The following is a 57,671-nucleotide window of genomic DNA, read 5'->3' on the forward strand; positions in this document are numbered from 1 at the left end:
CAGGCGCTCGTAACGCTCGTCCAAATCCCAAAAGCCTGGCTGCCCACGCATCATCCGTTCCCGCAAATCACACAGCCAGGATTGAATCACGAAAACCGGCTGAAGGGGAGGTTTTTAGAGGCGTCCAATCGTCGGTACCGCGATTTGGAGTGAGGAATTCTACCCTATAGCCCTCTCGAGACGCGTACTGCGTCGTGAAGCGACCGTCAGCTTGATGCGGGATCTCCCTGAATGTTGGATCGACCGTCTTCAGCGTTTCGAGCATGGGCGGCGCTTGATCCTCAACCGCCACCGAAATCGAATGGAACTGAGCGAAATCCGCATCGGCCGTAATCATGGCCATCCCCGGCAGACGAATGCCGAGTATCGCTGGATAGCACTGGTAGGCTACGGTACCGACCAGGACACCACGCAAACGGAAGAAACCGGCTTCAGCCAGCGCCTGCACAATTTCACCTGTTTGTCGTTCCGGACGGGGCAGATACGCTTCGCGCACGAGGGTCGATACCAGCTTGCGTCGTTCACGGACGTCTGCCTTCAGATCTTTGAAGTTCTCTACCCGTCTTGTGATCTCGGTGTCTTCGACAGGGCCGACATAGGTCCGCTTCTTCCCACCCTTTCCGTCTGGAAGATCGAAATACCAGTATCTACGCCCCTTCACCTCGGCAGAGATAAAGCGGCCTTCCACGTTGAACTCGCTTGCAAACGAACTATCAAGTGCTCGCTGAGAGAGCTCGCTGTAAAGTGTCTGGTAGGTGTGCGTGAGTTTCAATAGGTTGTTACCATGTTCGCGTCAATGGTAATAACGCTAATTCGCAAAAAAGTCTACCGCCTGTTATTACCATACCTGCGGATATGGTAATAACAGGCGAGATTTCGCGCCTCGGATCTAATGATCGCCCATTTCCATCGGATCTAGAGCGACGCCGACTTCTCCATTGGCACCAGCGCAGACCCAAGGGATGCACTTTCGCGGCAAAGGGCGAGCGCCGCTGCGGGTATGCTTAATCAACATACGGACAAGGTCGGCGTCACGTGGCAACCTCGTGCTGGTGCCCAAGTGTCCGCTCCAGGTGTGATCGTCCCGTTCGTCGTGTCCTGCCGAGGTGCAATGGGCTAACTGTGCCATTCACCGCGCCTGAAGCGGACGACGGCAACGGGTCGAAGGAGACCGCTCTTCTCAAGCCATGACACAGCTTGTTGTGAGGACGGTCACGTTCTCGGCCGGGCCAACTTGCGCCGTCATTTCCGTGTAGGCGCGGTGGGCGAACACCTCGGTACGCGTCGGCCACTTGCTTCCCTACGAATCCCCAGTCTCGAATTGCTTCAAGCAGCGGCGCTTCCCCCGTTGTTCCGCTCGCCGCGAAACCAATTGCGCGGCGACCAATCCAAGCACCACGGTGCCGAGGATGATCGTCGAGATCGCATTGATCTCCGGTGTCACCCCGAACTTGATCTGGGAATAGATCTTCATCGGCAGGGTCGAGGCGCCCGGCCCCGTCGTGAAGCTCGAGATAACCAGATCGTCGAGCGACAGGGTGAAGGACAAGAGCCAGGCGGAAACGAGGGCCGGGACCATGTTCGGTAAGGCAACGCTGACGAAAGCCTTGGCCGGCGGGCAGCCCAGATCGCGCGCCGCCTCTTCCAGCGACGGGTCGAGTTCGACCAGCCGTGATTGCAGCACGACGGTGGCAAAGCAGAGCGTGAAGGTAGTGTGTGCCAGCGTGATGGTCAGCGGCCCGCGATCGATCCCGAGCGTCACGAACATCAAGAGCATCGAGACGGCCATCACCACTTCCGGCATGACCATGGGCGCGAGCAGCATGCCGTTCAACAGCGCCCGGCCACGGAAGCGGCGCAGCCGCACCATGACAACGGCTGCGAGCGTTCCGAGAATGGTCGCTGCCGTCGCCGACACCGCGGCCACCAGGAAGCTGACCTTCGCGCCCTCGATGATCGAGGGATTGGCGAGAACCGTCGCATACCACTGGGTCGAGAAGCCGCCCCAGACGGTCACGAGCTTCGAGCCGTTGAAGCTGTAGATGACGAGAACGACGATTGGCAGATAGAGGAAGGCAAGGCCGAACAGGATCGACAGCCGATTGAACCAGCTTGGTTTCGTCATGGCCATCTCCCTTAAGTCCGCGTGTGCGCCTGGCGCGACTGGAAGTAGACGATCGGAACCACCAACAGGGCGAGCAGTACAATCGTCACGGCGGCGGCCATCGGCCAGTCACGGTTGTTGAAGAATTCGAGCCAGATGGCGCGGCCGATCATCTGCGTATCGGCACCGCCGAGCAGATCCGGGATGACGAATTCGCCGACGACCGGGATAAAGACGAGGGCGCAGCCGGCCAAGACACCGGGAAGGCTCAAGGGGAAGGTGACCCTCCAGAAGGCGGAGATGCGGGCGCAGCCGAGATCGCGCGCCGCTTCGATCAATGTTCGATCGGCGCTGCTGAGGTTGGAATAGATCGGCAGCACCATGAAGGGCAGGTAGGTGTAGACGATGCCGATATAAATCGCCGTTTCGGTGTTGAGGATGCGCAGCGGTTCGCCGATCAGGCCGATCTTCAAGAGGAGCGCGTTCAGAAGACCGTCGTTCCTGAGGATACTCATCCAGGAATAGACCCGGATCAGCATCGAGCTCCAGAAGGGCACGATCACCAGGAAGACCAGGAGAGAGCGTGAGGACGGCGAGCAGGACGCAATGCCATAGGCGAGCGGATAGGCGATGAAAAGCATGGCCGCGGTCGATATCGCCGCGATCTTGAGGCTGGTCAGATAAGCGAGCAGATAGGTGTCGTCTGTGAGAACGTAGAGGAAGTTCTCGAAGTTGAGCCTGAGGTTCAGGATCGATCCGTCCCAGGCCGTAAGCGGTTCGAAAGGTGGCATGCCGAGCCGCACGGTCGAGAGGCTGATGCCCGCAACCAGTGCAAAGGGTGCCAGGAACAGGACCAGAAGCCAGGCATAGGGAATGGCGATCAGAATACGCCTGCCCCAGCTCGTCTTAGAGGACGGTGTCGCTGCCGTGCGCATGGAGACCTCCTATTCGGCCAAGAGGCGGCTTGCCTGCGGTGACCAGCTCGCAAACACCCGATCACCGACCGCGAGATCGCTTTCGGCGCCGAGATTGACCCGACGCGCGTCGAGCGTCGCCCCCGATTTCAGCCGCACCCGGTAGTGCCGCTCGACGCCGGTATAGCTGAGCTGCTCCACGGTCCCTTCGAGGCCACCGCCCGAAGTCGCAAGTTCCACCCGCTCAGGGCGAACCGAGACCCAGAATGGCCGATCGAGCGGCACCCTTTCGGTGAAGGCGGCGCGGACGGGTCCGCCGGCTTCGTCGCTTTCGATCTGCAGTTCGCCGCCGCTGCGATCGGCGCGACCACCGGCAAACACGTTCGTTTCGCCGAGGAACTTGGCGACATAGCGCGACTGCGGCGTTTCGTAGACTTCCGAGGGTGTGCCCACCTGCAGCACCTGCCCCTGCTTCATGATGGCGATGCGGGTTGAAACCGTCATCGCCTCATGCTGGTCATGGGTGACGATGATGAAGGTGAGGCCGAGTTCCCGCTGCAGGCGGACGAGTTCGAGCTGCGTTTCCGTCCGCAGGTTCTTGTCGAGCGCGCCGAGCGGTTCGTCGAGCAGCAGCACCTTCGGCCGTTTGACCAGTGCACGGGCGAGCGCCACGCGCTGGCGCTGGCCGCCGGAAAGCTGCGCCGGCTTGCGATCAAGCAGTGCGGTCAGCTGCAGCTTTTCCGCGACTTCGCCGATGCGCTTCTTGATCTCGCCCTTGTCGAGGCCGTCCTGCTGCAATCCGAACGCGATGTTCCTGCCCACCGTCAGATGCGGAAACAGCGCATAGGACTGGAACATCATGTTGGTCGGACGCTTATGCGCAGGAACGTCGGTGACATCCGCCCCTTCCAGCTTGATAGCGCCGGTTGTCGGTGTCTCGAAGCCGGCGATCATCCGGAGCAGCGTCGATTTTCCGCAGCCCGAGGGGCCGAGAAGCGAGAAGAACTCGCCCTTCTCGATGCCGAGATTGATATTGTTGACGGCGGTGACGACGCCATAGGACTTCGCTAGGTTCTCGATCGAAATATAGGATTGCACGGGGTCTGGTCCTGCTGTTGACGGTTCGCGCTATTGGCCGGCCCTGAAGGCCGACCAGACGCGGGTGCGCTCGCGCGTCTGGCGCGGCGGCAGCGACTTGTCGACGAAGAGCTTGGAACGGACGTCGGCAGGAGGATAGATGTTCGGGTTGTCGCGGATCGCGGCATCGACTTCCGGTGTCGCCGCGGCATTGGCATTGGCGTAGAAAACGTGGTTGCTGATCGCGGCGACCGTTTTCGGCTCGAGGATATAGTCGATGAAGGCCAGCGCTTGTTCCGGATCCGGCGCGTCGGCCGGGATCGCCATCGTGTCGAAGGAGATGATCGTCCCCTCTTTCGGTATCGAATAGTCGACCTCGACGCCGGTCTCCGCTTCCTCGGCGCGTGCCGCCGCAATGCCGACATCGCCGCTCCACATCAGCGCCAGGCAGAGCTGGCCCGAGGCCATGTCGGCGACGAGCTGTCCGCTCTGCATGTGGCGGATATAGGGGCGGAGCTTGAGCAGGAGCTCTTTCGCCTTGTCGAGATCATCAGGTTTGGCGGAATAGGGATCGAGGCCGAGGTAGTTGAGCGCGATCGGGATCACCTCGTTCGGTGCGTCGACGATGCCGATGCCGCAATCCTGGAATTTCTCGGCGACCTCGGGCTTGAAGAACATGTCGAGGCTGTTGACGGGGGCATCCGGCAGCCGCTCGGCGACGAGCTTGGCGTTGTAGGCGACGCCCGTCGTCAGCCACATATAGGGAACGAGATATTGGTTTTCCGGATCGTACTCGGCGACGAGCTTCAAGAGGTCCTTGTCGAGATTGCCGTAGTTCTTGAGAGCCGTGACATCGATTGGCTTCAGCGCGCCTGACTGGATCAGCCGCTCTCCGACCGTGGCGCTCGGGAAGGCGACGTCGAAGCCGCTGCCGCCGGCGAGCAGCCGCGTTTCGAGCACTTCGAGCGAATCGTAGAAATCGACCTGCGTTTCGACGCCGGTGCGCGTCTGGAAGTCCGAAACCGTATCTTCGGCGAAATAGTCCGAGAAATTGTAGATGAACAGCTTGTCCTGTGCCTGGGCGGTCGTTGAGAGCGCAAGGGCGGCAAGCGACGCGGCGAACATGGAGCGCAACGTGGTGCGACGTAAGTTTTGCATGGTTCCTCCCAAGAACGGCGTATTTTTGTTTTCGCCAAAGTGATTGGCAGGCCCAAAGACGGCAACACTCCCTTTGGCTAGGTGCGGGAGGCGGAGCAGCATCGTAAAACGCAATCGACGCCTGCCTTGGCTGCATCGAGCGAAGTTTGTTTGGCCCGCATCGAAGTAACATTCGATCAATGGGTATTTCTCGGCTTTCAGTGCCTGCTAGGGTTCGGCGACATCAAAGGGAGAGCTTTCCATGGAGCAGAAATTCAATCAGCCACTCGGCGGCAACGACATGCCCCGCTTCGGTGGTCCGGGCACGATGATGCGCCTTCCCGCTGCGACATCGGCTGAAGGCCTCGATGCTTGCTTCGTCGGCATCCCTATGGATATCGGCGCGTCCAACCGCTCCGGAACGCGATACGGACCGCGCCAGATCCGCGCCGAGTCGGTGATGATCCGCCCCTACAACATGGCGACGGGCGCAGCACCCTTCGAAAGCCTGCAGGTGGCCGATATCGGCGACATCGCCATCAACACCTTCAACCTGCCGGCCAATATGGAAATCATTACCCGCGGTATCGGCGAGATCCTCAAGCACGATTGCATCCCGCTGACGCTCGGCGGCGATCACACGATCAGCTATCCGATCCTGAAGGCGATCGCAGAAAAGCACGGGCCGGTTGCCCTCATCCATGTCGATGCCCACGCCGATATCAACGATACGATGTTCGGCGAGAAGATTGCGCACGGCACGCCGTTCCGCCGCGCCTATGAGGACGGCTGCCTCAATCCCAACCTCGTGTTCCAGATTGGCCTGCGCGGTACCGGCTATGCGTCCGACGATTTCGACTGGTCGCGCGACAAGGGCTTCACCGTCGTCCCGGCGGAAGAGTGCTGGCACAAGTCGATGGTGCCGCTGATCGAAGGCATCCGCGCCAGGATCGGCAACCACAAGACCTACCTGACCTTTGATATCGACAGCCTCGACCCGGCCTATGCTCCGGGCACCGGCACGCCGGAAATCGGCGGACTGACTGTCATCCAGGCGATCGAAATCATTCGCGGCTGCCGCGGCCTTAATCTCGTTGGTGCCGATCTCGTCGAGGTGAGCCCGCCTTTCGACACCACAGGCACGACGGCGATTACGGCGGCAAACCTTCTCTACGAGATGCTCTGTGTCCTGCCGGGCGTGAAGTACAAGCGGTAGGCCGCCGGGGAGATCGGAAACGAAGTCCCAGGAGGCGCCGGGAGCGGTCTCCTGGTCGAACGCGCTTGCGAGCGGCTCTAGCTCCTCGCCGGCCGCAGACGACTCCAGAGTGGCGCGACCACATTGCCCATGACGATGATGGTTGCGGCGCCGACGGCGATGGCGAGCAGGGCCTGGAGCGCCGAGGTCGTGAGCCAGCCGACGACCGCCGGGGCGAAGGCCAGCGTGTGGACGACTCCCTCGGAGACATCGTGAATGAAGTGTTCCGGACCGGCCTGTCCCAGTTGCGCCATGCCATGCACGAGGATGCTGCCGCCGACCCAGAGCATGGCGGCGGTGCCGATCGCGGCCAGAACTTTCAGGAATGCGGGCATGCCGAGAACGAGGCCGCGACCGAACAGGCTCAAGGTCGACAGCGGGTTCTTCGCGAGCGCGACGCCCGCATCATCAGCTTTGACGATGAGCGCCACGACGCCATAGACGGCAAGCGTGATCAGGATGCCGACCCCGGCGAGCACCATGCCCTGCGTGTAGATGCCGGCATCGGTGACCGTCGACAGCGTCAGCGCCATGATCTCGGCAGAGAGGATGAAGTCGGTGCGGATGGCTCCGGAGACCTTCTCGTTTTCCAGCGCCACCGGATCGCTCATCTCGCCGAGCACCGCTTTCTCATGCGCGTGGGCCGCATGCGGAAAGACTGCACCGTAAAGCTTCTCGGCGCCCTCGTAGCAGAGATAGATGCCGCCGAGCATCAGGAGCGGCGTAATTGCCCAGGGTGCGAAATAGCTGAGCACCAGTGCGCCGGGCAGCAGGAAAAGCAGCTTGTTCTTCAACGAGCCTAGGGCAATCCGCGCAATGATCGGCAGTTCCCGCTCAGGCGTCAGCCCGACCACATAGCGCGGGGTCACCGCAGCGTCGTCGATCACGACGCCGGCCGCCTTGGCGCTGGCCTTCGCGGTCTGGGCCGCCACGTCGTCCAGCGAAGCGGCCGTCATCTTGGCGATGGCCGCGATGTCGTCGAGGAGGGCGATGAGACCTGTGGCCATAAGTTGCTAACCCCTTGAGAAGAATCCGAGAAACGAGGCTCCAGTAGCGCTGGTAACCACCATGGCGTGTCGAGTCAACGTCCGCCGGATGCCGTTCGCGGGCTGTCGGCCGCGCGCGGCAAGAGCAGTCTTGGTTATCAAATCGTGATCGTGTGGACGGATTCTATCGTTGACGAGTGTCTCATTTCGATTTACGACTGACGAAATACAAAATTCGTCAGTCGTAAATCGAAAGGCAGGCAATGCCGGTGAGCAATGATACGGTCGTGGACCAGGCGCGCCAGGACAACATCACGCGGATCCTCGATGCCGCGGAGCGGCTGTTCCGGCATTTCGGCTACAGCAAGACCAATGTTGCCGACATCGCCAAGGAACTCGGCATGTCGCCGGCAAACATCTACCGGTTCTTTGCCTCCAAGACGGAGATCCACCAGGCGCTTTGCGGCCGGATGCTCGCGGCGAGTTATCAGATGGCACAGGAGATCTGCTCCTTGCCATTGAGCGCGACGGAGCGTCTGCGCCGTTACGTCCACGCGCAGCATCAGATGACCGTCGAGCTCATGCTCGACGACACGAAAGTGCATGAGATGGTGGTCGTTGCCATCGAACGCGAGTGGCATGTCATCGACAAGCATATCGATAGGATCGATGCGCTTCTCGCCGACGTCATCCGCGAAGGCATCGCCGCCGGTGAGTTCCCGGAACAGGACGCCGATGCGGCGTCGCGCTGTTTCGGTGCGGCGACGGTCACACTCTGTCACCCGCAAATGGTTGCCCAATGTCTCAGCAAGACAAACCGCGCCGCGCCGGAAGAACTGGTCGAATTCGCGATCAAGGGATTGAAGGTCTAGCCGAACTGTTTCCGGCGCAGCCAGTGGCGGCGTCGGCCTATTTTCAGGAGTGCGACTATGTTTATGCCTATTGAATTTCGCCGCCGTATTTCATTCGTTGCCACTATTGCGCTGATTTCCACCCTCTCGACGGCGCTCGCCGGCTGCTCGGAAGAAAAATCCGAAACTGCCGACGTCGTGCGCCCGGTCAAGGTCGTCGAGATCGCCCAGGCCGACGCTGCACGCCAGCTCAGCTATTCCGGTGCGGTTCGCGCGCGAACCGAGATGAACCTCGGCTTCCGTGTCAGCGGCAAGATCGTCGAGCGGATCGTCAATGTCGGCGATCGCGTCAAGGTCGGCGATCGCCTCGCCCGCATCGACGCGACCGACTACGAGCTCGCGGTGCGCAGCGCCACCGCCAATCTGGAGGCGGCCGAGCGCCAGGTCGAGACGGTCGAGTTGGTGCGCGATCGCGCCAAGCAGCTGCTCGCCAGGAAATTCGCCTCGCAGGCTCAATTCGACCAGGCGGTGCTGAGTTACAACCAGGCCGTCGCCACGCGCGATGCCGCGAAGTCGGCGCTATCCCAGGCGAAGAACCAGGTGGTCTATACGAGCCTCGTCGCCGACCGGCCGGGTATCGTTACCGCGATCAACGCCGATGTCGGCCAGGTCGTCGGCTCTGGCACGCCTGTTGCCACGGTTGCCGTTGAAGGCGAAAAGGAAGTCCAGGTCGCGGTACCCGAGACCGAAATCGGCAACTTCAAGGCCGGTTTGCCGGTCAAGGTCGGGATCTGGTCCGATGCGGGCCTGTCGCTCGACGGCACGGTGCGCGAGGTCGCCGGCAGCGCCGACCAGCAATCGCGGACCTTCTCGGTGCGCGTCAGCCTGCCGAATGACCCGCGGGTCCTGCTCGGCATGACCGCGACCGTCGAGGCTTCCGCTGGCAGCGGCACTCCTTTCGTCTCCGTCCCCTTGAGCGCGTTGGCTGAGAAGGACGGCTATCCGATCGTATGGGTCGTCGATCGCGGTACGGAAACGGTCCGCAGCCGGCCGGTCACGCTTGCGGACTTCACCACCGATGGCGTGCGGGTCACCGAGGGCCTCAATGTCGGCGACCTCGTCGTTGCTGCGGGAACGCAGTTCATGACCGACGATCTCAAGGTGACCATCTCCAACGATACGATGCGCCAAGCTGCTGCGGCAGCCGAAACCAGCCTCGTGCGCTGACGTTACCAGGATAGCGGAACCGAGCCGATGACGACCTCCTCTTCCGAAGAAAAGCGGCCCTTCAATCTTTCGCGCTGGGCGATCGCGCATCCGAGCATGGCGCGTTTCCTGTTCGGTCTCATCATTCTCGCCGGCGTCTTCGGCCTGATGCGCATGGGGCAGAAGGAGGACCCGGACTTCACCTTCCGCGTCATGGTCGTGCAGGCCTTCTGGCCAGGCGCCTCGATCGAGGAAATGCAGGACCAGGTCGTCAACAAGATCGAGCGCAAGCTGCAGGAAACGCCGCATCTCGATTTCGTCCGCTCCTATACGCGCGCTGGCAGTGCGATCATCACGCTGCAGGTCGAAGGCGATACCAACGCCGAGCAGGTGGCTGACGCCTTCTACCAGGTCCGCAAGAAGGTAGGCGACATCTCCAGCGAGCTGCCAGAAGGCTTGCTCGGGCCCTATTTCAACGACGAGTTCGGTGACACCTTCATCACTCTGCATTCGCTGAGCGGCGAGGGATACAGCTATCCGGAACTGAAGAAGTTCGCGATCCAGGCGCGCGACATGCTCCTGACGACGCCGGGCGTCGAGAAGGCCGTCATCATCGGCGACCAGCCGCAGAAGATCTTCATCGACGTGTCTTCCAAGGTGCTGGCCGAGCGCGGCCTGACGCTGAACGATTTGCGCAGCACCATTGCCGGCCAGAACAATATCGACCCGGCGGGTTCCGTCGATACCGGCTCGCGCTCGGTGCGCATCTCCGTCGAGGGCGGCCTGGACAAGGTCGAGGACCTGAAGAACCTCAGGCTTCGCGCTGGTGGCCAGATTACCCGGCTCGGCGACATCGCGACGGTAAGCTCTGGGCTCGAGGATCCCTTCTCGCGCAAGTTCCGCTTCAATGGCCAGGATAGCGTTCAGATCGGCGTGGTCATGGCCAAGGGCTTCAAGGTGACGGATGTTGGCAAAGCGGTGGAAGCGACCTATGAGCGCTTCGAGGCGTCGCTGCCCTATGGCGTCCAGGTCGACCAGGTCTCCAATCAGCCGGAGGTCGTCAAGGAGGCGGTCGGCGAGTTCATGAAGGCGCTCGGCGAAGCCCTCGCGATCGTTCTCGTCGTCTCGTTCCTGTCGATCGGCTGGCGCTCGGGCCTGGTGATCGCGATAACCATCCCGCTGGTGCTGGCTGCGACATTCGCCATCATGTATGAGCTCGGCATCGATCTGCAGCGCATCTCGCTCGGCGCACTGATCATCGCACTTGGCCTGCTGGTCGACGACGCCATGATCGTGGTGGAGTTGATGGAGCGGAAGCTGGAGGAGGGGCTCGTCAAGGTCGAGGCCGCGAGCTTCGCCTATACCTCCACCGCCTTCCCGATGCTGACGGGCACGCTGATCACCACCGCCGGCTTCATTCCGGTCGGCTTCGCCGCCTCGACGGCTGGCGAATATGTGCGTTCGCTGTTCTACGTGGTCGGCATCGCGCTCGTCGTCTCCTGGTTCGTCGCCGTTTATTTTACACCCTGGCTCGGCAATATGCTGCTCAAACAGCGCAGCCATGCCGGCAACCATCACGATGTCTTCGACACGCGCTTCTATCGGCATCTGCGTTCGACCGTCGCCTGGGCCGTGCGCCATCGCATCATCGTGCTCTCGACGACGCTCGTCATCTTCTTGGTCAGCCTCTGGGCCTTCCAGTTCATTCCGAAGAACTTCTTCCCGCAGTCGTCGCGACCAGAAATTCTCGTCGACCTGTGGCTGCCCGAGGGCACCAGCATCAAGGAAGTGGAGAAGCAGGCGAAGGCGCTCGAAGCCCGCATGATGGACGACGAGGACAAGCGCTTCATCGCCACCTATATCGGCGAGGGCGCACCGCGCTTCTTCCTGCCGCTCGATCAGCAGTTGCGCAATCCGAACTTTGTCCAGCTTCTGGTCATGGCCAAGGACGAGCTGGCGCGCGAGCGGTTGATTGCCAAGATGCGTGCGATCCTCGCCGCCGACTTCCCGTCGATCCGGGCCAAGGTCGACCGGCTGTTCCTCGGTCCGCCGACCGGCTGGCCCGTCCAGATGCGCGTCATGGGACCGGACCGCGAGGAGGTCAGGCGCATCGCCGACCGGGTGAAGGCGAAGTTCCACGAGAACCCGCTCTTGGGTGCCGTTCACGACGACTGGCTGGAGCCGGTGCCGGGCATGAAGCTGGTGATCGACCAGGATCGCGCCCGCGCGCTCGGCGTGACCTCGCAGCGCATCCGCCAGATGCTGCAGGCGAGCGTCACCGGTGCGCCGCTCGACAATTTCCGCGATGGCGAGGAAACGGTGGCGATCGTCGCGCGTGAGCCGGCGGAGAGCCGCAAGTTCTTGAGCTCGGTCGACTCCATCTACATCCCGACCGACTTCGGTGGCTTCGTTCCGCTCTCGCAGGTGGCCAAGGTTGTGCCCGTGCTCGAACAGGGCATCGAATGGCGCCGCGACCGCCTGCCGACGATCACCGTGCGCGGCACCCTGCCGGATGGCGTGCAGCCGAATGACGTGGCGATGAAGATGTTCGGCGACATGCAGTCGCTGCGCGACAGCCTGCCCGCCGGCTACAGCATCAGCATTCAGGGCGGCGCCGAGGATTCAGCGGAGAGCCAGGCCTCGATCGCCGCCAAGGCGCCGATCATGCTCGGTGTCATCGTCGTCCTGCTGATGATACAACTCCAGCATTTCGGCAAGGCGATGCTGGTGCTCGCCACCGGGCCGCTCGGCATCATCGGTGCCGCGGCCGCACTGCTGATCAGCGGGGCGCCCTTCGGTTTCGTCGCAATCCTCGGCGTGATCGCGCTGCTCGGCATCATCATGCGCAACTCGATCATTCTCGTCGATCAGATCGACCAGGACATCGCCGCCGGCATGGACCGGGCCGAGGCGATCGTCGGCTCTGCCGTGCGACGCTTCCGCCCGATCACGCTGACGGCGCTGACGGCGGTGCTGGCGCTGATCCCGATCTCCCGTGGTGTCTTCTGGGGACCGCTCGCCTACGCCATGATGGGCGGCATCCTGGTCGCGACGGTATTAACCATTCTGGTGTTGCCCGCCGGCTACGCCTTGTTCTTCGGGCGCGAGCCCAAGAAGGAGCGTGCGGATCCGGAGAAGGCGGAAGAGGTCAATCCGAATGCCGGGCGCGACGAGCCGCATGCTTATCCTCCGGCCGTGGCGGCGGAATAGCGCCACGGCGCCTTGGGGAAATTCCGAGAAAGTGAGAAACGGTTTTTCCGTCCAGAATTGCGTCATTCAAACAGCCAGATCCTTTCACTGTTCCAATGAAAGGATCTGGAGTTGAAGAAGGGGCGGCTTTCAGCCGCCTCAGCTCACGCCATGATATACAGAGCGTGGCCGTGCCATAGATACTTGAACAGGCAGTAGTTCATCCAGATATAGTCGCGAATTCCGCTCCACCCGCAGACCGGAGAGCGAATAATGCAGGGCTCCGATCAGCGAACTACAACGTTTCATGACTATCTTCTCCGCACCGGAAATCTCTTCGTCGCGCCGCATCGCAGCCGCTCTGCTCTCGCCACACACGTTCATCGTTTCCGCGCCATGGCGCATCGGAATATCGTGACGAGTGTCGTCGCCTGATCTTCGGTGGCGGCCTATGTCGTTCGCTCACCGCTCGATAAGGAGACATCTCTCCGTGATCAGTTCTGCCGCTTGAGAACAGCCAGAAGATCAGTTCTAACCGTAACGATGTGAGCTTCCAACAATTTCGCCGCCATCTCGAAGTCGCCGGCTCGGCTCAGGCGAATAAGTTCGGCATGTTCATCCATGGCGCGGTTCATCGCATCGATGCTCGACAGCTGGACGCGGGTGTAGCGATCGCTGGTCTGGAGGAGCGACGCGACGATCTGCTGTGTACGTGGCATGTTGGCGCGCTGATAAAGTGCGACGTGCAACTGGGCGTTCAGCTGGCCATACCGATTGATTTCTCCGCCTTTGATGGCGCGGACGTAGCTTGCCTGAATTTGCTCCAACTGATCGAAATCGGCTTTCGACAAGAGGGGGGCGGAGCGACGGTAGAGACGTGGCTCCAGAAGTGCGCGCAGCTCGAACACGTCATCGATCTCCGCCTGCGACAGCTCTGAGACAATCGCTCCCTTCTGGGGCACGATCCGCACCAGCCCCTCCGCCTCAAGCTGGAACAGTGCCTCGCGGATTGGGATACGGCTGACGCCATAGGTTTCGGCAAGCGCATCCTGTCGCAACTGACTGCCTGCGGGATAACGGCCGGAGAGGATGGCCTGCCGAATTTCCTCGAGCAGGGCGCCGGAGAGCGTGCGGTGTTTCAAAGTCGAAGCCATGGCGTATCCGCTACATGAAAAAGGAAAAAAAGCCAGTTGACTCGTAAAATGTATAAAATTTACATTATACGAAAATTGGGGGAACGTCATGACCAATCAACCCGCCACGGGCGGAAAATTCGCGCCCGCGGCGCGTCTTATCGTACGCCTGTCGGAGGGGATCCTTGCTGTCGAGAAGATTGCCGTCGGCGGCTTCATGTGCGTACTCGTAAGCCTGATCCTGCTGAATGTCGTAACCCGCTACACCGGCATGCCGCTCTACTGGGTCGATGAAGCGGCGGTATACGCCATGGTCTGGCTCACATTCATCGGTGGCTCTGCGCTCACGCGGTTGCGACTGGACTTTTCCATGACATTGCTGACGGAAAGGCTCTCGCCCTCGGCCGCGCGCGTCATGCAGATCCTGGCAACATCGCTGCTGATTGCGTTTGCGATCGCGCTCGCGGCCATGTGCTACGTCTGGCTTGATCCCATTGGAATCGCCAGCGCAGGCTTCGATGCCAAGGCTTACGCCGCTGGGAGCTTCAACTTCCTCTACACCGAGCGCACCCAGACGCTGAACTGGCCGACCTGGGCGGTTAATCTCGTGATTCCCCTGTTTGCGATCACCATGACGCTGCACGGCCTTGCAAACATCGTGGAGGATCTCGGCTGGTGCGAACGCCGAACCCATCCCGAGTTCAAGAGCGCAGAGGGGGTCAACTGATGGTTACCGGCGCTGCATTTCTGATCTTCATGCTGGTCGGCGTTCCGATCGGCATCTGTCTCTGCCTCGTCAGCGTGGTCTACATCTACGCCTCCGGCAATCCGCTGCTCTTCCAGAGCTTCCCGACACAGCTCTTCGGCGGCGTCGACAATTACGGATTGATCGCCATTCCGCTCTTCGTGCTGATCGGCGAAATCATGAACGGCGGAGGCATCACCAAGCGCATCATCGAGATGACCATGGCCTTCGTCGGTGCGATGAAGGGCGGTCTCGCCTATGTGAACTTGCTTGCGAACATGTTCGTGGCGTCGATCCTCGGCTCGGCGACGGCGCAGGTCGCTATCATGGCGCAGATGATGGTGCCGGAAATGGAGAAGAAGGGCTACGACAAGACGTTTGCCGCCGGCCTTACGGCCTATGCCGGAATGCTCGGGCCAATCATCCCGCCGTCAATCATGTTCGTCGTCTACAGCGTTCTCGCACAGATACCCGTCGGCGACATGCTGGCTGCCGGCATCGTGCCGGGCATCCTCCTCACGGTCGCGTTCTGCTGCATCATCGCGGCGATGGGCTATGTCTACAATTACCCCCGCGGCGAACGAGCAACTTTGCGCGAACGCGTGCGCACGGTTCTCAACGCGCTGCCGACGTTGCTGATCCCGGTGATCATCGTTGGCTCCATTCTCAGCGGGCTGGCCAACCCCACCGAGGCCGCCGCCGTCGGCGCCGTTGCCGCCGTGCTCGTCGGCCGATACTGGATCGGAGAACTGCAGCTGTCGCAAATCCCGACCATGCTGCTGCGCGCCGGCATCTATTCCGCCGTCGTGCTGTTCCTCGTCGCGGCAGCCGGCGTGTTTTCCTGGGTGCTGGTCTACGGCATGGTACCGCAGAAGGTTGCGAGCTGGGTTCAGGCCATCGCGTCCGATCCGATCACCTTCATGCTGCTGGTTAACGTCATCCTGCTGGTCATCGGCACTGTCATCGACGGTGCGCCCGGCCTGATCATGACGGTTCCGATCCTGTTGCCGATTGCCACCGAGGTTTACGGTATCGACCCTATTCACTTCGGCGTGGTCGTGGTCATCAACCTGGTGCTCGGTTTCCTGTCGCCGCCGGTTGGCCTTTGTTTCTTCGTCGCCGCCGCGGTAACCGGCGCCAAGCCCGGCAAGATGTTCATCGTGACGCTGCCCTTCTTCTTCGTGTCGTGCCTGTTGCTCGTCCTTCTCTCGATCTTCCCGACACTCTCGACCTTCATGATCCGATAAACAAAAGCGAACCAACCAGAGGAAGTGACATGACGCTTACACGCAGAACCTTCATCCGCAATTCAGCACTGGGTGCCGCCGTCTTCACGCTTGGCACGCCGTCTATCCTGCGCGCCCAGGATGCGCGCGTGTTCCGCCTCGGCATCACAACGCCTCCGGGCCATCCCTGGAACAATGCGGCCCTGAAGGTTGGCGAAGCGCTAAAGGCCGAGACCAATGGCCGCTTGTCGATCGAAGTCTTCCCGGCCAACCAGTTGGGCAACGAAGCCGCGATGATGCAGCAGATGCAGAGCGGTGCGCTCGACTTCGGCTGGATCATGACAGCCGAGCTCGGCTCGCGAATTCCCTCGGTCGCTGCGATCAACGCGCCTTGGGTGGTCGATTCCACGGCCAAGGTCGCCAAGCTCGTTCGCGATCCGATCGCCACGAAGCTGCTTGACGTCCTGCCGGTGGAAACCGGCACGATCGGGCTCGCTTGGGGCATCACCACTATGCGTGTGGTCTTCTCCGCCAGGGAGATCAGCAGTCTTGAAGACCTCAACGGCATGAAGCTGCGTATCAACACGACGCCCGCCTACCGCGATTTCTACCAGTTGCTCGGCGCGGCCCCGACGCCGATCCCGACGCCGGCTGTATTTGATGCCATGTCGAATGGTCAGGTGGACGGTCTCGAGGCCGATCTGGACTTCTCGTGGAACCAGCGCTTCGACAAGGTAGCGAAGACCATGCTGAAGATGAACGCCATCTTCATGCCCTGCGTTGCGCTGGCATCTGGTCGCGTTTGGCAGACCCTGCCGGAGGCCGATCGCGAGCTGATAAGCAAGGCCACCAAGACAGCGCTCGACGCTCAGATTGACGCGACGGTGGCCAATGAGCCGAAACTGCTCGAACAGTTCGCTGCCGCCCCGATTCCGATCAAGGATGTGCAGGTCGCCGATGCGGCAAGGATCATCGCCGAATACGACAAAATCTGGCTGCCGAAGGCACCGATACTCGCGGACCTGCGCAAGGTCGGCGCGACGCTCTGAGCCGCCCAACGCCCAAGCGACTGACGACTGGTGGTCCGTATCCTCGGAAGACAGGGTGCGGACCGTCGGCCTCCGGCGTGCCCTGGATAATCGTAGTGGCGATTTCAGTTGGGCGGGCATGGAAACGGGATGACCTCATGGCAACGGTCGAGCACCGGTCCTACAAGGGCTGGAACAATCGAGCCGAGAAATCCTCCTGGAAAACGATGCCGATTTTCCTGCTTGTGCGCCAAGGCGCGGCACGCAAAAGTGCGTGTCGATCTCGCGTTGGCGTCTACGCAGATGTCAGCGCTCCCTATCCCGAGGCTAAAATAGCGATGCGAAGACTTCCTGGACTGTCGGCGATGAAGGTCTTCGAAGTGGTTGGGCAAACCCGCAGCTTCACGCGGGCGGCCGAGCGCCTCAACCTGACGCAGAGCGCCGTCAGCCGGCAGGTCCGCAATCTCGAGGACGAGCTTGGCGAGGACCTCCTCATCCGCCGCCACCATCATCTCGACCTGACGCCCGCCGGCGCCGAACTGCTGGCGACGATCCAGGCGGCGTTTCACAGCATCGAAGTCTCGCTGCGCAGCATAACCGAGAAGAGCAACCAGAATCGCTTACGGATCAACGTACCGCCGACCTTCGCCAAGCGCTGGCTGCTGCCGCGTCTGGCTCGATTGCGTGAGGTCATGCCGGATGTGGACGTCAGTATCAGCACTGAGGCCACGGACACGCTTGCCGAACGCGGGCTTCTCGACTGCGCCATCCGCTTTGGCGACGGCGAGTGGCCGATGCTGGATACGAGCATTCTGATGACGGAGCGACATGTGGTCGTCTGCGCGCCTTCGCTTCTCGAAGGGGTGAAAGTCGCAGGGCCGACCGATCTTCAGCGCTTCACCTTCCTGCATGTGCTGGCCTCGCCCGACCGGCGCTATCTGACCTGGCGCCACTGGCTGGATGCGGCGGGTTTCCAGGATGTCGACACCCGCGGCGGCCTCGAGTTCGACCTGCTCGATCTCGCGATCGAGGCGGCTTGCGCCGGGCTGGGCGTCACCGTCGCCGACCGCTCGATGGTGCGTGGCCAGTTGCAGTCGGGACAATTGGTGCAGCTCTTCGACGTCGAGGTCGCAGGCCATGAATCCTACTGGTTCGTGGCGCGACCGAAATCCGGAAGCGATCCCAAGGTGCAAGCGTTCCGCGCCTGGCTGCTGGCGGAGGTCGCGACTGAGCGGACCGCCTGAGCCAAGCATTCCTTTTTGGAATGCTCTCATCGAAAATTACTCGCTTGTGCCCTCGTCTTCATCGTCGCATCAGTTTTCGGGACGGTTCCGATCGGGGAGGGAGCCTGGCCGTCGCTCGTAATGCGCTCTCCCGCCAATCTGCTTTCCTGCGTTGCCAAAGGCGCGCAGAGAGCGGCGAACGTTTCTGAGATGCCATGGGCCCTTATCGCAACTTCTCTGGCGGTCGTTTCATCGAAAGCCCATCCACGGCCATGATCGAGGTCCGCAACCCGGCAACGGCCCAGGTCTTCGCGTCGGTGCCGGCGGCAACGGACGACGAGGCGAGGGCGGCGGTCGATGCCGCGGCGAAGGCGCAACGCGCCTGGGCGGCGCTGCCGGCCATCCAGCGCGGCGACGCGCTCCGCCGCCTTGCGGCAGTGCTGGAAAGTCGGGCCGAGCACATTGGTGCCGCGCTCGCAAAAGAGTCGGGCAAGAGCCTTGCCGACGCGACGGCCGAAGTGATCTACGGCGCCGAACTGATGCGCTATCACGCCGAGTGGGCCCGTCGCATCGAAGGTGAGGTGATCGAGAGCGACAATCCTGGCGAAACGCTTCTCCTCAAGCGCACGCCGATCGGAGTGGTCGCCTGCCTGATCCCGTTCAACTATCCGATCTACACGCTGGTGCGGAAGATCGCACCAGCGCTCATTGCCGGAAACGCCGTCGTCGTGCGGCCGAGCAACAACACGCCGACCTCGGCCTTCGTTTTTGCCGAGGCCGTCGCCGAGGCAGGCTTGCCGGAAGGACTCGTCAACATCCTGACGATGTCGCACGACGTCGCGAAGACGCTCTGCACCCATCCTGGTGTCGGCATGATCACCCTGACGGGAAGCGTGTCGGCTGGTCGTGTCGTGCTCGAATACTGCAAGGAAAATATTGCCAAGCCGTCGCTCGAACTGGGCGGCAAGACGCCCGTGATCGTCGAGCCGGACGCGGATCTTGATGCGGTGGCCGGGATGATCATCGCCGCCAAGACCACCCATTGCGGCCAGGTCTGCACCAGCGCAGAGCGGCTCTACGTGCACGAAAGCGTGCATGATCGGCTGCTCGCCAAGCTGCGCGAAGGTTTTGCCGGCCGCGCCTTCGGCGACCGCGCCGAGGACGCTACCCGCATGGGGCCGCTCGCCAACGCCGCCGCGCAGAAGCGGGTTCACGCCATGGTGGAGCAGGCGCGGGCGGAAGGCGGCGTCGTTGAGACCGGTGGCTACCTGCCTGAGGGAGACGGCTATTTCTATCCGCCGACGCTGATTTCCGGCTGCCGCCAGCAGATGGAGATCGTTCGCGAAGAAGTCTTCGGCCCGGTGCTCGCCGTTCTCCGTTACGCCACCTTCGAGGAAGCGTTTGCGAAGGCGAGCGACCATCAGTTCGGCCTGAGTTCGGTGCTCTTCACCGAGAACTATCGCACGGTGATGCGCGCCAGCGAGGCGATCGAGGCTGGTGAACTCTATGTCAACCGCTTCCCGGCCGATCCCTATCAGGGCTTCCACGCTGGTTGGAAACGTTCGGGTCTCGGCGGTGATGACGGCAAGCATGGCATGCTGGAATTCACCCAGACGCGCCTCGTGGTGCTCAAACATTAAACCTTTCGAGATTGCGCAAGTCCGGCCGGAAACCGGAACTGCTGACCGACATCAATACCGGGCCGATGGCGGCGCTCTCGCTACCGGCAGGGGGAGGAGACGACCTGTGAGCTCAATTGCCGAAACCGATACCGCCGCGCCATCCGCCGCGACTCGCAGCCGCTATCTGCAACTGGCGCTGATCGTGATCGCCCCCTGGTTCTAATGGTCCGCCCCACGAAAAAGGGATGACACACATGAAAATCGCGTCGCTCAAGACCTATGCCGTCGCCGTTCCGCCGCCGCATGTGGGCGGAATGTACTGGATCTTCGTACGCCTCACGACCGCCTGCGGCATCGAGGGCATCGGCGAGATTTATGCGACCTCGTTCCATCCGAGCGTCATGACGCCGCTGATCGAGGACGTCTTCGAGCGGCATCTGCTCGGCCGTGATCCCCATCAGATCGAGCGATTCTGGCGCTCGGCCTATTCGAGCGGCTTCACCCAGCGCCCTGATCCGACGATGATGGGCATCGTCTCCGGACTTGAGATCGCCTGCTGGGACATCATCGGCAAGGCAGCCGGCCGGCCTGTGTCAGATCTGCTCGGCGGAACGGTGCACGAGAAGCTCCGCGCCTATACCTATCTCTACCCGAAGAACGCCGCCGGCGAGTTCGATTTCAACGACCCGGATCTTGCGGCCGAATGCGCCGTCGAGATGGTCGAAATGGGATTCACCGCGGTCAAGTTCGATCCCGCGGGTCCCTACACCAACTATTCCGGCCATCAGCTTTCGCTCGGCGTCATGGATCGCTGCGAGGAGTTCTGCCGCAAGATACGCGACGCGGTCGGCAGCAGCGCGGATATCCTCTTCGGGACCCACGGCCAGATGGTGCCGTCCTCGGCCATCCGGCTGGCGCGGCGCCTGGAAAAATATGACCCGCTCTGGTTCGAGGAGCCCGTTCCTCCGGGACAGGAAGCGGCCATGGCCGAAGTGGCGCGCGCAACCTCGATTCCCGTTTCGACCGGCGAACGCCTGACGACGAAATACGAATTTCAACGCGTGCTTGAGCTCAAGGCGGCGTCGATCCTGCAGATGAACGTCGCACGCGTCGGCGGCCTGCTGGAGGCGAAGAAGATCGCCGGCATGGCCGAGGCCCATTACGCCCAGATCGCCCCGCATCTCTACAACGGTCCGGTGGGCGCCGCGGCGAGCATCCAGCTCTCGGCCGCGACGCCGAATTTCCTGATCCACGAGGCGATCCTCGATTTCTCCGGTTTCCATGCGGATGTGCTGAAGACCAAGCTCGCCTTCGACGATGGCTACCTGATCCCCTCGCGCGAGCCCGGGCTCGGCATCGAACTCGACCTGGAGGTTGTCGAAGAGCACACGCCCTATGCCGGCGAGCGTCTGCACCTGCAGATGGACAGCCGGCCGGCCGACGTGAAGGCCTTCGCACCGGCGCGCGGATAACTGCGACGATAGGATTTGGAGATGATCCACGATTATATCGTCGTCGGCGCCGGGTCGGCAGGCTGCATCCTGGCGAGCCGCCTCAGCGAGAATGGCCGGCACCGCGTCCTCTTGATCGAGGCGGGCGGCAACGACAATTCCTTCTGGTTCAAGATCCCCGTCGGCTATGCCCGCAACTATTACAATCCGCGGGTCAACTGGATGTATTCGAGCGAGCCGGAGGGCGAGTTGCAGGATCGCCGCATCTATGTGCCGCGCGGCAAAGTCCAGGGTGGCTCCGGATCGATCAACGCTATGATCTTCGTGCGCGGCGCGCGCGACGATTTCGACGATTGGAAAAACGCCGGCAATGCAGGCTGGGGTTATGACGACGTTCTGCCCTATTTTCGTCGGCTCGAAACCCATGCGCGCGGATCGTCAGAATGGCATGGCGGCGAAGGCCCGATCCATATCACGCCGATGCGCGGCATGACGCACCCGATCACCGACGCCTTTCTCCAAAGCTGCGGATCGCTGCAACTGCCGCTGAACGAGGACTTCAACGGCGCCTCGATCGAAGGGGCCGGCGTCTACGACGTCAACACCAACAACGGCCGCCGGTCGCATTCGAGCGCGGAATATCTTCGGCCGGCGCTGAAGCGGCCGAATCTTGCGATCGAGCGCTATGCCCAGGCCGAGCGGCTGGTCTTTGGGGACGATGGGTGTGTGACCGGCGTCGATGTTCTCCAGAACGGAGAGCGGCGGCGCTTCACGGCTGCGCGTGAGGTCATTCTCGCCGCCGGCGCGGTCGGCAGCCCGCAGTTGCTGCAGCTCTCCGGGATCGGCGATGGCGCGAAACTCTCCACGCTCGGCATGGAAACGCGGCGACACTTGCCGGCCGTCGGCCAGAACCTGCAGGACCACCTCTGCGCCAGCTTCTACTATCGCGCGACGATCCCGACGCTCAACGACGAATTCGGCAGTCTCTTCGGCCAGATGCGCCTCGGCCTCCAATATCTGCTGACCGGCAAGGGTCCGTTCTCGATGAGCGTCAACCAGGCCGGCGGCTTCTTCCGCGGCAGGCCAGATGAAGAACGACCGAACATTCAGCTCTATTTCAATCCTCTGTCGTATCGCATCCCCAAGGATCCAAAGGCGGGCCTGAAGCCCGAGCCCTATCCCGGCTACCTGATCTGCTTCAATTCCTGCCGGCCGACGAGCCGCGGCAGCATCTCGATCGCGTCCGGCGACCCCGCACAGAAGCCGCTCATTCGCCCGAACTACCTGACGACCGATCGCGACATCGATGAGGTATTGCAGGGAAGCCGGCTCGTCCGCCGGATCGCTTCTGCCTCGGCGCTCTCCTCGCTGACCGCGGAAGAGATTTCGCCGGTGCCGCGCGTGGAAAGCGATGAGGCTCTGATGGACTATTTCCGCGAAAACTCCGGGTCGATCTACCATCTCTGCGGCACCTGCACGATGGGGCCGGATCAGGCGACCTCCGTCGTCGACGGCAGCCTGCGGGTCCATGGCGTTCCGGGTTTGCGCGTCGTCGACGCCTCGATCTTCCCGAACATCACCGCCGGCAACATCAATGCGCCGACGATGATGGTTGCGGAAAAGGGCGCCGATCTCATCCTGGCGGATGCCGCCTGACGCGGGGTCCGAATGGTCCACCGTTCGCTGGCTGGGGCTTCGCCGGCCGCGAATGCAAGCGCTGCGATTGGCCAGGTGTGAATTGCCATCGCCGATCGAGCGTGGCTATACTCCGTTGACTTCATAGCTGCCCACAATCAGTGCTTGCCTGGCCAAGAGATTGTTGCCGCCGCATTTGCTGCGGTGAGGGGCGTCCGCGCTGCGGCCGTCGGCAAAGCACTGCGAGCAACGCCTGCGAGGGAGAGACGCATGCTGAGTTTCCGCTTGAAGAGCCTGCCCGTTACCTTGTTTCTCGCGCTGAGCTTGGCGCCAATAGAGGGCCGAGCGGCCTCGCCGGAGCCGGTGAAGGCCGAGCACGGCATGGTCGTCACCGCCCAGCACCTGGCATCGGATGTCGGCGTTGCGGTGTTGAAGAGCGGTGGCAATGCGGTGGATGCCGCTGTTGCCGTCGGCTACGCGCTGGCTGTCACCTACCCGACTGCCGGCAATATCGGCGGAGGTGGTTTCATGACCATCCGCTTCAAGGACGGCAAGACGACCTTCCTCGATTTCCGCGAGCGGGCGCCACAGGCGGCGACCAAGACCATGTATCTCGACGACAAGGGAGATGTCGTCAAAGGGCTGAGCACCGAGGGCTATCTTGCCGTCGGCGTGCCGGGGCCGGTCATGGGCTTCGAAGTGGCCCGCAGCCGCTACGGCACGAAGCCGCTGGCCGACCTGATCGCGCCGGCGATCGCGCTTGCCAAGGACGGCTTTGTGCTGGAGCAAGGCGATATCGACTCCTTCGACGGCGAGACCGATAGGCTCGCCAAGGATCCGGCGGCCGCCGCGATCTTCCTGAAGGACGGCAAGCCCTTCGTGGTCGGCGAGAAGCTGGTTCAGACAGATCTTGCGGCGTCTCTGTCCAGCATCGCCGAAAAGGGAACCGACGCCTTCTACAAGGGCGCGATTGCCGATGCGATCGTCAAGGCCAGTGCCGAGAAGGGTGGTATTCTGGCGAAAGCAGACTTCGAGCGCTATGCGGTGCGCGAGCTGGAGCCGGTCAAGTGCAACTATCGCGGCTACGACATCATTTCCTCGCCGCCCCCGTCCTCCGGCGGCGTCATCATCTGCGAAATCCTCAATATTCTCGAAGGCTATCCGCTTTCCTATATGGGTTACGGCGCCGCAGACACGGTTCACGCGATGATCGAGGCGATGCGCCACGCCTATGTCGACCGCAACACGTCGCTCGGCGACCCTGATTTCGTCGAAAACCCGGTCGCCAAGCTCACCGACAAGGCCTATGCGAAGGAGATCCGCGCCAAGATCGATCCGTTCCGTGCCGGCGTCTCCGCGGCGCTGATCCCCAAGGGCTTCGGCGAAAGCAAGGAGACGACCCACTATTCGATCATCGACGACGAGGGCAATGCCGTCGCCGTCACCTATACGTTGAACGGCTCCTTCGGCGCCGGCGTGGTGGCGCCTGGAACCGGTATCCTCCTCAACAACGAGATGGATGACTTCACCGCCAAGCCCGGCGTGCCCAATCTCTACGGGCTCGTCCAGGGCGAGGCGAACGCGATCGCGCCCGGCAAGACGCCGTTATCGTCGATGAGCCCGACGATCATCTCCAAGGATGGCAAACCCTTCATGGTGATCGGCAGCCCCGGAGGCGCCCGCATCATCACCATCACGCTCGAGGCAATCCTCAATGTGATCGATCATCGCATGAACATTCAGGAAGCGGTCGACGCGCCGCGCATCCATCATCAATGGCTGCCGGACAAGGTCTTCATGGAGCCCTATGCCCTCTCGCCCGATACCCGCAAGCTTCTCTCGGCAATGGGCCACAAGGTCCAGATCGACGAAAACTGGACGATCTGGGGGCAGGCGACCGGCATTCTCGTCGGCGGCGAGAGTCTCTCCGACATCGAGTCCGGCGGCGGCGCCCGCTACAACGGCGCGGTAGACAGCCGCATCGGCGCAGGCGCTGCGCGCGGCTACTAGAGCGGGATGAGGAAAAGTGTGTGCGGTTTTCCGCCCGCATCCCGCTCCAACCTATTAGAATCGATCACGTTTATGATTTTGGGTCGACCCGACCCAAAATCATCGTGATCTAGAGTTTTGGCGAGACGATGGTGGCAAGACGGTGCCACCCGGGAAAGCGGCGGATCGCCGGTTCGCCGCGCGGTTCCGCAGGTGCGATCACCGGATGCTCGCGCGAAAAAGATTTGAAAGCGCTTTTGATTGAATTTATTATAGTTTCCAGAGCGTGCGCCGCACGCGGTCGTGCGCTTTGATCAAGCTTCATTCGTGGAGGTTGTCATGGCACTGATGGAAGGAAAGAAAGCGCAGGACTGGATCAATCTGGTTCTCGCCGTCTGCCTGTTCATCTCCCCCTGGATCATGGGCTTTGTTGTCGAGAGCGTTCCGGCTTGGAACGCCTGGGCCGCTGGCGTCGTACTCGGCGTTCTGGCGATCGCAACATTGGCCATGTTTGCGGAATGGGAGGAATGGGCAAGCCTCGTCGTCGGGCTCTGGCTGATCGCTTCCCCCTGGCTGCTCGGCTTCTCGACCAGCGCCAATCCCATGTGGACGCATGTCGTCCTCGGGGCACTGGTGACTGCGCTCGCGATCTGGTCGGTCTGGGACGAACGGCAGCACCCGCATGCGCATGCATGATGATGAGCAGCGAAGGTCGCGGCCCGGCGCCGCAGCTCCGGGCCGCGAACAGGTAGCATGTTTCGATGCAAACTTTTGTTTTTCCCGGATTGAGAGCAAATCCTGAAAACGCGTAGAACGATCTCCTTTCAGATTTGCGCGATTTCAAAGAATTGGCTGGCACCGTGGATGACGTCGAGTTGTGCCGCAACATTGCCGCCACCCAGTCTGGCGATCGATAACTCGTTCGCGGTTTCCCTCAGACGGGCCATCGCCAACCCAGTTCAGGATGCGATCAAGCAAGCCGGAACCGGCACGCGGGTGAAGCGCCGGGGTGTGATGGAGAGCTCAGATGACGGTCCCGGCGTTGCCGAGGCAGAGCGCGAACAACATGTGGAAAGACACGGAGTTTGACCTAGTCGTACCAACAATTTCAGAGGGTTAGCGCAGCCTGCGTCACCGCAAAATGTCCCAAATGACAGGCTAATCTGACCGCGCTCTAAGTATCTGAAATTGTTATCGATTTTTGAGTGATTTTGGCGGCTCGCTTGATAGGTTTCCGGCCGTCGAGGACGACGATCGGCCATTAGCTCGCGCTACGCGCGCGACATAACTCGTGAGGACCTCGTCCTCGAAAAAAGGTACTCGGGACAAGCCGCTCAATCGTATCCTCGCGGGTATCGATGGACTTTTACGGCGTTCGGGTGCGCGATGTGGTCGCGGGTTTTGTGCCGGTTACGGATTAAGATCGGCTGAAGAATGGGACGAGCCACCAATCTGGATTACCACCAAGAGGGAGATTTTGCGGGAGTTTCATTGTACGTAGACCGCCATTGGTCGAAGTACGGACTGAGTTCTGCAGGCAGTGACTGCGCGAACCGCTCATCCAGGGGAAAATGAGGCATCGAGGCTGCGATCGCGGCGAGCACTGCGGAGCCTTGCTTGACATCCTTGGGTCGTTTCAGAAAGTTGCGCTTGTCCTGATCGGCCATCCAAAGCTTTTGAAGCGCAAAGTACCGAGGATCGGGAACGACGAGCCGAGCCGGCGTCCCATCTCGCCCTACAACGACGCGGTTCACATGCCGACCCAACAACAGCCATTCCTGCTCTGGTAGGGGAAGCGGACTGGGCCTGTCGTTTTGGAGCATATTGGAAACCGTAGATGGCGCAGCTAACAACTCGAACTCAAACGCCTTTGCGTTTCTGGCCTGGAAGGTTCTCTCTGTGTTGACTGTATAAGTGCTGTCGGCTGCCTTCAGCATGGACATGACGCCGCCGCCGGTATCGTCCTTTATAAGCGCCGACCACGTCATGTCGAAGTCATCGGTCTCATCGGGGGCGTCATTTATGCGCCCGCCGGCTTCGATGTTGTAAGCCGGCATAGCGTTTGTACCCACAACCAACAGCTTTTCCCCCAGCATTCGACGCTTGTCAGCCTCCCTGAGGATTTTAGCCGCCTCCGAAGGTATCTGTGGTAATAGGAGGGAGCGATAGAGGGCGCAGGTTTCGGCTAATCTCTTGCGGCTTTCTAGCAGTCGTCCTGCTAGGTCATCCTTAGTGCGGAGGAACCTTTCGTAGGCAGCTTCGGTCTCCTCAGACCTGGCTCCCAGACTTTTCGCGTTCCCGGTTCTGTCGAGCAATTCGTAAAGGTATTGTTTGCCCGAGCGTTCTGCCCATTTCATCCCATAAGGGAGCGTTAGCAGGGCGCGTTCCACACCCAGCCACACGTCATAGTGTTGTTCGATGTTGATGAGAACGCGCCGCTGTTCATCAGTGTATGGGGTTACGATTTCAACCATAAAGTTTTGTCCTGCAAATCCTGATTTTTTTGATTTTGCAGGACAAAAGGTATAAAAACAACGGCATATTCTCTCTGGTGCGTGCCTTGTGGTTGTGTTTGGAGTTGCTATTTGCTGATTGCAACCAGCGGGCGCACGTTCTCCCGTCATTCGCAGCCGAAGCGCGCCCAGATTACGCCAGAGGCCGCTCCCGAAGGCGGTCGATATAAACCCACCACGACCGAGAGAGAGAGAGAGAGAGAGAGAGAACAAACATAACGCTTCCCATCGCCCCTGCTTTGTCCTAGAAGGCACCCTGTAATCCGGTCGCAGCCTACCCGGTCAAAACAAGGACACCTATCATGAAGACCATCGTCATCTGCTCCGGCGGATTGGACTCGGTATCGCTTGCCCACAAGGTCGCAGCCGAGCGGGAGCTTGTTGGCTTGCTCTCGTTCGACTACGGACAACGACACCGCAAGGAACTGGACTTTGCCGCGGCTTGCGCCCGGCGCCTCGGCGTTCCGCATCAGATCATCGACATCCGCACGATAGGTACGCATCTCACCGGATCGGCACTGACGGATGACGTCGACGTGCCCGACGGCCACTATGCCGAGGAAACGATGAAGGCGACGGTTGTTCCGAACCGCAACGCCATCATGCTCGCCATTGCCTTCGGACTGGCGGCGGCACAGAAGGCGGATGCGGTGGCCGTCGCCGTGCATGGCGGCGACCATTTCATCTACCCCGACTGCCGACCCGGCTTCATCGACGCGTTCCAGGCGATGCAGAACCACGCGCTCGATGGTTACGCCAAGGTCGCGCTCTATGCGCCCTACGTGACGATCTCAAAGGCGGATATCGTCGCCGACGGCGCAAGCCATGCGACACCCTTTGAAGAGACCTGGTCCTGCTACAAGGGCGGCGCCCGCCACTGCGGTCGCTGTGGCACCTGTGTCGAGCGGCGCGAGGCCTTCCATCTCGCCGGCGTTGCGGATCCGACCGACTATGAGGATCCGGATTTCTGGGTGGCTGCGACCTCGGCATATGCGGCAGAGGAGGTGAAGTGATGTTTCGGATCACCAAGGAGTTCCATTTCTCCGCGTCGCATCAGCTGAAGAGCCTGCCGGCTGACCACCAATGCGCCCGGCTGCATGGCCACAACTACGTCGTCGAAGTCGAACTCGCTGCCGAGGAATTGAATGTCCACGGTTTTGTCCGCGACTATCACGAGCTGGCACCCCTGAAGCGTTATATCGATGAGAGCTTCGACCATCGTCACCTCAACGATGTTCTCGGCCACGACCAGGTGACGGCCGAATTTCTGGCGAAGCATTTCTACGACTGGTGCAAGGCGAGGCTGCCCGAAACGTCGGCGGTGCGCGTCAGCGAGACGCCGAAGACCTGGGCGGAATACCGGCCATGACCGGACCCGGCGAAACGCGCATCCGCGTCAGCGAGATCTTCGGCCCGACGATCCAGGGCGAGGGCATACTGATCGGCCTGCCGACCGTGTTCGTGCGCACGGGCGGCTGCGATTATCGCTGTAGCTGGTGCGATACGCTGCATGCCGTCGACAGCGAATACCGCGACCAATGGCTGCCGATGACGGTGGAGCAGATCTGGAGCGAAGTGATCCGGCTATCGGGCGGCAAGCCGCTCACGGTCTCGCTGTCCGGCGGCAATCCGGCGATCCAGCCGCTCGGCCCCCTGATCGCGCGTGGGCGAAAGGATGGTTACCGGTTTGCCCTGGAGACGCAGGGCAGTATCGCGAAGGACTGGTTCGCCGATCTCGACGTCCTGGTGTTGAGCCCGAAGCCGCCGTCGAGCGGCATGGAAACGAACTGGCACGACTTCGACGACTGTCTTTTGATGGCGGCGGGAAAGCCTGAGGTGGCGCTGAAAATCGTCGTGTTCGACGAGCGCGACTATGCCTATGCGCGTGACGTCGCGGCTCGTTATCCGCATCTGCCGCTCTACCTGCAGCCCGGCAACCACACGCCGCCACCGCCTGATGACGACAACGCCACCGTCGATATCGACGGTATCATCGACCGCATGTTCTGGCTCGTCGGCAAGGTAACGGAGGATCGCTGGTTCGAGGCCCGCGTTCTGCCGCAGTTGCATGTCCTGCTCTGGGGCAACAGGCGCGGGGTGTGACGCCCCGGCCGTTGCCAGATCACCGGAGCGCGATTGGACAAAGGCCTTGGTCTATGCTCCAACGGTGGGGATGCGCGGGGGGCGGTCATGCAACTGAGCACGAAACGTGTCTACGAGCCGAAAGCCGACAGCGACGGAATGCGCATCCTCGTCGATCGCCTGTGGCCGCGGGGGTTGACCAAGGCGGAAGCCGCGGTCGATCTCTGGCTGAAGGAGATCGCGCCGACGACGGAACTGCGCCGTTGGTTTCATGGAGATCAGGGCACCTGGGCCGAGTTCAGCAAACGTTACCTTGCCGAGCTCGACGGGAACCGGGCCGTGGTCGAGCAGTTGCGCAACCTCATCGAAGAAGGCCCGGTAACCTTGCTCTACAGCGTGAAGGACGAGACGCACAATCACGCCGAGGTCCTCAAGGCCCATATGCTGGGGCGAGCATAGCGATAACGGACGCCCCGATCTGCGAGCCACCTGCTGCATGAAAAACCGCGAAGTTTCTTGGCCGTCAATGTCGGGACGGGCGGTTGCCGCACGTCTTAATCTCGACGGCGGTTTTGGACCGCGCTGGCAACAGGGAGATTGAGAATGTTTCGTACCGCTTTGATCGCAGGCGCCCTGCTAATTTTCGGCACCGCGACTGCCGAGGCCGAGCCGATCGGCAATCGCGTCGATGTCAACGGCATGAAGATGTATTACGAGGTCTCGGGCGAGGGTGAACCGCTGGTCGTGCTGCACGGCGCCTACATGAACATTCCGTCGATGGGCGAGATCATCCCGAGGCTTGCCGAGACCCACAAGGTCTACGTGGTCGAGCTGCAGGGCCATGGCCGCACGACCGATATCGACCGGCCGATCACCTATCCGAACCTGGCTGACGATGTCGCCGCCTTCATGGATGCCGTCGATCTCAAGAAGGCCGACGTCTTCGGCTATTCGATGGGCGCGGCCGCCGGTCTGCAGCTCGCGATCCGGCATCCGGAGAAGGTCAACAAGCTCGTGGCCGCATCCGTCGCCTATGATGCCGAGGGCTGGCAGCCGGAGTTCAAGGCGGTCATCCCGCAAATGACCGTTGAGATGATCGTCGGCCTGCCCTTTGCCGAAGACTATCGCAAGCTCGCCGCCAACCCGGACGGCTTTCCGGAACTGGCGAGAAAGCTCATCCAGCTCGAAAAGGAGCCGATGGCCTGGGAGGCTGACGTCAAGGCTCTGAAGGTACCGGTTCTGATCATTGCCGGCGATGCCGACGTGGCGACGCTCGAACACAATGTTGCGCTGTTCCGCCTGCTCGGCGGCGGAGCGATGGGCGACATGGGCAAGCCGCTCGCCGCCTCTCGCCTTGCGATCCTGCCGGCGACGTCGCACACCGCGGTCATCAACCAGACGGATCTCCTATACGCGTTCACCGAGCCCTTCCTGAAGGGCGAGACGCCAAAGGGCATGTTCCCGTAAGTGCGAGACTGCCGCGAGAGTGGTGCCTTGGTGGGGTGACTTCCCCCCATTGTGGAGCGACCAGCCTACAGCTTGTCGCTTCGCAACCGCCATGCGCCGTTGCGGAAGGTCGCGGCCGATTGTCGATAGTGAAGGACGGAACCGTCGCGGTGTTTCATGAACGCGCGAGTTTCCGCTGGGGACGGGATGGCTTCATCGAGGGCCTGCGGCTACTCCTCTGCCGACATACCAAGGTCGCGCGCGACCCAACGGTAGCTGCGGCCTTCAGCACTCAACGCATCGGCTATCGGCCCATCCTGCGCATCCGCGATCTGCCCTCAAAACGACTCTACGTGTTCTATCCTGCAGCAATGCCGAAGGACTTGCGCGGCCTGATCGGCGGCAAAATCCGCGAAGAGCTGATCGTTTCCAACTGGCCCGATCTCTTCCGGTGCGCCGCCACGATGGTCGCCGGCAAGCCCTAAGATACTCTAGCGCAGGCGTCTGCCATCCGCGTCGAATACCAAAGCGACGGTGGAGTCGAAACGAGCGGCGATGCTGTCGCCGGACTTCAGGCTGCGGCCGTTCTTCGTTTCGATGACGATCAGCTCACCGTTGCCGTGGCGAGCATAGGCAAAGGTCTCGCCGCCGAGATGCTCCAGCATGTCGATCGTCAGAGCGAGATGGGCCGAACCATTGTCGCCGAAATGCTCGGGCCGGATGCCGATCGTCACGGCGCTGCCGGGTGCCGCATCCCTTGCCGTAACCGGAAGCGTCGCGTTGCCGAAATCCGGCAGGCGGACGTGTTTGTCTCCGCCCGCGCCCATTTCGACGATCCCCTTCAGGAAATTCATCTTCGGCGAACCGATGAAGCCGGCGACGAAGAGATTGGCGGGATCGTCATAGAGATCGAGGGGCGAACCGACCTGCTCGACCACGCCGCCGCGCATGACGACGATCTTGTCGGCGAGCGTCATCGCCTCGACCTGATCGTGGGTGACGTAGATGATCGTGGTTGCCAGCTTCTTGTGCAGCCGCGCGATCTCGATGCGCATGTGCACGCGCAGTTCCGCATCGAGATTGGACAGCGGCTCGTCGAAAAGGAAGATCTTCGGATGCCGCACGATCGCCCGGCCGATCGCCACGCGCTGACGCTGGCCGCCGGAAAGCTGCTTCGGCTTGCGGTCGAGCAGCGGTCCGAGTTCGAGAATGTTCGCCGCCTCGCCGACGCGGCTGTCGATCTCGGCCTTCGGCACCCCGGCAAAGCGCAACGCAAAGCCCATGTTTTCCCTCACCGTCATATGCGGATAGAGCGCATAGGACTGGAACACCATGGCGATGCCGCGCTTCGACGGGTCGACATCGTTCATGCGTTCGCCATCGATCAAGAGATCACCGGAGGTGATCTCTTCGAGGCCGGCGATCATCCGGAGCAAAGTCGACTTGCCGCAGCCGGATGGTCCGACGAAAACGACGAACTCGCCTGTCCTGATGTCGAGGTCTACGCCCTTGATGACCTCGAAGTTGCCATAGGATTTTCTGACGTCGCTGAGTTGGAGTTCGCTCATGCAGCCGCTGCCTCGCTGGCGATTGCCGAAAGTTCGAGTCTTACGGACCCAAGTCGTGTCGAGGCCACCGCGACCGCGATGCCGCCGGCAGCTCCCGTCGTCTCCAGCCAGAAACCGGTCGAGCCGCCCTGGAAGACGAGGCGTTCGGGCCCGAGCAGCCGGGCCGGCCCAGTGACGGTGACGTCGACCGCATCGTTGAGGAACGGCAGGACGTTGCCGGCCTGATCGAGCGCACGCACGATCACGCGGACGCCGTCACGCCCTTCGGCTCTCAGCGTCGTGCTGTCGGCGACGACCTCCAGCGTCGTCGGCACGGGATCGGCGACCATCCGGAGGTTGGCAACGGCCTTGCCGTCGATGAAGCCGGTGAAAGCGGCATCTTCCCACTTCATGCCCCAGACGCCGAGTTCGTCCTTGGTGAAGTGGCGATGGTCGATGACGACGGGCGGATGCGGCAGATGCGGGAAGTTTTCCCGGTCCGGACCGACGCGCTTCACCAGCGAGCCGTATCTCAGCTCGACCTCGTCGCAATTGGTGAGCACGATCAGCGGCAGCACGCCGCCGATGTTGCGCTCGCCGCGCGCCCAGAAGGTGACCGGCTTCATCACCACTTCCTCCGACGGTTCGCACTGGCTGGCATAGACATAGGCCGCGAATTTCGGCTGACGGAACATGTCCATGACACCGTGATAGCAGATCCGGTCGCCGGAGCCGAAGTCCTTGTGGGTGTTGTAGTCGAACATGCACCAGCCGATGGCGCCGGAAATGCTTGCGTCGCCGTGCGCGGCATTCAGTACCTCCAGGTGCCGGCGTACGTGCTCGGCCTGCCGCTGCTCCTGGTCGTAGATCTTCGTCGGGTACATGTGGCCGCCGAATTCGGTGATGAGATAGGGCACCTTGCGATTGAGCCCGGTGCATTCCTGCTGCGGCCGCAGCGCCGTGCGCGGGCGGTTTGCGCCGGGCAGCTCCTCGTTGCCGAGGATGAAGTCGTTCATGGTGTAGACGTCTTCGAGGTATTCGCTGTCGGTGATGTAGCGCACGCCGCCGGTCTGGCGCGTCGGGTCGAGTTCACGGGCGAGCCGGTTGGTTTCGACGTAGAAGTCGTGCGAGTCCTGCGACTCGTTGATGCGCACGCCCCAGATGATGATCGAAGGATGGTTCCAGTCGCGCTCGATCATGCGGCGGACGTTCTGGATCGCCTCCTGTTTCCACGCCTCGCCGCCGATATGCTGCCAGCCGGGGATTTCCTCGAACACCAGCAGGCCGATGCGGTCGCAATGGTCGAGGAACCATTTGGACTGCGGGTAGTGCGAGGTCCGCACCAGATTGCAATGCAGCGTGTTCTTCAGCATCTCCGCATCGCGCTCCTGTGCCGTGCGGCCCATGGCATAGCCGACATAGGGGAAGGCCTGGTGGCGGTTGAGGCCGCGGATCTTGAGCGGCCGGCCGTTGAGCTTGAACCCATCCGTGGTGAACTCCGCCGTGCGGAAGCCGAAGCGCGAGGAGAGGCGGTCGCTGCCGCGATCGCTGCGCAGTTGGACTTCGATTTCATAGAGGACCGGATCGTCGATATCCCAGAGCGAAAGCCTGGCGAGACCGGTCATTTCCAATGTGACGCTCTCGCCGCGGGTTTCGCCGATGGCTTCCGCCAGCACTCGGCCGTTGGCGTCCTTGAGCAGCGCCGTGATTGTACCGGCGAAGGTCAAGCCTTGCGGATTGGCGAGATCGCAGCGGACCGTGACAGACTTGGTGTCGCTGAGTGCGTCGCGGGTCTCGATCTTGATATTGGCGACCGAAACGGCATCGGTGACTTTCAGCCACACGTCGCGATAGATGCCGGCATAGGTGAGGTAGTCGATGCGGCCGCCGAAGGGCGGGATCTCCGGGTTCTCGCTGCCGTCGATCTTGACCGTGATCAGGTTGTCTCCCTCCTTGAGCCTGTCCGTCAGCCGCGCCTCGAAGGGCGTGTAGCCGTCCTTGTGGGCGACGATTTCTTCGCCGTTGAGGTAGACGACGGCGTCGGCCATGGCAGCGTCGAAGACGAGCGAGACTTCGCGGCCGTGGAACTCCCGACGCCAGGCAAGCACCTTCTGATAGGTGAAGCTGCGTTGATAGGAGGTCTCATCGAAATAGTTGAACGGCAGTTCCACCGCATTGTGCGGCAGGCTGACGGGCTTGCCGGCCCGCAGCCGGCTGGTTTCAGTGGCGGAGAAACCTTCGGAAAAGACCCAGGTGTCGTTGAAGGATGTAACAGAACGCATGATCATTCCTATTTGACTGAGCCCAGCATTCCCTGGACGAATTGGCGTTGCATGAAGAAGAAGACCGCAAGGGTGGGAAGCGTTGCGAGAATGGTGCCGACCATGACGACGCCGTAGTCGGGATAGTAGGCGGAGGCGAGCGAGGAGATGACCAGCGTGATCGTCTTCGTCTCGTTTGACTGCAGCACGATCAGCGGCCAGAGATAGTTGTTCCACGCCGTCATGAAGACGATGATGAAGGCCGCCGCATAGGTCGAGCGCATCACCGGCACGTAGATGTAGAGGAAGATCTGCCATTCCTTCAGCCCGTCGACCTTGGCCGCGTCGCGAAGCTCCGACGGGAACGCCTTGGTGCACTGGCGGAAATAGAAGACCACGAAGGCCGAGCCGATCGACGGCAGCACCACGGCGAGGTGCGTGTTGATGAGGCCCACCTTGCCCATCATGATGAAGAGCGGGATCATCAGCGCCGCAAACGGGATCATCATCGTCAGCAGAAGAGCGCTGTAGATCCGGTCGCGACGGCGCGAGCGGAACATCTCGAAACCGTAGCCGGCAAGCGACGAGACGGCGAGCGTCAGCGCTGTCGCAAGAATGGCGATCTTGGCCGAATTCCAGAAGACCAGCGGCGCGTTCACCTGGGTGAAGAAGGTGCTGATATTGGTGGCAAGCGCGCTGCCCGGCAACATCTTGCCCTTGATGATGTCGATCGACGAATTGGTAGCACCGAGCAGCATCCAGACGAAGGGGAAGATCGAGAGAAAGGCCATCAGCCCGACGAAGCCGTAGGTGACGATGGCGCCGGCGATACGTGCGGATCCATTGTTCATCGGTCACGCTCCCGTGCTGCGAAGAACTGAAGAGAGGCAAGCAGGGCGACGAGCACGACGATCACATAGGAGACCGTTGCCGCGTATCCGAAATTCGGCATGAAGCGGAAGGTCAGGTTGTAGATGTAGAGCGACAGCGTCAGCGTCGCGTTCGACGGTCCGCCCTTGCCCTCGGTGAGGTTGTAGACCTCGTCGAAGAGCTGGATCGTGCCGATCGTCGAAATGACTGTCGTGAACAGGATGACGGGCTTCAACAGCGGGATGGTGATGTGGGTGAAGCGCGCCCAGGCAGGCACCCCATCGATGCGGGCCACCTCATAGATCGACTTGTCGATGTTCTGCATCGCCGCGAGGTAGAAGATCATGTTGTAGCCGGTCCAGCGCCAGGTGATGGCGATGATTACGAGCACCTTGGCCCAGAAGGGATGCGTCAGCCACGGGATCGGCGAAGCGATGATGCCGACCGCCTCGAGGGTCGAGTTGACGATGCCGTCGAGCGCGAACATTCCCTTGAAGAGAACGGAGTAGGCGACCAGCGAAGTGACGCAGGGCAGGAAGATGGCGGTGCGGAAGAAGCCGCGGCCGACGAGCCTCGGATTGTTGAGCAGCGACGCCAGGATCAGCGCCAGGAGGATCATGATCGGCACCTGCACGACGAAATAGGTCATCGTGTTGGTGAGTGCCTTGATGAAGACCGGATCGTTCCAGAGACGGACGATGTTGGCGAAACCGGCGAACTTCAGCATCATCCCGCGGCCGGACTGGACCGACATCCACAGCGACCAGAGGATCGGATAGATCATGAAAAGGGCGATCAGCCCGAGCGCCGGCGCGACGAATAGCCAGCCATTGATGTTGTAGTATCGGCCGATGCCGCCGCGATGTGCGAGAGCCATCATCATCCTCATGGATAGCAGGAGCCGTTGGCCGTGGCATACGCCGCCACGGCCGGGAATAAGGCAGACAATCGCCGCGGCGATTACTGGACCTGTGCGCTGACCTCGGCGTCGATCGCCTTCAGGACCTCGTCGACAGGCGTTCCCTGCGACAGCGCCGGCAGTTGCGCGGTGACGGCGGTGTCCGCCTCGTTGGTGAAGATGCCGTAGTTGACCGAGGGGACCTTCGCGAGCCAGTCGGAGAAGTTCTGCCAGACCTTTTCGCCGCCGAAGAAGGCGTCGGCCTCGCCGTAGGCGGCCCCGCCGCGTGCGGCAAGCAGAGAGCCGACGGCACCGCGGTCCTGGAGGATTGTCTGGTAGAAATCGACGTCCTTGGCGTAGACCGCGTTGAGGAATTCGATCGCCTCGGCTTTCTCGGCCGAGCTTTCAAGCACGTACCAGCTCGATCCGCCAAGGTTCGAGGCATGCGTCGCGCCATCGATCGAAAGGGCCGGGATCGGTGCCACGCCCCATTTGCCCGATTGATCCGGCTGCGCCTTGACCGTGCCGGTGATCCAGACGCCGGTAATGACGGTTGCGACGTCACCCGACGTGAAGGTGCCGACCCAGTCGGACCAGCCGGCGGCCGGCTTGTAGATGTTGGCGGACATGATCTTGCCAACCGTCTCCAGCGCCGCCTTGAGCGCGGCGTTGCCGGTGATGTTCGTGTTGCCTTCCTTGTCGAAGTACCATTGCCCGGCCGACTGCATGATGATGCGCACGAGCCCGGCGTCGGTCGGGTCGAGACCCATCATCTTCTTGCCGGTCTTGGCTTCGACCTGCTGGCCGATCTCGATGAAGCGATCCCAGGTGAGATCCTGCATGTCTTCGGGCTTGAAACCGGCCTGCTCCAGATAGTCCTTGCGATAATAGAGGCCGGTCACGCCGGAATCGAACGGCATGCCGTAGACTTGGCCATTCAGCGTCATCAGCTCGACCTTGTAGGGAGCGAAGCCGGAATAGTCGACGGTGCCGGAGAGTGGCGCGAAGGCGCCGGGGAAGGATTGTAGATATTTCTGCGCGCCGTAGTCTTCGATCAGCACGATATCGGGAAGCGCATCCGCCGTACCGGACGAGAGACCGGTCTGCAGCTTTTGTTCGACATCGGCCTTGGCGAAATCGACGATGTTGAAGGTGACGTCAGGGTGCGACTTGGTATAGCGCGCGCCGGCCTCCTTCATGATCGCGACGTTGAAGTTCGGATCCCAGCACCAGACCGTGATTTCCTTGGCTTGCGCTGAAGTCACCGCCAACAGGCTGGCCCCCGCGAGCGCGATGGCGGCAAAACGCGGCAGATAGGTACGCATGTCCATAATTTCCTCCCTCGATTTTCGTTCCCCGAGACGTTCCTCCGTGTCTCGGCGCGGAGTATTTCGTAAAACTCTGAAGAAGGCAATATTTCAGTAAATTTTTACCAAGCCATTTTTACCGGCCTGCAGTCGCGCTTCCGGCGGCGGTGCTGCCGCGCCAAACGATCTCCGTTCCGAGCAGCACCTTCTTGGCGACGTCGCGTCCCGAGAGCCGCTCGACCAGCAGGTCGACGGCCGTTTCGCCGATAATTTCCGCCGGTATCTTGACCGTCGAAAGCGGTGGGCCGAGAAACTGCGCGACCGGAATGTCGTTGAAGCTTGCCACGGCGACATCCTCCGGAATTTTCAGGCCCATCTCGTGAATTGCGCGATAGGCGCCGATCGCCATGTTGTCGTTGCAGGTGATCAGGATCTCAGGCCGATTGGGTTTCGACAGCATGGCCTTTGCCAACGTGTAGCCGCTGTCCGGCGTCAGCTTCTCGACCATGCAGAGGTCCGGATCGTAAAGGCCTGCATTCGTCGTCCAGTTGATGAAGGCGCGGCAGCGGCGTTCGGAATGGATGTCGTCCTTGCCACGAAAGGCGTCGATCCAGCCGAGGAAGCCGATGCGGCGGTAACCCATGCCGTGAACGCCTTGCAACAAGCGGTTCATTGCCACGGAGACATCGCTCATCACGCTGTCGTCGATGTCGTCGTCAGGCGCGAAGTCGGCAAAGACCAGGTGGCGGCTATGGCGCCGCAGCCAGTGAACCTCTTCGCCGTAGTGGTGACCGACGGCAACGACGCCGCTGGCGCCCTGGAGGATCGCCGCCTCCGGCAGGTTGCCGTTGTGGAAGACTTTGACCACCTCGATTTTCAGCGCCTGGCAGCGGTTCTCGATCCCGAGCCGAACGCCGACATAATAGGGGTCGATCAGTTCCTGCGCGGGCTGAAGGAAATGCACCAGTGCGAACTTCAGGCCCTGCATCGAGCCGGCGCCGCGGCCGCGATTGCGTGGCGTCGCGTAGTTCAGCGCCTCGGCCGTTTCGATGATCGCCTGACGCTTTTTCGTGGAGATCGAAAGCGTCGGATCGTAGTTCAGCACCCGCGAAACCGTTGCCGACGAAACCCCGACAGCCGACGCGATTTCCTTTATTGTGACCATGTCCAGCTTCCTGCCCGCCGCCAGCGGCCCGGTTTCGGGCGCGGCGCAATCATTATTTAGTAAAATTTTGCTTTGGGATTTTCAATCTCCGGTTCGCGCCGGGGCCGTATTTCGTTCCGGGATCGGACTGCATTTGCGATTGCTAAGATTGAGCTGTTGCCAGGGCTTCTGCCTGAAGTTCATCGGAGAGAAATTCCCAGAGCGCCGCGACGGGCTGTGACGACAGGCCCTGGTCGTCGGCGGCGAAGAGGCCGAGCTCGATCACCGGAGCCGGCGGCAAGCCTTCATTGGCGCCAAGGATCTTCATCGTGTTCGGGCGGATGTTGAGATCCAGCAGAACCGCAATGCCGAGACCGGCTTCGATCATCGACTGGATCGAGGCGAGGCTGGCGCTCGTCAGCACCGTGCGCCACGGTCTTTTGCCACCGTTCAGCGCTTCGATCATCTTTTGGCGCCAGGTGCAGACCCCGTCGAAGGTGACGAGCGGCAGGGGACCCTCGTCCGGCATCGCGAAACCACGCGCGGCGACCCAGCGGAGCGGTAGCCGCCAGGCGAGGATCGGCCGGCCATGGATCAGAGCGGGGTCGCCGATTGCGACATCGAGCTGTCCCTGCGACAGCTTCTCCGACAGCACGGTGCTTTCGGCGACCGTCAGCTCGAGTGCCACGTTTGGATGGCATTCGGAGAAGCGCTGCAGTGCCCTTGGCAGCGAGCCGACGGCGATGTCCTCGATCATGCCGAAGCGGATCGGGCCGTGGACCGATCGGCCGGCCAACGCCCTCCGTGCGCCCGTACTCAAGCCCAGCATTTTCCGGGCGTAGGGAAACAGCACATACCCGGCTTCGGTGAGGTCCATGCCCCTTGTGCTGCGGTTCAACAACCTGGCGCCAAGATCGTCTTCCAACCGGCGCAATTGCATGCTGACGGCGGCCTGGGTCCGCGCCAGCCGCTGGGCGGCACCGCTGACACTGCCGCATTCGGCGGTGACGACGAAGGCCCGCAACAGGCCGATGTCCAGATCATGCATATAACGATCCCTTATAGAGGCATCACAACTATTAGAGTTCATTATTGTGCCGAAATTGCTATGTCCGTTCAAGCCCAACAGGAGAACGGACATGGCTGATACGGAAACGGCAACGGTAACGGCAGACAGCGGCTGGAGCGGGCCGGCAACGGTGCCCGGTTCTGCCGGGCGAGTGTCTATAGCGATCGCCTTTTGCCTTCTGTCCATGTCGAGCGTGCAGTTCGGCGCCGCGCTCTCGAAGCCGGCCATGCAAAGCCTTGGCGCCTTTGGCGCAACCTGGCTGCGGGTCTCCTGGGCTGCGGCATTCCTGCTGCTTCTCGTCCGGCCGCGCTTCTTCAGTTACACGCGGTCGCAGTGGCTAACGGCGCTTTCGCTCGGCGCCACGATGGCGACGATGACGCTCTGCTTCTTCGCGGCGATCGAACGGATCCCGCTTGGGCTTGGCGTGGCGATCGAGTTTCTCGGCCCCTTGACCGTCGCGGCGATATTTGGCGGTCGCGGTTGGCGCCTGCTTTTCCCTGCGATCGCCGCGGCCGGCGTGCTGTGCCTTTCCTGGGACGGTTCGGCGTGGGTGGCGGATGCGCGCGGGCTGCTTTTCGCCTTCGGCGCTGCGATCGGCTGGGGCGGCTATATCGTGCTGATGAAACATGCCGGCCAAAGCTTCAGGGGATTGGAGGGGCTTGCCGTTTCGCTATTGTTTGCAGCACTCGTCGCAACGCCGTTCGGCGTTCACCAGGTGCAATCCGGCTTATCCTTCGACCTGCTGCTGGTGACGGCCGGGCTCGCCGTTCTGGTGCCGTTGCTCCCTTACGCGCTCGAATTCATGGCGCTCCGCCGCATGCAGCCATCGGCCTTCGGTATCCTGATGAGCCTGGAGCCGGCTATCGGCGCCTGCGCGGGCTTCATCGTCCTTGGGCAGGTGCTGTCGCTCCACCAGATCTTCGGCGTCGCACTCGTGATGCTCGCCAGTGCCGCCGGGACCGTGCTGGCGAAAGCCTAACGCCATAGCGGAAGGCGCCGTTCTCGTTCGTCAATCCTACGAAAATTCCGCTGTCGCTTGCCGCGGGGCGGCTGACCCGCGCTCTGTCGTCTGCGACCTCCCGGTGAATTTCATCCACATCTTACGCGCTAAGTGAAAAGTGTCGGTTTACAAAAGTAATATAATATGATTTTTTCTCGCTGGCTGCGCGGAGGCAGCTTTCTTTGGGAGGAAATCATGAAAATCGCCAAGGCACTTGCGAGTGCAACGATCCTTGCTGCCTGCACGTTCGGCAGCGCTACTGCCGCCGAACTGGTCGTCGGCTTCTCGCAGATCGGCTCGGAGTCCGGCTGGCGCGCCGCCGAGACGACGCTGACCAAGCAGCAAGCCGAACAGCGCGGCATCGACCTCAAGTTCGCTGATGCGCAGCAGAAGCAGGAAAACCAGATCAAGGCGATCCGCTCCTTCATCGCGCAGGGCGTGAACGCCATTCTTCTCGCCCCGGTCGTAGCAACCGGCTGGGACGAAGTTCTCCAGGAAGCCAAGGACGCGGAAATTCCGGTCATCCTGCTCGACCGCACCGTCGACGCCTCGAAGGATCTCTATCTGACGGCGGTAACCTCCGACCTGGTGCACGAGGGCAGTGTCGCCGGCAAATGGCTCGTCGACACCACGGCCGGCAAGCCCTGCAATGTCGTAGAGCTCCAGGGTACGACGGGGTCCTCGCCGGCGATCGACCGCAAGAAGGGCTTTGAACAGGCGCTGTCGGGGCATGACAACCTGAAGATCATCCGCAGCCAGACCGGCGACTTCACCCGCACCAAGGGCAAGGAAGTGATGGAAAGCTTCCTGAAGGCCGAGGACGGCGGCAAGAACATCTGCGCACTCTACGCCCACAATGACGACATGGCCGTCGGCGCCATCCAGGCGATCAAGGAGGCCGGCCTGAAACCCGGCAAGGATATCCTTGTCGTCTCGATCGATGCCGTGCCGGATATCTTCCAGGCGATGGCCGCCGGCGAAGCCAATGCCACGGTCGAGCTGACGCCGAACATGGCCGGCCCCGCCTTCGATGCGCTTGCTGCTTACCAGAAGGATGGCACGGCACCGCCGAAGTGGATCCAGACGGAATCGAAGCTCTATACGCAGGCCGACGAACCGCTGAAGGTCTACGAGGAAAAGAAGGGCCTCGGCTACTGACGTCGCCCCTGGCCCGCGCCCTCTTCTCGCGCGCGGGCCAGGCTCCTTTCCTGAGATACTTTCCGGGCGAAGAGTGCAGCTTGCCGCGGCCAAACTGTGCTTCTCGTCCGACAGATACCCGCATCGCGGAGACGGTATCGATGCAGACCAGTGACCACATTCTTTCGGCGATCCGGATCGAGAAGGCCTTCCCGGGCACCAGGGCCCTCGACAAGGTCGATTTTCACCTCCGGCGTGGAGAGGTTCATGCGCTGCTTGGCGAAAACGGCGCCGGCAAGTCTACTCTCATCAAATGCCTTACGGGCGCCTACCGCCGCGACGGCGGTGCCATCCTGCTCGACGGCACGGAGGTTGATCCCCGCGACACGTTCGAGGCCCAGACTCTGGGTATCGGCACGGTCTACCAGGAGGTCAACCTGTTGGCGAACCTGACGGTTGCCGAAAACCTCTTCCTCGGGCGCCAGCCGCGCCGCTTCGGCATGGTTGACGTTGGCGCCATGAACCGGCGTGCGCGGGAGCTGCTCGCTGACTATGAGCTCGACATCGACGTCACCCGCGATCTCGCAAGCTATTCCGTGGCGATCCAGCAGGTCGTCGCCATCGCCCGTGCCGTCGATCTCTCAGGCAAGGTGCTGATCCTCGACGAGCCGACGGCAAGCCTCGATGCGCATGAGGTGGCGATGCTGTTCCGCATTGTCCGGCGCCTCAAGGCCCGCGGGCTCGGCATCGTCTTCGTCACCCATTTTCTTGAACAGGTCTACGAGATTTCCGACCGGATAACGGTGCTCAGGAACGGGCAGCTCGTCGGAACCCGTGAAACTGCCAATCTCGACCGCCGCGCGTTGATCGCGATGATGATCGGCCGTGAACTGGCCGCTGAGATTCATGCCCCGCGTGCGCAAACCTCGGAAGGGCCGCTGCGTTACCGGTTTCGCAACTATGGCCGCAAGGGTCGCGTTCGTCCCTTCGACCTCGATGTCCGTGCCGGCGAAGTTGTCGGCATGGCCGGCCTGCTCGGCTCCGGACGGACGGAAACCGCGGAGCTTCTCTTCGGCGCCCACTCTGCCGATAGCGGTCAGGCGGAGATCGACGGCCGCGCGATCGATCTATCATCGCCGCGTGCCGCCATCCGGCACAGGTTCGGCTTCTGCCCGGAGGATCGGAAGACATCAGGCATCATTGGCGATCTCTCGGTGCGCGAGAACATCGTGCTCGCGCTGCAGGCGCGCCGCGGCTGGACACGGCCGATCTCGCGGGCGGAACAGAACCGGCTGGCGGACCACTACATCCGCGCGCTCGATATCCGCACCGCCGATCGAGAAAAACCGATCAAGCTTCTATCCGGCGGCAATCAGCAGAAGGCGATCCTGGCGCGCTGGCTTGCGACCGAGCCCGAATTCCTGATCCTCGACGAGCCGACCCGTGGCATCGACGTCGGCGCCCATGCGGAGATCGTCAAGCTCATTGAGGCGCTGCGCGAGAAGGGGCTGTCGCTGATCGTCGTCTCGTCGGAGATCGAGGAACTGGTCGCCTACAGCACGCGGGTCATCGTGCTTCGGGATCGCGCCCATGTCGCCGAACTCGACGGCAACCGGCTCACGGCCCACGAGATCGTCGAAGCGATCGCCGCAACCAATGAAAGGAGGGCGTCATGACGTCGTTCTTCCGGCTCTATTTGAACCGGTTGCTGCCGCAACTGATCGCGCTTGCCGTCATCGTCGTGGCGGTTTCACTGGTGTTTCCCGGCTTCCTCAACCTGGAAATCCAGAACGGACGCCTTTATGGCAGCCTCGTCGACATCCTCAATCGCGGCGCGCCCGTCGTGCTTTTGGCAATCGGCATGACTGTCGTCATCGCCACCAAGGGCATTGATCTCTCGGTCGGCGCGGTGATGGCGATCTGCGGCGCCACCGCCGCCGCTGCGATCACCTCCGGCCACTCGCTCGCCGGAACGCTGCTGATCACGCTTGCCGTCGGTATTCTTTGCGGTCTTTGGAACGGGGTGCTGGTGGCGGTGCTCGACATCCAGCCGATCATTGCCACGTTGGTCCTCATGGTCGCCGGGCGGGGGATTGCCCAGCTCATTACCGAGGGCGCGATCCTGACCTTCAATGATCCCGGCCTCATCTTCATCGGCAGCGGCTCCTTCGCGGGCCTGCCAATGCCGGTCGTGATCTGGTTGGTTTTCGGGGTGCTGATCGCCATGCTCGTCAGGCGGACGGCGCTCGGCATGCTGATCGAGGCGATCGGCGTCAATCGTCAGGCGAGCACGCTGTCCGGCGTGCTGACGCCAGTCCTGCTGATCGCCGCCTATGTTCTCTCCGGTCTCTGCGCCGCCATTGCCGGCATCATTGCCGCCGCCGACATTCGTGGCGCCGATGCCAACAATGCCGGGCTCTGGCTGGAGCTCGATGCCATTCTCGCGGTCGTGGTCGGCGGCACGTCGCTGCTCGGCGGACGCTTCAGCATCGCCGCATCGGTGCTCGGCGCGATCATCATCCAGGCGATCAACACCGGTATTCTTCTCTCCGGCTTCCCGCCAGAGTTCAACCTGATCATCAAGGCGGCGATCATCGTCGTCATCCTGGTGCTTCAGTCGCCGCGGTTCCGCACCGCCTTTGCCTTCCTCGTGCCGGCGCGCGGTGCGAGCAAACCAAGCGAGCGAGCTGCAAAATGAAGCCGAAATATCTTCCGCTGATCGCGACGCTCGTGATCTTTCTGCTCGGTTATGCGCTTTGCGTCGCGCAGTATCCGAACATCCTGTCCACGCGGGTGATTGGAAACCTTTTGACCGACAATGCCTTCCTCGGCATCGCGGCCGTCGGGATGACCTTCGTCATCCTCTCGGGCGGCATCGATCTCTCCATCGGTTCAGTCATCGCGTTCACCGGCGTCTTCCTGGCCGTCGTGCTGGAACACAGCAGCATCCACCCGCTCGTCGCCTTCGCGATGGTCCTCGCGATCGCGACGCTCTTCGGTGCCGCGATGGGTGCGATCATCCACTATCTGGAGATGCCGGCCTTCATCGTCACGCTTGCGGGGATGTTTCTCGCGCGCGGCATGGCTTTCGTGCTGTCGATCGATTCCATCCCGATCAAGCATCCGTTCTACGCGACGTTGAAAGGACTTTACGTCAAGCTGCCCGGCGGCGGACGCATCACGCTGATCGGCGGGCTGATGCTGCTCGTCTTTGCGGTCGGTATTCTCCTGGCGCATCGAACCCGCTTCGGCACCAATGTCTATGCGCTCGGCGGCGGTACGGCGACGGCGCGGCTCATGGGCGTTCCGGTTGCGGCAACGACCGTGAGGATCTACGCGCTCTCGGGGTTGCTCGCCGGGTTGTCCGGCATCGTCTTTTCGCTCTACACGTCCGCGGGCTACTCCCTTGCGGCCGTCGGCGTCGAACTGGACGCGATTACCGCCGTCGTCATTGGCGGGACGCTCTTGACCGGTGGCTCCGGTTTCGTTGCGGGCACATTTGTCGGCACCCTCATCCAGGGCCTGATCCAGACCTACATCACTTTCGACGGATCGCTGTCGAGCTGGTGGACGAAGATCCTGATCGGCCTTCTGCTCTTTGCTTTCATCCTCTTGCAGAAGGGCATCATCTACGTCTCGCGTCATCGTCGACAGCCGGCGTGACCGGACAAGGATCGTGCGATGTGGCCATTCTTCCAACCGCCGCGCAAGAGGACGAGCCATCGGCTCGTGGTTGAAGAGCTCGGCCAGGCGGTCGTCGCAGGGGAATTCGCCGTCGGCGCCATCCTGCCCGGAGACGTGGAGCTTGCGGCGCGGTTCAACGTCTCCCGCACGGTTCTGCGCGAAGCAATGAAGACGCTCGCCGCCAAGGGGCTCGTCGTCGCGCGCGCTCGCATCGGCACACGCGTGATGCCCCGGGCGAACTGGAACCTTTTCGACGGGGACGTGCTTTCCTGGCATTTCCGGGCCGGTGTCGATGAGGAGTTCCTGCGCCATGTCACCGAGGTCCGTCTCGCCCTGGAACCCTTTGCGGCTGGGCTCGCTGCGCGTCGGGCCACCGACGCCGATATCTCCCATATGATGCGGCTGGCGGTCGCCATGGGCGATGCCGGGCACAGCGCGCAGACGCTGGCCATTGCCGATCTCGAATTCCATCTCCGCCTTCTCGAAGCTTCCCTCAATCCGTTCATGCAGACGGTGGGCAGCCTGATCGAGGCGGCACTGATGGGCGTTTTCAGCTTGAGCAACGCGGCCACCGATGGTGCCGAGATCGATCGTGTCGCCGTCGCGCATATCCGTATCGTCGAGGAAATCCGCCTGCGCAACGAGGAAGGTGCACGAAGCGCAATGGAGCACGTGATACGCGTGGGGCAACAACAGCTGATCGCAAATTTGCGGGTGCGCGACTGACCCGGAAGTGAGCACCGGATGCTTCGCGACGCGTGACCGCAAGGCACTTTCCGCGCGGCTTGGCTTTGTCCGTCGCGTGCGCGTAGGCTGCCGCTGCGGGTGAAGGCGAGCGGAGAACCGGGTGACGGAACAGGATGTGCTGATCGTCGGCGCTGGACCGACGGGGCTGGTGTTTGCCCTCTGGCTGACCGCCCAGGGGGTGAAGGTCCGCATCATTGATAAAAACACCGGTCCCGGTCCGACGTCGCGGGCGATGGTGGTGCATGCCCGTACACTCGAGCTCTATCGCCAGCTCGATTTGGCATCCGCCGTGATCGAAGCGGGGCACCGCAACCCTTCGGTCAATCTTTGGGCCAAAGGCAGGGAAAAGGCACGAATTTCCTTCACTTCGACCGGTGCGAAGCTGACGGCCTATCCGTTTGTCCTGATCTATCCGCAGGATCATCATGAGGGGCTGCTTGCTGCACGGCTGGAAGCCCTGGGCGTCAAGGTCGAGCGGCAGACCGAGCTTGTCGGCTTCCTGGACGCCGATGGCCACGTGAGCGCGCAACTTCGGCTGCCCGACGGCAGCGAGGAGGTTTCGATCGCCCGATATCTCGCGGGATGCGACGGCGCGCGCTCGCCCGTGCGGCACAAGCTCGCGACCGGTTTTGCAGGCGGCACGTATAACCAGATTTTCTATGTCGCCGATGTCGAGGCGAGCGGTCCCACTGCCAATGGCGAGGTGCATGTTTCCCTCGACAGCAACGACTTTGTTGCGCTGCTTGCCTATGCCAAGGGTCGCGGGCGTCTGATCGGCCTCGTCCGCGACGAACGGGAGGACGCGGACAGGCTCGCCTTCGAGGATGTCAGCCACCGGGCGATCGCGCGTTTGCGGCTCACGATCGACAGGGTCAATTGGTTCTCGACCTATCGCGTCCATCATCGCGTCGCTGATCGCTTTCGACAGGGACACACATTCCTGCTGGGTGACGCTGCCCATGTGCACAGCCCCGTCGGCGGCCAGGGCATGAACACCGGTATCGGCGACGCGATCAATCTTGCCTGGAAGCTTGCGGCAGTATTGAAGGGACAGGCGCCCGACAGCCTGCTCGACAGTTATGAGCGCGAGCGCATCGGTTTCGCGCGCCAGCTCGTTGCGACCACGGATCGCCTGTTCACCTTCGTGACTGCCGAAGGCCGTTTCGCGGACGTCTTGCGTGTCGAGATCGCTCCCATTCTGGCGGGTGTCGCCTTCCGCATCGGCCGTGTCCGCGAGTTTCTGTTCCGGATGCTTTCGCAGACCCAGCTGAACTATCGCGGTGGCCCCTTGAGCCGCGGCACGGCCGGCGGAGTGAAGGGCGGAGACCGGCTTCCCTGGGTCGATACGGCTGGCCGCGACAACTATCAGCCGCTCACCGCCATCACCTGGCAGGTGCATGTTTATGGCACGCCGCGCGACGAGATGAGAGATTGGTGCGGAGCGCGCGGCGTGCCGCTCCATGTGTTCCCATGGACGAGGGCGCACGGGACGGCAGGTTTGGCCGCGGATGCCGTCTATCTCCTGCGGCCGGACACTTACGTGGCGCTCGCCGCTGAAAAGCAGGCACCCGAGCTATTCGATGCCTATCTGGCGGAACAAGGGATCACCCTGTCCTGACGGACATCCGCACAACAGAGCCGGAACGTCCCGAAGGCGGTTTTTCGTCAGGTTTGGAATTCGACACGGGCTCCGACTGGAAATGGTGAACGCGGAAACGGGGCCAGATTGGCCCCGTCTCGATGTTATCGTCCGGCCCCAAACCTAACCGTGGCTGGCCGGTGTCGCAGTCTTGCCTTCCGTCATGCCGCTCTCAGCCGAGGCACCCTGCGCTTCGGCTGGATGCTTGGAAATGCCGGCGAGCTTGTGGCCGCGTTCGCGCAGCCACTGGAAGGCGACGTAGAGTGCCGGGATGACGAAGATGCCGACGAGAGCGGCGGCGAGCATGCCGCCGGCAACGCCGGTGCCGACCGCGCGGCGGCTGAGTTCGCCGGCGCCCTTGGCGATCACCAGCGGCACCAGGCCGACGATGAAGGCGAAGCTCGTCATCATCACGGCACGGAAGCGGGCGCGCGCGCCTTCGATCGCCGCATCGACGATCGTCGCACCGGCCTCGCGGTGCGCCTTGGCGAACTCGACGATCAGGATCGCATTCTTCGAGGCGAGCGCGATCAAAACGACGAGGCCGATCTGGGCGTAGATGTCGAAGGAGAGACCGGCGACGAGCACCGACAGCAGCGCACCCGTAACCCCAAAGGCGACCGACAGCAGCACCGGTACCGGGATCGTCCAGCTCTCGTAGAGCGCCACGAGAAAGAGATAGGCGAAGAGCACGGCCATCGCCAGAATGGCGGTCGTCTTGCCGGCCGCTTCCAGTTCCTGCAGCGCCGTCCCGGTCCATTCGTAGCTGTAGCCGGGCGGCAGGGTCGAGGCGGATAGCGCTTCCATCGCGGCCAGCGCCTCGCCCGAGGAATGGCCGGCGGACGGCTGGCCGTTCAGCGTGATCGAGCGGTAGTTGTTGTAGCGCACGATCGACTGCGGGCCGACGATATAGTCGACCTTGGCGACCGAGGCGACGGGGACCATGTCGCCGTTCACGTTGCGCACGTGCAGGCGCTGAATGTCGTCGACGGCGTTGCGGTCGGCCTGGGCCGCCTGCATCGTCACCTTCCAGGTGCGGCCGAAGAGGTTGAAGTCGTTGACGTAGTAGCTGCCGAGCGTGCCCTGCAGCGTCGTGAACAGATCGCTGACCGACACGCCGAGCGATTGCAGCCGATCGCGGTCGATGTCGAGATAGAGTTGCGGTGAACTGGCCGAATAGGTGGTGAAGGTGGGACCGAGCGCCGGGTTCTGGTTGGCGGCAATGATCAGCCCGCCGGCAGTCGCCGCGAGATCGGTGACCGAGCGGCCCTGCAGGTCGAGCAACTGGTATTCGAAGCCCGACCCGGTGCCGAGACCCATGATTGGTGGCAGGTTGAAGGCGAAGATCTGCGCACCGCGGATCGTTTGTCCCTTGGCCATGGTGGTGGCGATCACCGCCTCGACGCCGGCCGATGCGCTTAGGCGCTCCGCGAAGGGCTTCATCGTCACGATGGCGAAAGCGGAGTTCGATTTGGAAAGGCCGTCGAGGAAGGAGTAGCCGGTGACGGTGGTCACATTGGCGACGCCCTCGATGCCGCCAAGCATCGTCTCCACCTGCTTCACGACGGCATCGGTACGGTTGTAGGAAGAGCCCTCAGGCAGACGGATTTCGGTGAAATAGGCGCCCTGGTCTTCTGCCGGCAGGAAACCCGTCGGAACGACGCGGAAGAGGGAGCCGGCCGCGACGAAGGCGAGTGCCAGCAGCGCGAGGCCGATGATCGCGCGCCGGGCGATATGCCCGGCCACAAAGGCATAGCCGTCGCGCCCCTTGTCGATGGTGCGCGAGATATAGCCGAGAATGCCGCGCTTGGGTCCGTGATGCGGCTTCAGCAGCACGGCGCAGAGCGCCGGGCTGAGCGTCAGCGCGTTGACTGCCGAGATCACCATCGATACCGAGACGGCGACGGCGAACTGCTGGAACAGTTGGCCGCTCAACCCGGGAATGAAGGCCACCGGCACGAAAACCGACAGGAGCACAAGGGTGATCGCAACGATGGCGCCGGTGATTTCGCCCATCGCGCGCCGCGCCGCTTCCGCCGCCGAGAGACCCGGGTTCTCCTCCATCACCCGCTCGACGTTTTCGACCACCACGATCGCATCGTCGACGACGATACCGATCGCCAGAACCAAAGCCAGCAGTGACACGGTGTTGAGCGAGAAGCCCATGGCAAGCAGCACCGCGAAGGTGCCGATCAGCGCGACCGGAACGGCGACGAGCGGGATCAGCGTTGCCCGCCAGTTTCCAAGGAAGAGAAAGACGATGATAATGACGAGGACGAAGGCTTCGAACAGTGTTTCCTCGACATTGTCGACGCTCGCTTCGACGAATTGCGCCGTGTCGTAGGAGACCGAATAGGTGAGGCCCGGCGGGAAGGATTTCGACAATCGTTCCATCGCCTCCTGCACGCCTCTGGCAGCGGCAAGCGCGTTGGCGCCCGGCGCCTGATAGGTGCCGATCATGGCGACAGGCTTGCCATTGATCCGGGCGCTGGAATCAGAACTGGCGGCGCCGAGCTCGACACGCGCCACGTCACGGATGCGTACATAGGAACCATCGGGCCTTGCACGCAGCACCACATCCTCGAACTGCTTTGGGTCGGTGAGGCGGCCCTGTGTCTGGAGATTTAGCTGGAACAGCGGGTCGTCGGTCATCGGCTGCGCGCCGATGCGGCCGATCGCCGCCTGGACGTTCTGGGCCTTGAGCGCATTGATCACGTCTGTCGGCGTCAGGTCGAGGCTGGTCATCCGGTCGATGTCGAGGACGACGCGCATGGAGTAGTCCTGCGCACCGAAGAGCTGAGCATCGCCGACCCCGGGCACGCGCTTGACCGTGTCGAGCACGTTGATCGTGGCGTAGTTGGACAGGAACAGGGAATCGAAGTTCTGTTTCTCGTCCGCACCATAGATGGCAATCACCTGCATCAGCGCCGAGGACTTCTTGCGCACGCTGACGCCGCTCTGCTTGACTTCCGCTGGCAGGCCAGCTTCGGCGAGCGAGACGCGGTTCTGGACGTTGACGGTGGCGATATCGGGGTCGGTGCCGACGGCGAAGGTGACGGTCAGGGTATAGGAGCCGTCAGCGCCGCTGGTCGACTTCATGTACAGCATGTCGTCGACACCGACGACCTTGCTTTCGATCGGTTGGGCGACCGTGTTTTCGACTACGTCGGCGCCGGCGCCGGGATAGCTTGCGGTGACGCTCACCTGCGGCGGTACGATATCGGGGAATTGCGCGATCGGCAGGCGGGTGAGCGCAAGAAGGCCCGCCAGCGTCAGCACGATGGAAATGACCGTGGCGAAGCGCGGGCGATCGATAAAGATCTCTGAAATCATGGGTCAGCCACCTGCTGCCGTGGCGGCATCGACAGCGATGCCCGGTCGGACCTTGCCCGCCCCCTCGGTGATGACGTTCTCGCCTTCCTTGAGGCCTTTGCCGATGACGGCCTGGCCGCGCGTGTTGCGCGTGACATCGACGCGGCGAAGCTCCACTTTGGAACTCGCATCGACCACCAGCACGAAGGCGCCCTGCTGATCACGCTGGACCGCCTGCTGCGGCACGGCGAGAACCTCCTGCTTGTCGGATTGCTCGAGCATGACGCGCACCAGGGCGCCGTCGAGCAGGATGCTGTCCGGATTAGGGAACTCGGCGCGCACCGTCACTGTGTCCGTCCCTTGCGAGACGTTGCTGGCGATAAAGTTGATCGTGCCCTTCTGCTTGTATTCCGTGCCGTTCGGCAGCCCGAGCCCGACATTGGCGCCGCCGCTGATCTCGCCCTTCAGCACACGCTCGCGATAGGTAAGGTAGAGGGCGGTCGCCACGGGAAACTGAACATAGATGGGATCAAGCCGAGTCAGCGTTACCAGCGGCCCGCTGTCCGGGCCGACGAGCGCGCCGACATCCGCGGCTGTCAAGCCGACGATGCCGTCGAAGGGCGCGACGATCTTCGTATAGGAAAGGTTGAGGTCGGCGTTGTCCTTGCTGCCTCTGAGCCGGACCAGATCGCCTTCGGCCTTCCTCACCTCGGCATGGGCCTCGTCCACCTTCGCCTGAGAAATCGTCTTGGTCGTCAGCAGTTGCTCGGCGCGGTCACGTTCGAGGATGGCAAGTTCCTTGGCTGCTTCCGCCGCTTCGATCTGCCCCTCGATTTCCTGGACTGCGGCGCGATAGGCACCGTCTTCGACCTGGTAGAGCACCGTGCCAGCGGTGACTTTCTGTCCCTCGGTGAAGTTGACGGCCTCGAGGAAGCCCGAAACGCGGGCGCGAATATCGACCTTCTGGATGGCGGTGACCTGACCCGTCAGATCGACGCTCTCGCGCAGGTCCATGACCGTGGCCGGCGCCACGACCACCGCCGGAGCCTGCTGCGCAGAGGCGGTTTGCGCCGCGAGGAAGATCGCGACAAGGAGTGTTGATGAAAGTGAAGCGACCCGGACTCTTGAGCGATGCATGCAACGTTCCCCCTGAACGAAACAGCTTGAGATGACGTCGGTCGCCTTCGCAGGCGGCCCGATGGCGTTGAAATCAGAACACGTTATCCACGTCAAGTCACGCAATTAGTGATTGATAAGGCGCCGGATGCAGAGCGACGGCGAATTTGCCGATGGAGGATGCCGACAGAGAGAAGTTGTCACAAAAGCAAAGGCTTGCGCGGGGAGGCCTGTTCGACGCGGAAGGGCTCGACAGCCTGGGACTCTCGGTCGTCCGGTTAGTTGGGACGTTTGGCAGCGGTCGTTTAACGTGTGGTCGGCCATTGCGGGCAACGAGCCGTGGCTGCAACCTTGGGTGACGCTTTGCATTCGACGTGCACGAACCAGATCCCGGCATGATGCCGGGATCTGTACTGGATTTCGGCAGTCCGACCGGATCTCAGACGAGATCGAAGCGATCGGCGTTCATTACCTTGTTCCAGGCGGCCACGAAGTCGCGCACGAACTTCTTCTTGGCATCCGCCTGTCCGTAGACTTCCGCAATCGCCCTCAACTGCGAGTTCGAACCGAAGACGAGATCGACGCGGGTCGCCGTCCACTTGACGTCGCCGGTCTTGCGGTCGCGCCCTTCGAACACGTCCTTCGCATCCGACGTCGCCTTCCAGACCGTGCTCATGTCGAGCAGGTTGACGAAGAAGTCGTTGCTGAGCGTTTCGGCACGATCGGTGAAGACGCCATGCTTGGTCGGACCGTGGTTCGCGCCGAGAACACGCAGGCCCCCGACGAGAACGGTCATCTCCGGCGCGGTCAGCGTCAAGAGCTGGGCCTTGTCGATCAGCAGTTCTTCCGGCGAAACCGCATATTGTGTCCGCTGGTAGTTGCGGAAACCGTCGGCGATCGGCTCCAGAACGTCAAAGGAGTCGACGTCGGTCTGTTCCTGCGAGGCGTCCATGCGACCCGGCGCGAAGGCAACCTCTATGTCATGGCCGGCTGCTTTCGCTGCCTTTTCGATGGCAGCGGCGCCGCCAAGCACGATCAGGTCGGCGAGCGACACTTTCTTGCCGCCGGACTGCGCGTCGTTGAAGGCGCGCTGGATGCCTTCGAGGGTTTCGAGAACCTTTGCCAGTTGTGCCGGCTGGTTGACCTGCCAGTCCTTCTGCGGCGCAAGGCGAATGCGGGCGCCGTTGGCCCCGCCACGCTTGTCCGATCCGCGGAAGGTCGCGGCGGATGCCCAGGCGGTCGAAACCAGCTCGGAGACCGAAAGGCCCGAAGCGAGGATCTTGGCCTTGAGGTCGGCGATATCCTTCGCGTCGACGAGCGGGTGATCGACGGCGGGGATGGGATCCTGCCAGATCAGTTCTTCGGCCGGAACTTCCGGGCCGAGATAGCGGGCGCGCGGACCCATGTCGCGGTGGGTCAGCTTGTACCAGGCGCGGGCAAAGGCGTCGGCGAAAGCGTCCGGGTTCTCGTAGAAGTGTCGCGAGATCTTCTCATAGGCCGGATCGACGCGCAGCGCGAGGTCGGTCGTCAGCATCGACGGGGCGTGACGCTTGGACTTGTCATGCGCATCCGGGACGGTGCCGGCGCCCATGCCATGCTTCGGCGTCCACTGGTGGGCGCCGGCCGGGCTCTTCGTCAGTTCCCATTCGTAGCCGAAGAGGTTCCAGAAGTAGTTGTTGCTCCACTTGGTCGGCGTCGTCGTCCAGGTGACTTCGAGACCGCTGGTGATGGTGTCGCCGCCACGGCCGCTGCCGTAGGTGCTTGCCCAGCCAAGGCCCTGTTCCTCGATGCCCGCACCTTCCGGCTCGCGGCCGACATTGGCCGCATCACCAGCGCCGTGGGTCTTGCCGAAGGTGTGGCCGCCGGCGATCAGCGCAACGGTTTCCTCGTCGTTCATCGCCATGCGGGCGAAGGTCTCGCGAATGTCCCTGGCGGCAGCGAGCGGGTCCGGGTTGCCGTTCGGGCCTTCCGGGTTGACGTAGATCAGGCCCATCTGCACCGCTGCGAGCGGGTTTTCGAGGTCCCGGTCGCCCGAATAGCGCTTGTCGTCGAGCCAGGTCTTTTCCGTGCCCCAGTAGATGTCCTCTTCCGGTTCCCACACATCGGGACGGCCGCCGGCGAAACCGAAGGTCTTGAATCCCATCGATTCGAGCGCGCAGTTGCCGGCGAGGATCATCAGGTCGGCCCAGGAGATGCTGTTGCCGTATTTCTGCTTGATCGGCCAGAGGAGGCGGCGCGCCTTGTCGAGGTTGGCGTTGTCCGGCCAACTGTTGAGCGGTGCGAAGCGCTGCTGCCCGGCACCGGCGCCGCCGCGGCCGTCGCCGGTGCGGTAGGTGCCGGCGCTGTGCCAGGCCATGCGGATGAACAGCGGTCCGTAGTGGCCGAAGTCGGCCGGCCACCAATCCTGCGAATCGGTCATCAGGGCGAAGAGATCCTTCTTCACCGCCGGCAGGTCGAGCTTCTTGAATTCCTCGGCATAGTTGAACGCCTCGCCCATCGGATCGGAAAGGGAGGAATTCTGGTGCAGGATCTTCAGGTTGAGCTGGTTCGGCCACCAGTCGCGGTTCGAGGTGCCGGCCGATTGAGCGCTCGTCTGAGCTCCGTGCATGACGGGACATTTGCCCGTTTTGTCGGCTTTCGCGTCCATTTTTATCTCCCTTTACGATGACTTACGATGACGTGAATTGTGCGGGTCAGAGGAAAAGCAGGCTGTGCGGGCCAACGGTTTGCCGGGCCCGGCTTGCGGCATTCTTTGTGCCGTCGCTGATTGTCGTTTTGCGAAGCGGTCTGGCCACTGGCTGCATCTCCTTCATTGCGCTGACGAGTCTATCAAAGTGGTTCCATTAATTTAAGTTGGATTTCCTGATGGCAGCGATAAGGCAATCCTATTGCCGTGGGCGACAGGGCAACAAGCGCATGCTTGCAGCCTTGTATGCATCTCTGATGACGTCCGACCGCTTCGCCGATTGCAGCCCACACAAGAATATTGGTGCACGGCACTCCCGCCAAACTTGCGGAAAAAAGCATCAATGGTTAGTCACAGCCGCATAGACTCAAAGAGCTTTCCATTTTTCGCGTGGTGAAAGGACAGACATCGTGGCTGAGACAGAAACTGGGGCCGGCAAGGGCCGTCGCAAAGCGCTTTGGGCGGCCGTCGCAGTGATCGCGATCGCGGCCGCCGGCGTGACCGGCGGCAAGTTCATGCTCGAAAGGTCGGTCGATAAGTTCATCGCCGCGCGTGGTGGCAAGGCCGGCTCCGTCGAGGCGGACTTTCTCGGCCGCCTTCACCTGCGCGACGTGACGCTGCCCTTTGCCAATGGCACCAAGGTACAGGTCGCCGCGATCGATGGCCGTCCCAAGATCTTCTTCCTGAGCGGCAAGCTTGACGTGAAGGGACTTGAACTCGACATCGCCGCAGGAAAGTTCTCTGTGCCGCATGCGGTCATCGAGGAGCCGGACTTCTTCGCCGGCGCGCTCTCCAAGGCAGGCGATCAGGGTGAGTTGACGACCCTGAAACGCATCGAGCGTTTTGCCGCAAAACGGATCTCGGCGCCGGAGGCGACAATCAGCCAAGATGTGGCCGGTACCGAGCAGAAGACGGTGTACAAGGATCTCGCCCTCGAGGACATCGCGGGCGGTCGCGTCGCCCGTTATTCGGCGAGCGGCGCAAGCTTCGCCTTTGCCATGGATGTTCCTGACGGAGAAGGCGCAACGAAGCGCGAGCAGATGAACGGCTCGATCGGGGCCGTCACGGGCGAGAACTTCGATGCGGCCTATCTGACGCGGATCTATACGGAAAAGGCCGGACCCGACGACAAGGAGCCGAAGCCGCTCTATGGCCCGATCACGGTGAAGAACCTTGCCTTCTCCGACGGCAAGGCGACGTTCGGCTATGACGAAGTGCGCAGCAAGGGCTTCACTGCGCGCATGCCAGCGGAACCCCTGCTCGAAACGCTCGAAAAACTGCAAGGCGTAACAGACCCCGAGGCGTTGCCGCCGGCCGAGCGGCAGGCGTTCTTCAAGCGCGTCCTTTCGATCGTCGACATGATCGGCAACGGCGACATCGAGTTGTCGGGCATCAAGATGGAAGTGCCGGACAAGAGCAGCGAAGAGGAAGGCAAGACGATCAAGCTCGCCGTCGACAAGGTGGCGATGCAGCTCGATGGCCGCAGCTTCGACGGTTCCCTCCACGGCCTTTCTGCCGGCGAAGGTGCCGACTACGTCAAGCTCGCCGAAGCAAGCATCAAGGGCTTCTCCTGGGCTCCGACCATGGAGGCGCTCACGAAGCTGGCAGGGCTGAAAGAGGAAGAGTTTGAAACCTTCCCCTTCACGACGCTGATGCCGGAGTTCGGAACAATCCGCATCGCCGGACTGGACGTGGACATGCCTGGCGCCGAGCCGTCAAGCTTGACGGACAGCGAAATTATCGACGGCGACCCGAGCGCGACCGAAAATGAGGCCGATCCGTCCGTCAGCACCGAGCCCGTGCCGGATGAGGCAACCGATGGCGATGCTTCCTCCGATGGTGATGCCGCGACGGATGGGGATGCCGCATCCGAGACAGAGGTCCCGGCCGATGCCCAGGACGCTCCGATGGTCGAAGCGCCGGCCGAGCAGGATGCCGTGCCTTCGGTCCCCGAACGCGTGCGCTTCACGCTCGACAGTTACGAGGTGGCTCTGACCAAGCCGCGCAACGGCATCCCGACGGATGTTCGGGTCACCTACCGTGATCTCAGCGTGCAGGTGCCGGCTGATACGCAGGACGAGGGTTTCGCGACGCTGCGCAAGCTGGGTTTCGACAAGCTGGTGTTCTCCTCCAACGTCGAGCTCGCCTGGGATGAGCCGAACGAGAACCTCGTCATCAAGGACATCTCCGTGAACGGCAAGGACATGGGCAGCTTCTCCTTCTCCGGCTTGATGGGAGGCGCCAGCAAGGATTTCTTCTCCGGCGACATGACCGCTGCGCAGGTGGCGCTCTTCGGCCTCACGGCCCGGGAAGCCACGCTCAAGCTTGAAGACAAGGGCATCTTGGCCAAGGGCATCAAGCTCTATGCCGAGGACAACCACATGACCGAGGACAGCGTTCGTGGGCTCCTCGTGCTGATGACGAGCGCAGGCGTGCAGCATT

The 57,671-nt window shown here is 62.2% G+C and carries 44 protein-coding genes and 1 pseudogene (1 of these 45 running past the window's edge); 27 read left to right on the forward strand and 18 right to left on the reverse strand.

The features are described 5' to 3' along the window. Nucleotides 1-67 precede the first annotated feature (67 nt). The 5 genes from AC0C6X_RS27870 to AC0C6X_RS27890 form a co-directional block, all read right to left on the reverse strand. Complete coding sequence (locus AC0C6X_RS27870; protein ID WP_472956298.1) at nt 68-772, reverse strand: GSU2403 family nucleotidyltransferase fold protein; 705 nt, start codon at nt 770-772, stop codon at nt 68-70. A gap of 528 nt (nt 773-1,300) precedes the next feature. Continuing rightward, nucleotides 1,301-2,125 (reverse strand): ABC transporter permease, encoded by an 825-nt coding sequence (locus AC0C6X_RS27875; protein ID WP_173518911.1) that lies wholly within the window; start codon nt 2,123-2,125, stop codon nt 1,301-1,303. Nucleotides 2,126-2,136: 11 nt separating this feature from the next. Then, nucleotides 2,137-3,039, reverse strand: a complete 903-nt coding sequence (locus AC0C6X_RS27880; RefSeq protein WP_173518910.1) for an ABC transporter permease subunit — start codon at nt 3,037-3,039, stop codon at nt 2,137-2,139. 9 nt (nt 3,040-3,048) lie between these two features. Beyond that, nucleotides 3,049-4,116: an ABC transporter ATP-binding protein gene (locus tag AC0C6X_RS27885; RefSeq protein WP_173518909.1), complete on the reverse strand. Its 1,068-nt coding sequence runs from the start codon at nt 4,114-4,116 to the stop codon at nt 3,049-3,051. A 30-nt stretch (nt 4,117-4,146) separates the two neighbouring features. Next, nucleotides 4,147-5,253, reverse strand: a complete 1,107-nt coding sequence (locus tag AC0C6X_RS27890; RefSeq protein WP_173518908.1) for a polyamine ABC transporter substrate-binding protein — start codon at nt 5,251-5,253, stop codon at nt 4,147-4,149. 241 nt (nt 5,254-5,494) lie between these two features. Between AC0C6X_RS27890 and speB the strand changes: the two genes are divergently transcribed. Continuing rightward, on the forward strand, nt 5,495-6,448 hold the full coding sequence (gene speB / locus AC0C6X_RS27895; RefSeq protein WP_173518907.1) for an agmatinase: 954 nt from the start codon (nt 5,495-5,497) through the stop codon (nt 6,446-6,448). A gap of 77 nt (nt 6,449-6,525) precedes the next feature. Here the strand turns inward: speB and AC0C6X_RS27900 are convergent, their stop codons facing one another. Beyond that, the gene (locus AC0C6X_RS27900) at nt 6,526-7,494 is read right to left on the reverse strand and encodes a DUF808 domain-containing protein (RefSeq protein WP_472956300.1); all 969 of its coding nucleotides are present in this window, start codon (nt 7,492-7,494) and stop codon (nt 6,526-6,528) included. A 248-nt stretch (nt 7,495-7,742) separates the two neighbouring features. On the opposite strand from AC0C6X_RS27900, the gene AC0C6X_RS27905 reads away from it, so the two are divergent. From AC0C6X_RS27905 to AC0C6X_RS27915, 3 genes are read left to right on the forward strand one after another with little or no spacing between them, the layout of a single operon-like run. After that, nucleotides 7,743-8,345: a TetR/AcrR family transcriptional regulator gene (locus AC0C6X_RS27905; protein WP_376741680.1), complete on the forward strand. Its 603-nt coding sequence runs from the start codon at nt 7,743-7,745 to the stop codon at nt 8,343-8,345. A 57-nt stretch (nt 8,346-8,402) separates the two neighbouring features. Beyond that, nucleotides 8,403-9,551: an efflux RND transporter periplasmic adaptor subunit gene (locus tag AC0C6X_RS27910; RefSeq protein ID WP_432704686.1), complete on the forward strand. Its 1,149-nt coding sequence runs from the start codon at nt 8,403-8,405 to the stop codon at nt 9,549-9,551. 27 nt (nt 9,552-9,578) lie between these two features. Next, entirely contained in the window at nt 9,579-12,740 is a 3,162-nt protein-coding gene (locus AC0C6X_RS27915) for an efflux RND transporter permease subunit (RefSeq protein WP_173518904.1), read from the forward strand. 473 nt (nt 12,741-13,213) lie between these two features. Here the strand turns inward: AC0C6X_RS27915 and AC0C6X_RS27920 are convergent, their stop codons facing one another. Then, nucleotides 13,214-13,873, reverse strand: a complete 660-nt coding sequence (locus AC0C6X_RS27920; RefSeq protein ID WP_173518903.1) for a GntR family transcriptional regulator — start codon at nt 13,871-13,873, stop codon at nt 13,214-13,216. An 88-nt stretch (nt 13,874-13,961) separates the two neighbouring features. Here AC0C6X_RS27920 and AC0C6X_RS27925 point away from each other — a divergent pair, with 88 nt between their 5' ends. The 9 genes from AC0C6X_RS27925 (at nt 13,962) to AC0C6X_RS27965 (ending at nt 25,467) form a co-directional block, all read left to right on the forward strand. Beyond that, complete coding sequence (locus AC0C6X_RS27925; protein WP_173518902.1) at nt 13,962-14,579, forward strand: TRAP transporter small permease; 618 nt, start codon at nt 13,962-13,964, stop codon at nt 14,577-14,579. Further along, nucleotides 14,579-15,844: a TRAP transporter large permease gene (locus AC0C6X_RS27930; protein WP_173518901.1), complete on the forward strand. Its 1,266-nt coding sequence runs from the start codon at nt 14,579-14,581 to the stop codon at nt 15,842-15,844. Before AC0C6X_RS27925 ends, AC0C6X_RS27930 begins: the two co-directional genes overlap by 1 nt. A 29-nt stretch (nt 15,845-15,873) precedes the next feature. Beyond that, a complete protein-coding gene (locus AC0C6X_RS27935; protein WP_173518900.1) occupies nt 15,874-16,872 on the forward strand; it encodes a TRAP transporter substrate-binding protein in 999 nt (332 codons plus the stop codon). A gap of 317 nt (nt 16,873-17,189) precedes the next feature. Continuing rightward, on the forward strand, nt 17,190-18,095 hold the full coding sequence (locus tag AC0C6X_RS27940) for a LysR substrate-binding domain-containing protein (RefSeq protein WP_173518899.1): 906 nt from the start codon (nt 17,190-17,192) through the stop codon (nt 18,093-18,095). Nucleotides 18,096-18,289: 194 nt separating this feature from the next. Then, nucleotides 18,290-19,714, forward strand: coding sequence for an aldehyde dehydrogenase (gene aldA, locus AC0C6X_RS27945; RefSeq protein WP_173518898.1), 1,425 nt, complete (start codon nt 18,290-18,292; stop codon nt 19,712-19,714). 236 nt (nt 19,715-19,950) lie between these two features. Beyond that, the gene (locus tag AC0C6X_RS27950; RefSeq protein WP_173520132.1) at nt 19,951-21,168 is read left to right on the forward strand and encodes a mandelate racemase/muconate lactonizing enzyme family protein; all 1,218 of its coding nucleotides are present in this window, start codon (nt 19,951-19,953) and stop codon (nt 21,166-21,168) included. A gap of 21 nt (nt 21,169-21,189) precedes the next feature. Then, a complete protein-coding gene (locus AC0C6X_RS27955; RefSeq protein ID WP_173518897.1) occupies nt 21,190-22,803 on the forward strand; it encodes a GMC family oxidoreductase in 1,614 nt (537 codons plus the stop codon). Between the two features lie 249 nt (nt 22,804-23,052). Then, nucleotides 23,053-24,792, forward strand: a complete 1,740-nt coding sequence (ggt, locus tag AC0C6X_RS27960; protein WP_173518896.1) for a gamma-glutamyltransferase — start codon at nt 23,053-23,055, stop codon at nt 24,790-24,792. Nucleotides 24,793-25,110: 318 nt separating this feature from the next. Then, complete coding sequence (locus AC0C6X_RS27965) at nt 25,111-25,467, forward strand: SPW repeat protein (protein ID WP_057255411.1); 357 nt, start codon at nt 25,111-25,113, stop codon at nt 25,465-25,467. Between the two features lie 761 nt (nt 25,468-26,228). Here AC0C6X_RS27965 and AC0C6X_RS27970 read toward each other — a convergent pair. Next, nucleotides 26,229-27,245, reverse strand: a complete 1,017-nt coding sequence (locus tag AC0C6X_RS27970) for a GSU2403 family nucleotidyltransferase fold protein (RefSeq protein ID WP_173518895.1) — start codon at nt 27,243-27,245, stop codon at nt 26,229-26,231. Nucleotides 27,246-27,586: 341 nt separating this feature from the next. On the opposite strand from AC0C6X_RS27970, the gene queC reads away from it, so the two are divergent. The 6 genes and pseudogenes from queC to AC0C6X_RS28000 all read left to right on the forward strand — a co-directional run. Further along, nucleotides 27,587-28,297: a 7-cyano-7-deazaguanine synthase QueC gene (gene queC / locus AC0C6X_RS27975; RefSeq protein ID WP_173518894.1), complete on the forward strand. Its 711-nt coding sequence runs from the start codon at nt 27,587-27,589 to the stop codon at nt 28,295-28,297. Further along, nucleotides 28,297-28,653 carry a 6-carboxytetrahydropterin synthase QueD gene (queD, locus tag AC0C6X_RS27980; RefSeq protein WP_173518893.1) on the forward strand — a complete coding sequence of 119 codons (357 nt, stop codon included), beginning with the start codon at nt 28,297-28,299 and terminating at the stop codon, nt 28,651-28,653. Before queC ends, queD begins: the two co-directional genes overlap by 1 nt. Continuing rightward, a complete protein-coding gene (gene queE / locus AC0C6X_RS27985) occupies nt 28,650-29,387 on the forward strand; it encodes a 7-carboxy-7-deazaguanine synthase QueE (protein WP_472956306.1) in 738 nt (245 codons plus the stop codon). Before queD ends, queE begins: the two co-directional genes overlap by 4 nt. Before the next feature lie 87 nt (nt 29,388-29,474). Continuing rightward, nucleotides 29,475-29,825 (forward strand): DUF488 domain-containing protein, encoded by a 351-nt coding sequence (locus AC0C6X_RS27990; protein WP_173518891.1) that lies wholly within the window; start codon nt 29,475-29,477, stop codon nt 29,823-29,825. Between the two features lie 144 nt (nt 29,826-29,969). Then, a complete protein-coding gene (locus tag AC0C6X_RS27995; RefSeq protein ID WP_173518890.1) occupies nt 29,970-30,833 on the forward strand; it encodes an alpha/beta fold hydrolase in 864 nt (287 codons plus the stop codon). Between the two features lie 290 nt (nt 30,834-31,123). After that, nucleotides 31,124-31,288 (forward strand): annotated as a pseudogene (locus tag AC0C6X_RS28000) (Tn3 family transposase); the annotation flags it as partial. A 15-nt stretch (nt 31,289-31,303) separates the two neighbouring features. Here the strand turns inward: AC0C6X_RS28000 and AC0C6X_RS28005 are convergent. The 7 genes from AC0C6X_RS28005 to AC0C6X_RS28035 all read right to left on the reverse strand — a co-directional run bounded on the left by AC0C6X_RS28005 (nt 31,304) and on the right by AC0C6X_RS28035 (nt 39,887). Continuing rightward, nucleotides 31,304-32,380: an ABC transporter ATP-binding protein gene (locus AC0C6X_RS28005; protein ID WP_173518889.1), complete on the reverse strand. Its 1,077-nt coding sequence runs from the start codon at nt 32,378-32,380 to the stop codon at nt 31,304-31,306. Next, nucleotides 32,377-34,641, reverse strand: coding sequence for a glycoside hydrolase family 2 protein (locus AC0C6X_RS28010; RefSeq protein ID WP_173518888.1), 2,265 nt, complete (start codon nt 34,639-34,641; stop codon nt 32,377-32,379). Before AC0C6X_RS28010 ends, AC0C6X_RS28005 begins: the two co-directional genes overlap by 4 nt. 8 nt (nt 34,642-34,649) lie before the next feature. After that, complete coding sequence (locus AC0C6X_RS28015; protein ID WP_173518887.1) at nt 34,650-35,471, reverse strand: carbohydrate ABC transporter permease; 822 nt, start codon at nt 35,469-35,471, stop codon at nt 34,650-34,652. Next, nucleotides 35,468-36,367, reverse strand: a complete 900-nt coding sequence (locus AC0C6X_RS28020) for a carbohydrate ABC transporter permease (RefSeq protein ID WP_472956311.1) — start codon at nt 36,365-36,367, stop codon at nt 35,468-35,470. Before AC0C6X_RS28020 ends, AC0C6X_RS28015 begins: the two co-directional genes overlap by 4 nt. 83 nt (nt 36,368-36,450) lie before the next feature. Further along, on the reverse strand, nt 36,451-37,719 hold the full coding sequence (locus AC0C6X_RS28025) for an ABC transporter substrate-binding protein (RefSeq protein WP_173518885.1): 1,269 nt from the start codon (nt 37,717-37,719) through the stop codon (nt 36,451-36,453). Nucleotides 37,720-37,831: 112 nt separating this feature from the next. Further along, nucleotides 37,832-38,860 (reverse strand): LacI family DNA-binding transcriptional regulator, encoded by a 1,029-nt coding sequence (locus AC0C6X_RS28030; protein ID WP_173518884.1) that lies wholly within the window; start codon nt 38,858-38,860, stop codon nt 37,832-37,834. A 142-nt stretch (nt 38,861-39,002) separates the two neighbouring features. Continuing rightward, a complete protein-coding gene (locus tag AC0C6X_RS28035) occupies nt 39,003-39,887 on the reverse strand; it encodes a LysR family transcriptional regulator (protein WP_472956314.1) in 885 nt (294 codons plus the stop codon). Between the two features lie 91 nt (nt 39,888-39,978). Between AC0C6X_RS28035 and AC0C6X_RS28040 the strand changes: the two genes are divergently transcribed. The 7 genes from AC0C6X_RS28040 (at nt 39,979) to AC0C6X_RS28070 (ending at nt 48,094) form a co-directional block, all read left to right on the forward strand. Then, nucleotides 39,979-40,887: an EamA family transporter gene (locus tag AC0C6X_RS28040; protein ID WP_173518882.1), complete on the forward strand. Its 909-nt coding sequence runs from the start codon at nt 39,979-39,981 to the stop codon at nt 40,885-40,887. A gap of 216 nt (nt 40,888-41,103) precedes the next feature. Further along, nucleotides 41,104-42,066, forward strand: coding sequence for a galactofuranose ABC transporter, galactofuranose-binding protein YtfQ (gene ytfQ / locus AC0C6X_RS28045; RefSeq protein ID WP_173518881.1), 963 nt, complete (start codon nt 41,104-41,106; stop codon nt 42,064-42,066). Between the two features lie 140 nt (nt 42,067-42,206). After that, complete coding sequence (ytfR, locus tag AC0C6X_RS28050) at nt 42,207-43,721, forward strand: galactofuranose ABC transporter, ATP-binding protein YtfR (protein ID WP_173518880.1); 1,515 nt, start codon at nt 42,207-42,209, stop codon at nt 43,719-43,721. Next, nucleotides 43,718-44,743 carry an ABC transporter permease gene (locus AC0C6X_RS28055; RefSeq protein WP_173518879.1) on the forward strand — a complete coding sequence of 342 codons (1,026 nt, stop codon included), beginning with the start codon at nt 43,718-43,720 and terminating at the stop codon, nt 44,741-44,743. The genes ytfR and AC0C6X_RS28055 overlap by 4 nt, the downstream gene beginning before the upstream one ends. Continuing rightward, nucleotides 44,740-45,708, forward strand: coding sequence for a galactofuranose ABC transporter, permease protein YjfF (gene yjfF / locus AC0C6X_RS28060; RefSeq protein ID WP_173518878.1), 969 nt, complete (start codon nt 44,740-44,742; stop codon nt 45,706-45,708). The genes AC0C6X_RS28055 and yjfF overlap by 4 nt, the downstream gene beginning before the upstream one ends. Nucleotides 45,709-45,726: 18 nt before the next feature. Then, nucleotides 45,727-46,455 (forward strand): FadR/GntR family transcriptional regulator, encoded by a 729-nt coding sequence (locus AC0C6X_RS28065; protein ID WP_173518877.1) that lies wholly within the window; start codon nt 45,727-45,729, stop codon nt 46,453-46,455. Nucleotides 46,456-46,576: 121 nt separating this feature from the next. Further along, nucleotides 46,577-48,094, forward strand: a complete 1,518-nt coding sequence (locus AC0C6X_RS28070) for an FAD-dependent monooxygenase (protein WP_173518876.1) — start codon at nt 46,577-46,579, stop codon at nt 48,092-48,094. 144 nt (nt 48,095-48,238) lie between these two features. On the opposite strand, the gene AC0C6X_RS28075 is transcribed toward AC0C6X_RS28070, so the two are convergent. The 3 genes from AC0C6X_RS28075 to katG all read right to left on the reverse strand — a co-directional run bounded on the left by AC0C6X_RS28075 (nt 48,239) and on the right by katG (nt 55,190). Further along, nucleotides 48,239-51,448, reverse strand: a complete 3,210-nt coding sequence (locus AC0C6X_RS28075; RefSeq protein WP_173518875.1) for an efflux RND transporter permease subunit — start codon at nt 51,446-51,448, stop codon at nt 48,239-48,241. A 3-nt stretch (nt 51,449-51,451) separates the two neighbouring features. Beyond that, nucleotides 51,452-52,564 (reverse strand): efflux RND transporter periplasmic adaptor subunit, encoded by a 1,113-nt coding sequence (locus AC0C6X_RS28080; RefSeq protein WP_173518874.1) that lies wholly within the window; start codon nt 52,562-52,564, stop codon nt 51,452-51,454. Nucleotides 52,565-52,982: 418 nt separating this feature from the next. Continuing rightward, on the reverse strand, nt 52,983-55,190 hold the full coding sequence (gene katG, locus AC0C6X_RS28085; RefSeq protein ID WP_173518873.1) for a catalase/peroxidase HPI: 2,208 nt from the start codon (nt 55,188-55,190) through the stop codon (nt 52,983-52,985). Nucleotides 55,191-55,639: 449 nt separating this feature from the next. On the opposite strand from katG, the gene AC0C6X_RS28090 reads away from it, so the two are divergent. Continuing rightward, nucleotides 55,640-57,671, forward strand: the 5' portion of a protein-coding gene (locus AC0C6X_RS28090; RefSeq protein WP_472956321.1) for a hypothetical protein. The gene runs 191 nt beyond the window's last position; only the first 2,032 of its 2,223 coding nucleotides appear in the window; its start codon is at nt 55,640-55,642; its stop codon lies beyond the right edge, outside the window.

It is taken from the genome of Ensifer sp. VA4, assembly GCF_055710065.1.

What these genes read in the sequence shown, in the direction of transcription:
- AC0C6X_RS27875 (WP_173518911.1), bottom strand. Translation starts at nt 2,125, where the DNA reads ATGACGAAACCAAGCTGGTTCAATCGGCTGTCGATCCTGTTCGGCCTT.
- AC0C6X_RS27880 (WP_173518910.1), bottom strand. Translation starts at nt 3,039, where the DNA reads ATGCGCACGGCAGCGACACCGTCCTCTAAGACGAGCTGGGGCAGGCGT.
- AC0C6X_RS27890 (WP_173518908.1), bottom strand. Translation starts at nt 5,253, where the DNA reads ATGCAAAACTTACGTCGCACCACGTTGCGCTCCATGTTCGCCGCGTCG.
- speB (WP_173518907.1), top strand. Translation starts at nt 5,495, where the DNA reads ATGGAGCAGAAATTCAATCAGCCACTCGGCGGCAACGACATGCCCCGC.
- AC0C6X_RS27900 (WP_472956300.1), bottom strand. Translation starts at nt 7,494, where the DNA reads ATGGCCACAGGTCTCATCGCCCTCCTCGACGACATCGCGGCCATCGCC.
- AC0C6X_RS27910 (WP_432704686.1), top strand. Translation starts at nt 8,403, where the DNA reads ATGTTTATGCCTATTGAATTTCGCCGCCGTATTTCATTCGTTGCCACT.
- AC0C6X_RS27915 (WP_173518904.1), top strand. Translation starts at nt 9,579, where the DNA reads ATGACGACCTCCTCTTCCGAAGAAAAGCGGCCCTTCAATCTTTCGCGC.
- AC0C6X_RS27920 (WP_173518903.1), bottom strand. Translation starts at nt 13,873, where the DNA reads ATGGCTTCGACTTTGAAACACCGCACGCTCTCCGGCGCCCTGCTCGAG.
- AC0C6X_RS27925 (WP_173518902.1), top strand. Translation starts at nt 13,962, where the DNA reads ATGACCAATCAACCCGCCACGGGCGGAAAATTCGCGCCCGCGGCGCGT.
- AC0C6X_RS27930 (WP_173518901.1), top strand. Translation starts at nt 14,579, where the DNA reads ATGGTTACCGGCGCTGCATTTCTGATCTTCATGCTGGTCGGCGTTCCG.
- AC0C6X_RS27935 (WP_173518900.1), top strand. Translation starts at nt 15,874, where the DNA reads ATGACGCTTACACGCAGAACCTTCATCCGCAATTCAGCACTGGGTGCC.
- AC0C6X_RS27940 (WP_173518899.1), top strand. Translation starts at nt 17,190, where the DNA reads ATGCGAAGACTTCCTGGACTGTCGGCGATGAAGGTCTTCGAAGTGGTT.
- aldA (WP_173518898.1), top strand. Translation starts at nt 18,290, where the DNA reads ATGGGCCCTTATCGCAACTTCTCTGGCGGTCGTTTCATCGAAAGCCCA.
- AC0C6X_RS27950 (WP_173520132.1), top strand. Translation starts at nt 19,951, where the DNA reads ATGAAAATCGCGTCGCTCAAGACCTATGCCGTCGCCGTTCCGCCGCCG.
- AC0C6X_RS27955 (WP_173518897.1), top strand. Translation starts at nt 21,190, where the DNA reads ATGATCCACGATTATATCGTCGTCGGCGCCGGGTCGGCAGGCTGCATC.
- ggt (WP_173518896.1), top strand. Translation starts at nt 23,053, where the DNA reads ATGCTGAGTTTCCGCTTGAAGAGCCTGCCCGTTACCTTGTTTCTCGCG.
- AC0C6X_RS27965 (WP_057255411.1), top strand. Translation starts at nt 25,111, where the DNA reads ATGGCACTGATGGAAGGAAAGAAAGCGCAGGACTGGATCAATCTGGTT.
- AC0C6X_RS27970 (WP_173518895.1), bottom strand. Translation starts at nt 27,245, where the DNA reads ATGGTTGAAATCGTAACCCCATACACTGATGAACAGCGGCGCGTTCTC.
- queC (WP_173518894.1), top strand. Translation starts at nt 27,587, where the DNA reads ATGAAGACCATCGTCATCTGCTCCGGCGGATTGGACTCGGTATCGCTT.
- queD (WP_173518893.1), top strand. Translation starts at nt 28,297, where the DNA reads ATGTTTCGGATCACCAAGGAGTTCCATTTCTCCGCGTCGCATCAGCTG.
- queE (WP_472956306.1), top strand. Translation starts at nt 28,650, where the DNA reads ATGACCGGACCCGGCGAAACGCGCATCCGCGTCAGCGAGATCTTCGGC.
- AC0C6X_RS27990 (WP_173518891.1), top strand. Translation starts at nt 29,475, where the DNA reads ATGCAACTGAGCACGAAACGTGTCTACGAGCCGAAAGCCGACAGCGAC.
- AC0C6X_RS27995 (WP_173518890.1), top strand. Translation starts at nt 29,970, where the DNA reads ATGTTTCGTACCGCTTTGATCGCAGGCGCCCTGCTAATTTTCGGCACC.
- AC0C6X_RS28005 (WP_173518889.1), bottom strand. Translation starts at nt 32,380, where the DNA reads ATGAGCGAACTCCAACTCAGCGACGTCAGAAAATCCTATGGCAACTTC.
- AC0C6X_RS28010 (WP_173518888.1), bottom strand. Translation starts at nt 34,641, where the DNA reads ATGCGTTCTGTTACATCCTTCAACGACACCTGGGTCTTTTCCGAAGGT.
- AC0C6X_RS28015 (WP_173518887.1), bottom strand. Translation starts at nt 35,471, where the DNA reads ATGAACAATGGATCCGCACGTATCGCCGGCGCCATCGTCACCTACGGC.
- AC0C6X_RS28020 (WP_472956311.1), bottom strand. Translation starts at nt 36,367, where the DNA reads ATGGCTCTCGCACATCGCGGCGGCATCGGCCGATACTACAACATCAAT.
- AC0C6X_RS28025 (WP_173518885.1), bottom strand. Translation starts at nt 37,719, where the DNA reads ATGGACATGCGTACCTATCTGCCGCGTTTTGCCGCCATCGCGCTCGCG.
- AC0C6X_RS28030 (WP_173518884.1), bottom strand. Translation starts at nt 38,860, where the DNA reads ATGGTCACAATAAAGGAAATCGCGTCGGCTGTCGGGGTTTCGTCGGCA.
- AC0C6X_RS28035 (WP_472956314.1), bottom strand. Translation starts at nt 39,887, where the DNA reads ATGCATGATCTGGACATCGGCCTGTTGCGGGCCTTCGTCGTCACCGCC.
- AC0C6X_RS28040 (WP_173518882.1), top strand. Translation starts at nt 39,979, where the DNA reads ATGGCTGATACGGAAACGGCAACGGTAACGGCAGACAGCGGCTGGAGC.
- ytfQ (WP_173518881.1), top strand. Translation starts at nt 41,104, where the DNA reads ATGAAAATCGCCAAGGCACTTGCGAGTGCAACGATCCTTGCTGCCTGC.
- ytfR (WP_173518880.1), top strand. Translation starts at nt 42,207, where the DNA reads ATGCAGACCAGTGACCACATTCTTTCGGCGATCCGGATCGAGAAGGCC.
- AC0C6X_RS28055 (WP_173518879.1), top strand. Translation starts at nt 43,718, where the DNA reads ATGACGTCGTTCTTCCGGCTCTATTTGAACCGGTTGCTGCCGCAACTG.
- yjfF (WP_173518878.1), top strand. Translation starts at nt 44,740, where the DNA reads ATGAAGCCGAAATATCTTCCGCTGATCGCGACGCTCGTGATCTTTCTG.
- AC0C6X_RS28065 (WP_173518877.1), top strand. Translation starts at nt 45,727, where the DNA reads ATGTGGCCATTCTTCCAACCGCCGCGCAAGAGGACGAGCCATCGGCTC.
- AC0C6X_RS28075 (WP_173518875.1), bottom strand. Translation starts at nt 51,448, where the DNA reads ATGATTTCAGAGATCTTTATCGATCGCCCGCGCTTCGCCACGGTCATT.
- AC0C6X_RS28080 (WP_173518874.1), bottom strand. Translation starts at nt 52,564, where the DNA reads ATGCATCGCTCAAGAGTCCGGGTCGCTTCACTTTCATCAACACTCCTT.
- katG (WP_173518873.1), bottom strand. Translation starts at nt 55,190, where the DNA reads ATGGACGCGAAAGCCGACAAAACGGGCAAATGTCCCGTCATGCACGGA.